This is a genomic window from Agrobacterium vitis, assembly GCF_014926405.1.
GTDB classification, from domain to species: Bacteria; Pseudomonadota; Alphaproteobacteria; order Rhizobiales; family Rhizobiaceae; genus Allorhizobium; species Allorhizobium vitis_H.
Genome location: NZ_JACXXJ020000005.1, coordinates 3,036,981 through 3,094,651 on the forward strand (window position 1 = coordinate 3,036,981; position 57,671 = coordinate 3,094,651).

Genomic DNA, 57,671 nt, shown 5'->3' on the forward strand with positions numbered 1-57,671 from the left:
CTTCGAGAGCGGAATGATCTTCCGGTTCGAATTCGCGCGGCTCCTTGGCAGCCACTTCGGCGAGCTTGATGATCGCGTCGATGACCGGCTGGAAGCCACGGTGACCGAACATGACAGCGCCGAGCATGACGTCTTCGTTCAGTTCCTTGGCTTCGGATTCAACCATCAGCACGGCATCTTGCGTACCGGCAACCACGAGGTCGAGAACGGACTCATCCATCTCGTCGAGATGCGGGTTGAGGACGTATTCGCCATTGATATAGCCGACGCGTGCGCCGCCGACCGGGCCCATGAACGGTACGCCAGACAGTGTCAGGGCAGCCGAAGCGGCAACCATCGACAGAACGTCCGGATCGTTTTCAAGGTCGTGCTGAATAACGGTCACGACGACCTGGGTGTCGTTCTTGTAGCCTTCTGGGAAGAGCGGGCGGATCGGGCGGTCGATCAGACGGGAAACCAGGGTTTCCTTTTCGCTCGGACGGCCTTCGCGCTTGAAATAGCCACCCGGGATCTTACCGGCGGCATAGGTCTTTTCCTGATAGTTGACGGTGAGCGGGAAGAAATCCTGACCCGGCTTCGGCGACTTGGCGGAAACGACGGTGGCCAGAACAACGGTTTCGCCGTAGCTGGCGAGAACGGCGCCGTCAGCCTGACGGGCGATCTTGCCGGTTTCCAGCTTCAGCGGCCGGCCGGCCCACTCGATTTCAACGCTGTGAACATTAAACATATCTTGTCCTTCATATGCGCTGGCGGCTTTTCTGCCAAAAACATCAAAGCCGCAGTCAGACGCATCGTGCTGAACCATCACGGGCAAGACAGCGGGAGGCTTCTATCGATCCATGCGGACCATCCGGCGCCTTTCGGCTGAAGCGTCCAACAATCCTGCCCCATGACAGGCCATCGGTTGTCGTCGGCAGTACCGGCCCATCCGGACTGCCTGGTTTGCAACGCCTTGCGCTTTTCAAAGCCCATGGCAAGTTGCAACATCTCCATGCATCGCATGGATTTTCCCGGATCCATATGACCCAGGTTTCATTCAGTCTGTCAGCGGGCAAAATTGCCGCGCAAACCTTTCAAGCCGGAGCCTTTTCAGCGCCCCGGAAAAAGTACCGGCGGGTCCTTCCTTATCGGAAGCCCGCCGGTCCAGTCTTTAGCGGCGAATGCCGAGGCTCGCAATCAGCTTGCTGTAACGGCCTTCGTCCTTCTTCTTCAGATAATCAAGAAGCGAACGGCGGGTGGATACCAGCGTCAGAAGGCCACGACGGGAGTGGTTGTCCTTCTTGTGGCCCTTGAAGTGCTCGGTCAGGTTGGTGATCCGCTCGGTCAGGATAGCGACCTGGACTTCCGGCGAACCAGTGTCGCCTTCGTTGGTTGCGTATTCCTTGATGAGGGCTGACTTGCGCTCTGCAGTAATCGACATCGTATGTCCTTTCTTAAAAGGGAGGATTCGGACGCCTGCGGCCGGGATGTCGTCCAGCGGAGGCCATGAATGCACGCATAGTTCTGCAATGCTGGGGCCGCCTATATACTATTCCCGCAGCCAAGGGAAGAGGCGCGCTCAGCCACCTGACCGCGCCGCAAGCATGGGGCTTTCCCGTCCAACAACGGACGGAAAAGCTGAATTTCAGGCGAAAACCCGCTTCGGGCGAAACTCGCCCTCGCCGATCTCGCCGATCGCCACCAGCTTGCCACCGGCCAGTGCCACTGCTTCCGGTTCGGCTACCGGCGCATCCCGGCCCCGCAGGATAATCGGATTGCCCATCCGCAACCGATGGGCCTGATCGTCGCTGATCCGGATCTGCGGCAGCGCCATCAACGCCTCGCCGGTATCGAACAGGAAGGCGTCGAGGGCTGCCAGCCGCTCGTCACGATCCTCGATCTTTTCCAGTTCCACCAGATCTTCGAGCGGCACCATCATGTCCTCGGCAAACGGCGCGACGAAAGAGCGTCGCAGCTCCGAAATATGCCCGTAGCAGCCAAGATCGCGACCCATGTCGCGCGCCAGCGAGCGCACATAGGTGCCCTTGCCGCATTCGACCTCGAAATAAGCGCAGTCGCGGTCGGCCCTCAGCAGGGTCAGCCGATGGACTTCCACCTCGCGGGAGGGAATATCGACCACCTCGCCTTCACGGGCCAGATCATAAGCGCGCTCCCCGGCAATCTTGATGGCCGAAAACTGCGGGGGGATCTGGTTGATCACCCCGGTATAATCCGGCAAAAGGGCGCGGATCTGTTCTTCGGTCGGACGCTGGTCGGAGGTTTGGGTTGCCTCACCTTCCAGATCGTCGGTGGAGCGTTCTTCGCCCCAGGTGACGGTAAATTCGTAGATCTTGCGGCCATCCATGACATAGGGAACCGTCTTGGTGGCATCGCCCAGCGCAATCGGCAACATGCCGGAGGCCAGCGGATCAAGCGTTCCGGCGTGACCAGCTTTCTGGGCATTGAACAGCCACTTGATCTTGCCGACGGCCTCGGTCGAGCCGTAATCCACCGGCTTGTCGAGGATCAGCCAGCCGGAAACCGGACGGCCCTTGGGTTTTCTGGGTTTGGACATCGTCTTATTCGTCTTCTTGCTTGTCTTCGTCTGGCCCCAGATCGCGCGCCACTTCCGGCGAGCGCAGCAGCGCATCGATCTTCTGATAATTGTCGAAGCTGGTATCGTCGCGGAACCGCACTTCCGGCATATATTTCATCTGCCGTAGCTGGCCGCCGATCCGGCCGCGAATATACTTCGCGTGGCGGTTCAAGGCCGCGATCACCGTGTCATGGTCGCTGACACCGAGCGGCGAGACATAGGCGGTGGCGACCTTCAAATCGGTCGACATCCGCACTTCGGAAATCGAAATGACGGTCTTCTCAATCAGGTCGTCACGCACTTCACCGCGTTGCAAGACCTGGGTAATGGCGGCGCGGACCTGTTCGCCAACGCGCAACATGCGCTGCGATGGCGCGGAATTTGTTGGTTTGCTCATTATCGTTTCTCATTTGCCTTCAAACAGGCGGGTGGGGATCGAACCCTGGGACTGATCAACCTCATCTTCCTCAAGAAGACACGAGGCTCAAACAGCTGTCGTTTTCACGTATGTGAACAGAAAGGCCGCTCCGAAAAGCGGCCTTTCTGGATGGTAACTGCTGATTACAGCGTACGGGTGATATGCTCGACGCGGAAGCACTCGATGGTGTCGCCAGCGCGGATGTCCTCGTAGTTTTCGAAGGCCATGCCACATTCCTGGCCCATCGGCACATCTGCCACTTCGTCCTTGAAGCGCTTGAGCGTCTTGAGCTTGCCTTCGTGAATGACGACGTTGTCGCGCACCAGACGCACACCTGCGCCACGCTCGACCTTGCCCTCGACAACACGGCAACCGGCAACCTTGCCCGTTTTCGTGATGTTGAACACTTCGAGGATCTCGGCATTTCCGAGGAAGGTTTCGCGGCGTTCCGGCGACAGCAGACCCGACATCGCTGCCTTCACGTCATCCACCAGATCGTAGATGATGTTGTAGTAGCGGATTTCGGTGCCGGTACGCTCAGACGCAGCCCGCGCCTGAACATTGGCACGAACGTTGAAGCCGATGATCGCGGCGTTGGATGCCTCGGCAAGCGAAATATCCGATTCCGTGATGGCACCGGCGCCCGAATGGACGATCCTTGCGCGCACTTCGTCGGTTCCCAGCTTGTCGAGCGCTGCGACGATCGCTTCGACAGAACCCTGAACGTCGGCCTTGATGACCAGCGGGAATTCCTTGAAGCCGGTATCCTGCAGCTTGCTCATCATCTGCTCGAGCGAACCGCGCTGACCGGACTGGCGGGCAGCGGCCTTGTCGCGGGCCAGACGCTGACGATATTCCGAGATTTCACGGGCGCGGGCTTCGCTTTCAACCACGGCGAACTTGTCACCGGCGGCAGGCGTACCCGACAGGCCGAGAACCTCGACCGGCATGGCAGGTCCTGCTTCCTTGACGTGACCGCCCTTGTCGTTAACGAGGGCGCGCACGCGGCCCCACTGATCGCCAGCCACAATGATTTGCCCCGGACGCAGCGTACCCTTCTGCACCAGAACAGTGGCAACGGAGCCACGACCGCGGTCGAGTTGGGCTTCGATGACGAGACCTTCGGCAGTCCGGCTCGGATCGGCCTTCAGGTCGAGAATTTCGGCCTGAAGAAGCACAGCTTCCAGCAGCTTGTCGAGATTGAGCTTGTTCTTCGCCGACACTTCGACGTCGAGCACTTCACCGCCCATGGATTCGACGAACACCTCGTGCTGGAGCAATTGCTGGCGCACTTTTTCCGGGTTGGCCTCATGCTTGTCGATCTTGTTGATCGCCACGATGATCGGCACATTGGCCGCTTTGGCGTGGTGGATCGACTCGATCGTCTGCGGCATGACGCTATCATCGGCGGCAACCACCAGAATGGCAATGTCGGTCGCCTGAGCGCCACGAGCACGCATGGCCGTGAAGGCGGCGTGGCCGGGGGTGTCGATGAAGGTGATCTTGTGGCCGTTCTGCTCCACCTGATAGGCGCCGATATGCTGGGTAATGCCACCGGCTTCACCCGAAACAACGCTGGTCTGGCGGATGGCGTCGAGCAACGAGGTCTTGCCGTGGTCGACGTGACCCATGATGGTCACGACCGGCGGACGCGACACCATTTCGCCTGCGTCGTCCTTGACGTCGAAAATGCCTTCTTCAACGTCAGATTCGGAAACGCGCTTGACGGTATGACCGAACTCGGTGGCGATCAACTCGGCCAGATCGGCGTCGATGACGTCGCCCGGCTTCATCATCTGACCTTCCTTCATCAGGTACTTGATCACATCGACGGCCCGTTCGGACATGCGCTGCGACAATTCCTGAATGGTGATGGTTTCCGGCAGGACCACTTCGCGCATGACCTTTTCGCGCGGTTCCTGCATCTGGCTGCGGCGGAATTTCTCCTGGCGACGGCGCATGGCCGACAGCGAACGGCCACGCGCATTGCCGTCTTCATCGACAGCGGCGGTGGTGACGGTCAGCTTGCCACGGCGGCGCTCATCCTCGGTTTTGGGGCGCGCCGGAACCTTGGCGGGTTCAGGACGCACGACCTTGCCGCGCACCGGACCACCACGGGCGGGGCCGCGATTTTCATCGTCTTCACCTTCAGGCTTGCGACCGCGCACGAAGCTCGGAGCGGGTGCACCGGCAGCCGGCTTTGCACCAGCAGGCGATGGCGCGCGGGGCGCTGGATCGGCGGCGCGTGGCGTTTCTGCCACCGGAGCGACTGGCTCTGCAACAGGCTCAGGGGCGTTTTTGGCTTCAAGCGCGCGGGCCTTGTCCTCTTCGGCCTGGCGAATGGCTTCCAGAGCGGCAAGACGCTGACGCTCCACCTCTTCAGCCTGACGGCGAACCTCTTCCTCGGCGCGACGCTTGGCGTCCTCGACTTCGCGGACCTGGGCCTCGGCCAGAGCGCGGCGGCGCGCATCCATTTCGCTGGCGGACAGATCGTGCAGTACCGCGCCACGCGGCCGGTCGGGCTGGCGGCTCGGCTGGCTCGACGCCTGCGGACGGTTCTGCTGGCCGGGATGGCGCTGCTGCGAATATTGATTTGTCTGCTGAACGCGCTGCGCAGGAGCCGCTGGGCGCGGTGCCTGCGGTGCGGCGGCGACTGGCGCCGGAGCCTGCACGGGGGCTGGCGTCTGCACGGGGGCAGCAGCTGCCGTTGCCGGTGCATCATCGCCAACGCGGCCCTGGGGCTGGCCTGCACGTTCGTCTTCAGGACGGGTCGGGCGGCGCTTGCGCGTCTCGACCACAACGGCCTTCGTGCGACCGCGACCCATATCTTGGCGCACGGTACCCTGGTTCACTCCCGTCGGCTTGAGCGTGAGTGTCTTCTTGCCCGTAACGCTGAGTGTCTTGTCGTCTTTGCTGTCGGTCATTCCGTTCCCGTTCCTTCGAGCGAGGCCGGATGACTACCGCATCAGACCACGCCGTTCACATACTGTCCTACACCACGGAGGCCGGTTTTCACCGGTGACCGCGTCATTGTGGTTTACGGCCAGCGCTACTCGCCATCCGCGGCGAAAGGCCACGATAGGTTTCAAGCAGAGTTGCGCGCTTCACTACACCTTCACCCGCCTGTCCTGCAAGCGCGCAGGCATGGATAAAAGCGTTCTGGCCCATCAGTTCTTGCATTTCCGCCTCGGAAAAGAGCCGATAAGAGGGAATTTCCTCGTCCGTTTCCATTCCGAGATGCCAGGCCTTGCGGGCCTGGTCCAGTTTTCGAACGCCATCTGCGGCGGCATCGGTGGCGTGAAACACGCCAAGCGCGGCACCGCTGCGGATCGCGAGATCGACCTTGGCCGACCCAGTTACAAACTGGCCCGCCTTGCGCGCCAGGTTCATCATTCCCGCCAGCTGCTGGACAAGCAGCCTGTCCACACGCGCTCCCATTTCGGGATCGACGGTGACATCCGTCTTCAAGGCACGGGCGAAAAGCTTTTTCGCCACAGCCTTGTCCACGGCCTCGCGGGAAACAGACACCCAGCAGCCACGGCCGGGCAATTCCCGTTTCAGATCCGGCACCAACGTCCCATCAGGGCCTGCCACGAACCGGATCAGTGTATCTGGCGTCCCCGGCTGGCGGGTGACGATGCACGTCCGGTCGTTCTGACCGTCCTTTACCGCCTTCGCCGGCTTTGCCGGACGCCTGTCCTCCAAAGATGGATCGGAGGCCATCACGAGCCCTGCTCAGCCTCTTGCGCCTCATCCTCGACGACTTCTGCCTCAGTCTCGGCGGCAATATCCGCTTCGGTGATCCAGCCAGCCGCCAGGCGAGCCTGAACGATCATCTGTTCCGCTTCGGTACGAGAAATGTCGATTTTCGAGAACAGGCCCTCGAATTTCTTGGTCTCGCCATCCTTACGCTCACTCCAGCCGATCAGGTCGTCAGCAGCGCAGCCGGCGAAATCCTCGACCGTCTTGATGCCGTCTCCCCCGAGCGCAACCAACATTTGCGTTGTCATGCCATCAATGCTGCGAAGCTCGTCGGACACGCCGAGCGCCTTGCGCTTGGCATCCAGTTCGGCTTCCAGCTTTTCGAGATATTCGCGGGCGCGGGTCTGGATTTCTTCTGCGGTATCGCCGTCAAAACCATCGATGGAAGCGATTTCCTCCAGATCGACATAGGCAAGCTCTTCAACCTGGGCAAAGCCTTCCGACGCCAGAACCTGGCCGACCATTTCATCGACGTCGAGCGCGTCCATGAACAGATTGGTGCGCTCGTTGAATTCCTTCTGGCGGCGCTCGGATTCTTCCGCTTCCGTCATGATGTCGATATCCCAGCCGGTCAGCTGCGACGCCAGACGAACATTCTGGCCGCGACGGCCGATGGCCAGCGACAGCTGCTCATCGGGAACCACGACTTCGATGCGCTCGGCATCTTCGTCCAGCACCACTTTGGCAACTTCTGCCGGTTGAAGCGCGTTGACGATGAAGGATGCCGGGTCTGCCGACCACGGAATGATATCGATCTTTTCACCCTGCAATTCACCAACCACGGCCTGAACACGCGAACCGCGCATACCGACGCAAGCACCGACCGGATCGATCGAGCTGTCGTTGGAAATCACTGCAATCTTGGCGCGAGAACCCGGGTCACGGGCCACCGACTTGATCTGGATGACGCCGTCGTAAATTTCCGGCACTTCCATGGTGAACAGTTTCACCATGAACTGCGGATGGGTGCGCGACAGGAAAATCTGCGGGCCACGCTGTTCGCGGCGCACGTCATAGACATAGGCGCGAACGCGGTCACCATAACGCATGGTTTCGCGCGGGATCATTTCATCGCGGCGGATAATGCCTTCGCCACGACCGAGATCGACAATGACATTGCCATATTCGACACGCTTGACCGTGCCATTGATGATTTCGCCGACGCGATCCTTGAACTCGTCGAACTGCCGGTCGCGCTCGGCTTCGCGCACTTTCTGCACGATGACCTGCTTGGCGGACTGGGCGGCGATACGGCCAAAATCCATCGGCGGCAGCGGATCGGCAATGTAATCACCGAGCTTGGCGTCAACATTGCGGTCGCGCGCCAGTTCGAGTGCGATCTGGGTGCCGTAATCCTCGACGGTTTCGACCACTTCGAGCAGGCGCTGCAGACGAATCTCGCCGGTCTTGGAGTTGATGTCGGCGCGAATATTGGTCTCGGAACCGTAACGCGAACGCGCGGCCTTCTGGATGGCGTCAGCCATCGCAGCAAGCACGATTTCGCGGTCGATGACTTTTTCGCGTGCGACCGCATCCGCGATCTGCAACAGCTCGAGCCGATTAGCACTGACTGCCATTGTTTAAAGTCTCCGTCTTCCTGCCTGGGGCACGTTCGCCTGCCAGGCGCGTTATCGGTTATTGGTCTTCGCCGGTTTCGTCGTTCTGGTTCGCGGCTTCAGCCGCGGCCTTTGCCTGCTTGTCGGCGCGCAGCGCATCGCGCACCAGATCATCCGTCAGGATCAGCTTGGCCTCGGCCAATGCCGTGAATGGGATGGTGAGCCGTGGCTCTTCCCCATAAGCAACCTGATCGCGCTCCAGAATGAAACCGTCAGGGGTGACATCGGCAATCTTGCCACGAAAACGCTTGCGATTGTCGATCAGAATGGACGTTTCGCATTTCAGCAGGTTGCCCTGCCAGCGCGTGAAATCGGATGCGCGCACCATCGGACGGTCGATACCGGGCGACGAGACTTCCAGATGATACTCCTTATCGACCGGATCTTCCACATCCAGAACCGGAGAAATCGCCATGGACAGTTCTTCGCAATCCTCGACGGTCATCGTGCCGTCCTTGCGCTCGGCCATGATTTGCAGCGTCATGCCGTTCTGGTTGAGGATCCGCACGCGAACGAGCTTGAAACCAAGTTCGACAATCACAGGCTCGATAATATCGGCGATGCGCCGGTCGAGGCCGGTTTCGGTAATCAGACGTGGCTCGGGCGCCTCATCGGCTGGCACGTGTTCGGACAAACCTGTCCTCCTCGGTATGGAGCTTCATGGTCCATCGCCAACAAAAAAGAGCGGGTCCTTGCGGGCCCACTCTTCATCTGGCGATCAAGAATTTGAACGCCGTATACGCCCTTAGCGCCAACAATGCAAGCATTTCAGAAAAGTCGATCCAATCGCCCTCAAACGCAGACGTGAGTTCATTTTGCCCAAATAAGGACTGTTTTCTTGGCTTCAAGGGATTAGGTTGTGCAACAAGCGAGTCGCCTCTCGGTCGGCTGCCCTTCATCGCCCATCCCAGCCTGCAACCGATCGAGCGGAAAACCGTGCCGGACAGAAAATCATCATTGGCGCCTTTCAAGAACCAGATCTTTCTGACGATCTGGTTGGCCAGCATCACCTCCAACTTCGGCGGCCTGATCCAGGATGTTGGCGCCGCCTGGATGATGACATCGATCTCCTCTTCGGAAAGCATGGTGGCGCTGGTCCAGGCCTCCAATACCGCGCCGATCATGCTGTTTTCGCTGGTGGCTGGAGCGCTTGCCGATGGGTTCGACCGCCGCCGGGTCATGCTGTTTGCGCAGGTCTTTCTGTTGACCGTCTCGGCGCTTTTGTCGATCTTCACATGGTTTGGCCTGCTGACGCCCTGGTCGCTTCTGGCCTTCACCTTTCTGATCGGCTGCGGCACGGCATTGAACAGCCCGGCCTGGCAAGCCTCGGTCGGCGATATCGTCGGGCGCGAAGACCTGCCCTCCGCCGTCTCGCTCAACAGCATGGGCTTCAACATCACCCGCAGCGTCGGCCCAGCCATTGGCGGCCTGATCGTTGCTGTTGCAGGCGCTGCCACAGCCTTTGCCATCAACGCTGTCAGCTACCTGGCGATGATCTATGCTTTGTTTCGCTGGAAGCCTGTCTATCCGAAAAACACCCTGCCGCGCGAAAATCTTGGCCACGCCATCGCCGCTGGCCTGCGCTACATGGCCATGTCGCCCAACCTGATGAAAGTGCTGTTTCGCGGCTTTTTCTTCGGCTTTTGCGCAACCGCGATCCTGTCGCTATTGCCGCTGGTGGTGAAGGATAATCTGGGCGGCGGTCCCCTGGCCTATGGCGGATTGCTGGGCGCTTTCGGGATTGGTGCCATTGCAGGCGCAATTTCAAATGCCCGTATCCGAGAAAAACTCAGCAGCGAACAGATCGTCAGCTGTTCGTTTGCCGGCTTCGCGCTGGCCTCCGTTCTGACCGGTATCAGCCATCATTTCTGGCTGACGGCCCCTGCCCTGGTTCTGGCTGGAGCCTGCTGGGTGCTGTCCCTGTCGCTGTTCAACACGGTGGTGCAGCTTTCGACCCCGCGTTGGGTGGTGGGCCGGGCGCTGTCGCTCTACCAGACCGCCACCTTCGGCGGCATGGCGGGCGGAGCCTGGATCTGGGGATTGCTGGCCGAATCCGGCAGCGCAGGCCAGGCGCTGGTCATGGCGGCCGGGCTGATGGCTCTCGGTGTCGGCATTGGTCTCGCCTTGCCGATGCCCGCGTTTGCGACGCTCGATCTCAACCCGCTGAACCGTTTCAACGAGCCGCCCCTGCGGCTGGATATCCGCCCGCGCAGCGGCCCGATCGTCATCCAGATCGATTTCGAGATCGATGACAAGGACGTGCCGGAATTTTTAGAGGTCATGGTCGAGCGGCGCCGCATCCGTCTGCGAGATGGTGCCCAGAACTGGGCGCTGATGCGCGACCTGGAAAACCCTGACATTTGGACGGAAACCTATCACACCCCGACCTGGGTCGATTACGTGCGCCACAACCACCGCCGCACCAAGGCCGATGCCGAAATCACCGACCGATTGGGAGACCTGCACAAAGGCTCAAAACCACCGCATGTCCACCGGATGATCGAACGCCAAACCATTCCGCCTGCCGACGACATATTTCACAAACCGCATATCGATCATCATTGAATTATTTTTAGTATGTAATTTTCACACTACACAACCGAATTTAAACATGCAAACTATTCCTGTTTCAATCAGGGGTGGTTAAAATGGTATATATTTTGGGTGGAAGTGGCAACGATACAATCACAGGCACGTCTGACTATGACAACCTCAGCGGAGGCCTGGGCGATGACACCATCAATGGCGGCGCAGGCAACGATGTGCTCTCAGGGAATGGGGGAAATGATGCAATTTCGGGAGAAGACGGCTCCGATTCCATTCGGGGAGGCTCAGGCAACGACAGCCTCTCCGGCGGCGATGGAGTTGATACTCTTTATGGCGAAGCCGGCAATGACAGCCTTTCCGGCGATGCCGGTAACGATGTTCTGAATGGGGGAGCCGGGGCCGATATTCTTAACGGCGGCGATGGCACGGATACTGTCAACTATACGTCAAGCGATGCGATCAATATAAACCTCGCAACGGGAGTGGCGAGTGGAGGCGATGCGCAAGGCGATACCTTTGTCAGCATTGAGGTCATCAGTGCATCGAGCCAAGACGATGTTCTTGTCGGCGACGATAATGACAATATCTTCAAGGGCGGCGATGGCAGTGATACCATTCATGGTGGTGACGGCGATGACACGTTAGCGGGTGGCTTCGATGCGGATGTGATCAATGGCGGGAACGGCTCCGACACAGCAAGTTTTGTCGACAACATGGCTGTGGTGGTCAACCTCGAAACCGGCGAGATGAGCGGCGATGCCCAAGGTGATGTCCTGATCGACATCGAAAACCTCATGGGCTCCTACTATGACGACACCCTTACCGGTGACGACGGCGATAACGTTATCGATGGATATTACGGTTGGGACCTTTTGGATGGCGGCTTGGGCGCCGACACGCTCAAGGGCGGGGCGGATGGTGGAGCGGCAGTCTACACCTATTCGAACGAAGCTGTGCAGATCAACATCGACACCGGTATTAACACCGGCGGTTATGCAGAAGGCGATGTTTTCGAGAAAATACTTCAGGTCTATGGCTCTGCTTTCAATGACACATTCACCGCCTCGAAAGATGCCCGTTTTGCAGGCGGCCTGGGTGATGATCACTACATTGTCAACAACTCCTCCGTTTATCTGATCGAACAGGAGGGCGAGGGCATCGACACCGTGACGACCGGGTTGAACAGCTATTCTCTGACCAGGAATTTTGAAAACCTCACTTACACCGGTACGGCCAATTTCACTGGATCTGGAACGGTGGCCGATAACGTGATGATCAGCGGGGCCGGTGCGGATTACCTGTTTGGAAACAACGGTAATGATACGCTGATCGGTGGTGCCGGCGCAGACAAGTTAAGCGGTGGCGGTGGCAATGATACCTCCAGCTATCGTGACTCGACGTCAGCGGTTACTGTCAATCTGGCTACGGGTCTTGCGCAAGGTGGATTTGCACAAGAAGATACGTTTATCTCTATAGAAAGCCTGGAAGGTTCTGCATATAATGATACGCTGACCGGCAACAGAGAAAGCAATACACTGCGCGGCGGCGATGGCGGCGATGTATTGGACGGCGCGGCTGGCAGCGATACGGCGAGTTACCTGGATTCGACCAGTGCGGTTACAGTTAATCTCCAAACCCGCACGCTATCCGGCGGATATGCGAATGGAGATACCATCATCTCTATCGAAAATCTGGAAGGCTCAACCTATGCTGACAGCCTGACGGGAGACGATCAGGCCAACGTTTTGACCGGTCGAACGGGAGCGGACATCCTGGATGGCGGAGCCGGTTCCGATACGGCAAACTATAGCGACTCCACTGCAGGTGTAATCGTCAATCTCGTAACTGGCCAAACAGCCGGTGGCTCGGCAGAAGGCGACGTCCTCGTCTCGATAGAGAACGTCACGGGTTCCGGCGAAGCGGATTACCTGACGGGCAATGATGGTAGCAATGTGCTTTCAGGTGGAGAAGGCGATGACCATCTGATCGGTGGCGGCGGCGACGATCTGCTGAACGCAGGCAGCGGCGCGAACATTCTGGATGGCGGCGACGGCAGCGATACCGCAAGTTACGCTGACTCTTCCGTTGGTATCAGCGCAAGCCTCTCCGGGGACGCAGGCGTCGGCGGTTCGGCAGAAGGTGATGTGCTGATCTCCATAGAAGCGTTGGAAGGTTCCTTTTACGCCGACACTCTTTCGGGAAGCGGATATGCTGACGTTCTTAAGGGTGGCGAGGACGCTGATACGCTCTTTGGTCTTGAAGGTGACGATTCGCTTCATGGCGATGGCGGTGATGACGTCCTTTATGCGGACGCTGGCGATGACACGCTTGTCGGTGGTGAAGGCGACGATGCCCTCTACGGCGGTGAAGGCAGCGATGTGTTCGTGTACAGCTCAACCTATGGCAATGATGTGATTTTCGACTTCGACTCGTCGGCGGACACGATCGATCTGACCGACATGGGCTTTGCCACCGTCAGCGATGCCGCCGCCTATGCAACCGAGATCGAGGACGGCGTGCTGTTCACCTTCAGTAACCTGGATACGCTGACAGTACATGGCTTGAGCTATGCCAGCCTGACATCCAGCGACACATTGATGTAAAAATCGACGAGTGGCCGGGGTGCTTTCGCCCCGACCACTTGCCTCGGCGTCAATTTTGATTTCATTGGCCAATCATGCAGTCAAGACCTTTTCCAGCAGGGCAAGATCGACGATCTGCCACATGTCGTTTCTGGTCTTGATCTCTTTCAGCGTCCCATCCGCGTCCTGCCCGGGCCTATCAGGATTGATGATTGCCGTATAATCCAGCCCTTTCGCCTGACAAACTCTTGCATAGCAGGCATTGATGCAACTCGCCTGGAACAGTTCAATAACCCTGGTTTTGACGCCCGGCTGGCAATAAACGAGATTCGCCAAGCCTGCGCCATGCGGGGCAACAATGACCTCGGCATCGCGGAAAGCGACAACCTGTTCTTTCACGGAAAGCTCACCAGGTGTGATGATTTCAAACCCACGGCTTTCGAGCAACGCGCAGACAGCCTTTTCATTGACAACTCGGCGCACATCGCCCGCATCCAGGCGCGAGACATAGAGCTTGCGGCTGAACCGGCGCTCAATCGTGACATGCTGCGCAAGCGCCTCGAATTCAGCGATAACGGCTGGATGGGGGAGGTGGGCAAAGCCGCCGCCGGTCAGATTGCTCGTGATGCAGTCGTCTACATGCAGAAAATGGTGACTAGTCCATCTCAAGCAATTGCCCACTAAATCCGGTGAGCGAAAGGGCTTCATTCCTCCACCCATTCAGACGCGGCATTGCCAATAAAATATTACCATCATCGCGATGTTTTTTATAAATCAACAGACAGCCGATAGCCTGTAACGTCCAATGATAATAGTTTTTGTACCAACCATTACCAATGATAAGTGGCGATATCCATCATATACGTGATATATTTGCATTCTTAGGAATCAATTCATCGAATATAGGTGGATATACGCCATACAATGTGTCCTTCGATTTCACCGAAATTTTCCGACTTTATCGCAGCACACCAGCCCAGAATGAAGGATTCGCCAAGTCTGCGAAAGGTGATTTCCGGGCTATTGTAGCCGAGTGGAATTTGCAGACGAAATGCATCAAGAACTTTGCCAACCGTAGCACCGGCGGCAACCTGAATTACAGGTATCCAGGAACGCACTTCAGCGGACGCGACATTCAGCGTCATATTTACTTCCTTTTATTTCAAAAAATCTCGGAAAATTTGAATGCGCACCAACCGAACATATTCCTGCATCGACAGGGAGTGATAGTGCTTTGAGGCCCTGAAATAAAGTGGCGCTTGGCCAGGTTTTCATGATTGCGCAGCTAGGCCGCTCGACATTACTCTCGCATTTTTGCGCCAAACTATTGCATGTACGATACTACAAGCGTTGCCTTCATCTTTTAATTGTATTTTCCTAAATTAGATAATTAAATTCCCTCTATGCGATTATATTTTGATATGCCAACTATATCCTGGGACGCAATCAGGGGTAGATTATATGGCGACTTTAACGGGTGATTCTGGAAATAATACTTTAACGGGAACATCTTCGGACGATACAATTTCAGGTCTGGCCGGCGACGATATATTAAACGGTGGCGACGGGAATGATACGCTGAAAGGTGGGGCAGGCGCCGACGCTCTCAAAGGTGGATCGGGCTCCGACACGGCCAGCTATGCTGGAAGTGTGGCGGTCAACGTCGACCTCAAGACCGGCATCACGTCCGGTGGAGACGCCGTTGGAGATACGTTCACAAGTATCGAGAATCTGACAGGGTCGAGCAACGCCGACACGCTGACTGGTGATGATGGTGACAACGTTATATTCGGAGGCAGCCACAATGACATCCTGGACGGTGGTAAAGGAGCCGACACGCTGGAGGGCGGCACCGGCACTGACACGGTAACCTACGCCAAGTCAGATTCCGCTGTTCATGTGATCTTCGATGAACGTGCCTATGGCAATGGCTATGGATTGGGTGGCGATGCTCAGGGTGATAATTATATCTGGATCGACAAGGTCATTGGATCAGACTTCAATGATACATTTACCGGGATAAAGTCTACCGTTACCTTTTCAGGTGGCAAGGGTAACGACACCTACGAAATTAGCAATACAAGTTTCACTGTGATCGAAGCCAACGGCGAAGGAGACAATGACACAGTCCGTACGTCAATCAATTATACGCTGTCGGACTATGTCGAAACGCTGGAATACACTGGAACCGGTGACTTTACCGGCACTGGAAACGATCAGAACAATACCATCGTTGGCGGCTCCGGCAACGACACGCTGATCGGCAATGGTGGAGCCGATAAGCTAGACGGCGGATCGGGCTCCGACACAGCCAGCTATGAGAAAAGCGCAGCGGTCAATATCAATCTCAAGACCGGCGCGAAATCAGGTGGAGATGCAGTTGGCGATGAATTCACCAGCATCGAAAACCTCACAGGGTCAATCTATAAAGACACGCTGACTGGTGACGACGGTAACAATGTCATCGATGGCGGCGGTTCCGACGATGTTCTTGAAGGTGGCAAAGGTGCTGATACCCTGATAGGTGGTGCCAACACAGATACGGCCAGCTATGCTGGCTCCGACGCAGCAGTACAAATCAATCTCGTCACAGGCATCCACACCGGCGGCGATGCCAAAGGCGACACATTCACCACAATCGAAAAAATCGCCGGCTCTGACTTCGGCGACACATTCACCGCATCAAGCTCCATCACCTTCGAAGGTGGAGAAGGGGATGACACTTATGTCGTTTGCAGCACCAGCGTCATCGTCTCCGAGGCAGCAGATGAGGGCAGCGATACTGTCCGTACATCAATAGATTACACCCTAACGAACAATGTCGAGAATCTCGTATACACCGGCTCCAATAACTTCATCGGCACGGGTAACGCCCTGAACAACACCATCACCGGCGGCACGGGTAACGACACGCTGATCGGTAGTGGTGGAGCCGATAAGCTAGAAGGCGGGTTAGGCTCCGACACGGCCAGCTATTACGGAAGCAACGGCGTTTCGGTCAGCCTGGCCAGCAGCATCGGCGCAACTGGCGATGCAATTGGCGATACGTTTGACAGGATCGAGAACCTGACAGGATCGAGCACGACCGATACCCTTACGGGCGACGACGGTGACAATGTCATATCCGGTGGCAACGGCAACGACACTCTGGACGGAGGCAAAGGGGCCGACACGCTGGACGGCGGCGTCGGCGGCGGTGATACGGTAACCTACGCCAAATCAGATACCGCTGTTCATGTGATCTTCGATGAACGTGATAATGGTAATGGCTATGGATTGGGTGGCGATGCTCAGGGTGATGATTATCTCTTGATCGAAAAGGTCATTGGATCAGACTTCAATGATACATTTACCGGGATAAAGTCTACCGTTACCTTTTCAGGTGGCAAGGGTAACGACACCTACGAAATTAGCGATACAAGTTTCACTGTGATCGAAGCCAACGGCGAAGGAGACAATGACACAGTCCGTACGTCAATCAATTATACGCTGTCGGACTATGTCGAAACGCTGGAATACACTGGAACCGGTGACTTTACCGGCACTGGAAACGATCAGAACAATACCATCGTTGGCGGCTCCGGCAACGACACGCTGATCGGCAATGGTGGAGCCGATAAGCTAGACGGCGGATCGGGCTCCGACACAGCCAAGTATGGGGGAAGCGCGGCGGTCAATATCAACCTCAAGACCAATTTAGCCACTGGCGGCGAAGCGGCTGGCGATAAATTCTTCAGTGTCGAGAACCTGACGGGGTCAAGCAACGCCGACACGTTGACGGGTGATGACAACAACAACGTTTTCAACGGTGACAAAGGCAATGACACGCTGGAGGGCGGCAAAGGCGCCGATACCCTGATAGGTGGTTATGGTGATGACACCTTGGTAGGTGGAGAGGGAGCCGACACGCTGACCGGTGGCGCTGACACTGACACGGCAAGCTACGCCAGTTCGTTAGCCGCTATCCAAATCAATCTCATCACCGGCACGAATACGGGCGGTGATGCAGCAGATGATACGCTGATCAGTATCGACAAGCTTATCGGCTCAGACTTCGACGACACATTCACGGCAAACTCAAGAATAGCCTTCGCAGGCGGGAAAGGAGATGACACCTATGTCGTGGACAGCACCAGCGTCACCATTACTGAAGTAGCAGATGAGGGCAGCGATACTGTCCGTGCATCAATGGATTACACACTCTCGAACAATTTGGAGAATCTCGTATACACCGGCCCCAATAACTTCACCGGTACGGGTAACGCCCTGAACAACACCATCATCGGCGGCTCCGGTAACGATACCCTCATTGGCAAGGCAGGTGCCGACGTTCTGATTGGCGGGTCGGGTTCCGACACAGCAAGCTATGCCGGAAGTGCGGCGGTCAATGTCAATCTCAAGACCAACTTGGCGACCGGCGGCGAAGCGGCTGACGATACATTCTCCAGCGTCGAGAACCTGACAGGCTCCAGCTATGCCGACACGCTCACGGGCAATGACAGCAACAATGTTCTCAACGGCGGTGATGGCAATGATACGCTGGCAGGTGGCAAAGGTGCCGATACGCTGAACGGTGGCAACGGCTCCGACACGGCAAACTACGCCGATTCCTTTGCAGCCATCCAGATCAATCTCGTTACCGGCACGCATACGGGCGGTGATGCCGCAGATGACACACTGAGCAGCATCGAAGGCGTGATCGGTTCTCAATATAATGATCGGTTCACCTCGGCATCGACCGGAACGCTTTCGGGTGGCGGTGGCAATGACACTTATGTCGTTAGCCAGATTGCCACCACGACGGTTCTGGTCGAAGACGCAGGCGCTGGCACGGATACGGTTGAAACAACCTTGACCAGCTACACGCTGAAAGCCAATTTTGAAAACCTCACCCACACCGACTCGACCAATTTTCTCGGTTACGGCAATAGCGCCGACAACGTCATTGTCAGTCAGGGTGGCGTCGATAAGCTTTATGGCTATGCCGGCAACGACACGATCCGTGGCGGCAGCGGTGGCGATACCATTGATGGTGGTGACGGAAGCGACACGGCAAGCTACAGCGATTCCACCGCCGCGGTGACCATTAATCTTTCCACGAAAACGATATCCGGCGGTTACGCAACAGGCGATGTGTTCACCAGCATCGAAAACGTTGAAGGATCGGCCTATGCTGATACGCTGACGGGAGACATCGGCGCCAACGTGCTATCGGGTGGGGCTGGCGATGACATATTGATCGGCGGCGCGGGTGCTGACACCCTCAATGGCGGCGCTGGCCAAGACAAGATCACCTATGAAGCCTCGTCTGCTGCGGTCAAAGTTGATCTCAGCACTGGGACAGCAACAGGTGGCGATGCGCAAGGCGATAAACTCAGCAGCATCGAACGCGTCATCGGCTCCAGCTTCAATGATACGCTGATTGGAAGCAGCGCGGCGGAAATGTTAACCGGCGGCGCTGGCGACGATATTCTGATCGGCGGCGGTGGCAATGACGTCCTGAACGGTGGAGAGGGCGCAGATGTCCTTGATGGCGGCGTGGGGAATTACGACACGCTCAACTACTCTGCCGCAACATCGGCAGTAATGCTGGATCTGACGACAGGAACCGGCTCCGGCTACGCGGCGGGCGATACGTTTACCGGGATCGAGGCCTTCACCGGCAGCGCTTATGGTGACACCTATACCGGCAGCACCTACGCTGCCGAATATAATGTCGGTGCTGGCAATGACACTGTATTGGCTGGCTCCGGCGCCGAGAAAATCAATGGTGGCACGGGGACGGATACCGCAAGCTATGCACTTTCCACAGCGGGTGTTTCCGTCAACCTGGTGACGAATGTCGGCAGCGGAGGTTACGCCGAGGGCGACCAGTATAGCAGCATTGATGTCGTTGTCGGGTCAGACTATAGCGACACGTTCACCTCAAGCACCGACAAGACCCTGCTGGGCGGCCTTGGCGATGACACCTATGACATCGGCAGTTCGGCAAGCACTACTACGGAAAATGCCGATGCCGGGACCGATCTCGTCAAGACCAGCAGTGCCAGCTATACGCTGGGCGACAATCTCGAAAACCTCACCTATACCGGCACAGCCAACTTTACTGGCTCTGGCAACAGCGCCGACAATGTGCTGACCGGCGGTATTGGCGATGATGTGCTGGATGGCAGCACCGGCAATGACGCCCTCTACGGTGGTGAAGGCAGCGATGTGTTCGTGTTCAACAGCAGTTATGGCAATGATGTCGTTTTCGACTTCCAGGCCTCGTCGGACACAATCGACCTGACCGGTATGGGCTTTGCCACGGTCAGCGATGCCGCCGCCTATGCCAGCGAGATCGAGGACGGTGTGCTGTTCAACTTCGGTAACGGGGATACGCTGACCGTGCATGGCTTGAGCTATGCAAGCCTGAATGGCAGCGACACATTGATGTAAAAACGACTTTTGGCCGGGGTGCTTTCGCCCCGGCCACATGCTCCTGCGTCAATTTTAACGTCATTTGGCGATCATGCAGTCAAGACTTTTTCCAGCAAGAAAATGTCGGCGACGAGCCACATGTCGTTTCTGGTCTTGATCTCTTTGGGTGTTCCGTCTGCATTCTGACCGGGCATATCTGGATTGACGATCGCCGTATAATCCAGCCCTTTTTGCTGACAAATTCTGGCATAGCAGGCATTGATGCAACTCGCCTGGAACAGTTCGATAACCCTGGTTTTGACGCCCGGTTGGCAATAGACAAGATTTGCCAAACCCGCGCCATGCGGGACAACAATCTAGGATTTTAATTTACTAAATTAGACGAAAAAATTCCCTCTATGCGATTATATTTTGATATGCAATTTATAAATCAGGGTGCAATCAGGGGTATATCACATGGCGACTTTAACGGGCGATTCTGGAAATAATACTTTAAACGGAACAACAGCGGCAGATACAATTTCGGGCCTAGCTGGCGACGACATATTAAACGGTAGCGATGGTAACGATACGCTAGATGGTGGCGAGGGTGCCGATACACTGAACGGTGGTCTTGGTACTGACACCTTGGTAGGTGGCGAGGGTGCCGACACGCTGACCGGCAGTGATGGCGATGACACCTTCGTAGGTGGCGCGGGTGCCGATAAGCTGAGCGGTGGCGCTGGCACCGACACGGCAAGCTATGCCAGTTCGTCAGCCGCTATCCAAATCAATCTCATCACCGGCACGAATACGGGCGGTGAGGCAGCAGGTGATACGCTGACCGGCATCGACAAGATTATCGGCTCAGACTTCAACGACACATTTACCGCATCAAGCACCATCACCCTGGCAGGCGGCAAAGGGGATGACACCTATGTCGTGGACAGCACCAGCGTCACCATTACTGAAGTAGCAGATGAGGGCAGCGATACTGTCCGTGCATCAATGGATTACACACTCTCGAACAATTTAGAGAATCTCGTATACACCGGCTCCAATAACTTCACCGGCACCGGAAGCGCGCTGAACAACACGATCACCGGTGGTGCTGGCAACGATACGCTGATCGGCAAGGCTGGCGCCGATATCCTGAACGGCGGTGACGGTTCCGACACGGCAAGCTATGCCGGAAGTGCGGCGATCAATGTTAACCTCAAGACCAATGTAGCGACCGGCGGCGAAGCGGCTGGCGATACATTCACCAGCATCGAGAACCTGACAGGCACCAGCAGTGCCGACACGCTGACGGGGGATGACAACAACAACGTTCTCAACGGTGGCGATGGCAATGACACGCTGGCAGGCGGCAAAGGCGCCGATACGCTGAACGGTGGGAATGGTGCTGACACCTTGGAAGGTGGCGAGGGTGCCGATACGCTGATCGGTGGCGATGGCACTGACACCTTGGTAGGCGGCGAAGGTGCCGATAAGCTGGACGGTGGTCTTGGTACTGACACCTTGGTAGGTGGTGAGGGTGCCGACACGCTGACCGGCAGTGATGGCGATGACACCTTCGTAGGTGGCGAGGGTGCCGATACGCTAAGCGGTGGCGCTGGCACTGACACGGCAAGCTACGCCAGTTCGTCAGCCGCTATCAAAATCAATCTCGTCACCGGCACGAATACGGGCGGTGAGGCAGCAGATGATGCGCTGACCGGCATCGACAAGATCATCGGCTCTGACTTCAACGACACATTTACCTCGGATTCCGACATTACCTTTGCAGGCGGCAAAGGGGACGATACCTATGTCGTGGGCAGAAGCAGCGTCATCGTCTCCGAAGGCACAGGTGGGGGCAGTGACACGATCCGGACCTCGATAGATTACACGCTGTCGGACTATGTCGAAACGCTGGAATACATAGGAGCTGGCTACTTTACCGGCACCGGCAACACGCAGGATAACACGATCACCGGTGGTGCTGGCAACGATACGCTGATCGGCAAGGCTGGCGCCGATATCCTGAACGGCGGTGACGGTTCCGACACGGCAAGCTATGCCGGAAGTGCGGCGATCAATGTTAACCTCAAGACCAATGTAGCGACCGGCGGCGAAGCGGCTGGCGATACATTCACCAGCATCGAGAACCTGACAGGCACCAGCAGTGCCGACACGCTGACGGGGGATGACAACAACAACGTTCTCAACGGTGGCGATGGCAATGACACGCTGGCAGGCGGCAAAGGCGCCGATACGCTGAACGGTGGGAATGGTGCTGACACCTTGGAAGGTGGCGAGGGTGCCGACACGCTGACCGGCAGTGATGGCACTGACACCTTGGTAGGCGGCGAAGGTGCCGATAAGCTGGACGGTGGTCTTGGTACTGACACCTTGGTAGGTGGTGAGGGTGCCGACACGCTGACCGGCAGTGATGGCGATGACACCTTCGTAGGTGGCGAGGGTGCCGATACGCTAAGCGGTGGCGCTGGCACTGACACGGCAAGCTACGCCAGTTCGTCAGCCGCTATCAAAATCAATCTCGTCACCGGCACGAATACGGGCGGTGAGGCAGCAGATGATGCGCTGACCGGCATCGACAAGATCATCGGCTCTGACTTCAACGACACATTTACCTCGGATTCCGACATTACCTTTGCAGGCGGCAAAGGGGACGATACCTATGTCGTGGGCAGAAGCAGCGTCATCGTCTCCGAAGGCACAGGTGGGGGCAGTGACACGATCCGGACCTCGATAGATTACACGCTGTCGGACTATGTCGAAACGCTGGAATACATAGGAGCTGGCTACTTTACCGGCACCGGCAACACGCAGGATAACACGATCACCGGTGGTGCTGGCAACGATACGCTGATCGGCAAGGCTGGCGCCGATATCCTGAACGGCGGTGACGGTTCCGACACGGCAAGCTATGCCGGAAGTGCGGCGATCAATGTTAACCTCAAGACCAATGTAGCGACCGGCGGCGAAGCGGCTGGCGATACATTCACCAGCATCGAGAACCTGACAGGCACCAGCAGTGCCGACACGCTGACGGGGGATGACAACAACAACGTTCTCAACGGTGGCGATGGCAATGACACGCTGGCAGGCGGCAAAGGCGCCGATACGCTGAACGGTGGGAATGGTGCTGACACCTTGGAAGGTGGCGAGGGTGCCGACACGCTGACCGGCAGTGATGGCGATGACACCTTGGTAGGCGGCGAAGGTGCCGATAAGCTGGACGGTGGTCTTGGTACTGACACCTTGGTAGGTGGTGAGGGTGCCGACACGCTGACCGGCAGTGATGGTGATGACACCTTCGTAGGTGGCGAGGGTGCCGATACGCTGAGCGGTGGCGCTGGCACTGACACGGCAAGCTACGCCAGTTCGTCAGCCGCTATCAAAATCAATCTCGTCACCGGCACGAATACGGGCGGTGAGGCAGCAGATGATGCGCTGACCGGCATCGACAAGATCATCGGCTCTGACTTCAACGACACATTTACCGCAAACTCAACAATAACCTTTGCAGGTGGGAAAGGTGACGACACCTATGTTGTCAGCCAAGTTGCCACAACAACGGTTCTGGTCGAAGAGGCAAATGCTGGCACGGATACGGTTGAAACAACCTTGACCAGCTACACGCTGAAAACCAACTTTGAAAACCTCACCCACACCGACTCGACCAATTTTCTCGGTTACGGCAATAGTGCCGACAATGTCATCGTCAGTCAGGGCGGCGTCGATAAGCTCTATGGCTATGCCGGCAACGATACGATCCGTGGCGGCAGCGGTGGCGACACCATTGATGGTGGTGACGGAAGCGACACGGCAAGCTACAGCGACTCGACCGCAGCGGTGACCATTAATCTCCTCACGAAAACGATCTCCGGCGGTTACGCCGCAGACGATGTGTTGACCAGCATCGAAAACGTTGAAGGATCGGCCTATGCCGATACGCTGACGGGAGACACCGGCGCTAACGTGCTATCGGGCGGTGCTGGCGATGACGTGCTGGATGGCAGCACCGGCAATGACGGGCTCTACGGCGGTGAAGGCAGCGATGTGTTCGTGTTCAACACCAGCTATGGCAATGATGTCGTTTTCGACTTCCAGGCCTCGTCGGACACAATCGATCTGACCGGCATGGGATTTGCCACCGTCAGCGACGCCGCCGCCTATGCCAGCGAGATCGAGGACGGCGTGCTGTTCAACTTCGGCAACGGCGATACGCTGACAGTGCATGGCCTGAGCTATGCAAGCCTGACATCCAGCGACACATTGATGTAAAGCGCGAAATGCCGTCGAGATCCCTGTCTCGGCGGCATTTTCTTACTTCAATTTCGCCTTCAGGCCCTCATCGGGAAAGCAGGTCGGTTTCAGCCCGTTTTTCGCCTGCCAGTCGCCCAGCGACCGTCGGGTCTTGAAGCCTGCGAGACCATCGGCCTTGCCGACATCATAGCCCTTTTTCACTAGCGTCTGCTGCATGGACTGCACATCGGAACGCAGCATGTGCCCGACATCGCCCCATGGCGCGGAAAAGCTGCCTGAACCATAGGCGATCCGGTCGGCGAGATTGCCAATGAACAGGGCGTACAGGTCGGAATTGTTATATTCCTTCAACACATAGAAATTCGGTGTCACCAGAAATTCCGGGCCATGGGTTCCGGCGGGGACCAGCATCATGGTCGCAGCGGAAAGTTCCTGTTTCGGAAAGGCTTTCCCGCCAATGCGGCTGATGCCGGTTGCCGCCCAGGCCGACATCGGCTTTGCCAGATCCGGCCCTTCCTGGGCGCAGGAGACGCCGGACGGTATCGTGACTTCGAACCCCCAGTCGCGGCCGCGCTGCCAGCCTTTTTGCACCAGGAAATTGGCCATGGACGCCAGGCTGTCCGGCACTGAGGTCCAGATATTGCGATGGCCGTCCCCGTCAAAATCCACCGCATATTGCAGAAAGCTCGAGGGCATGAATTGCGGCTGGCCCAGCGCTCCCGCGCTTGAACTCAGCATGGCGTCGGCAGCAATATCCTTGCCGTCGATAATATGCAGCGCATCAATCAGCTCGCGAGTGAAAAGCTCTTGCCGTGTGGACATGAAGGCGCTGGTGGCCAGAACATCAACCGCTTCATAGGGAAGCTTGGCCCGGCCATAGCCGGTTTCCCGACCCCAAAGCGCCAGAAGAATCGGACCGGGAACGCCATATTTGGCCTCGATTTTCTTCAATGTCGAGGCGTATTGATCAGCCAGCGCCCTGCCGCTCGCGGCCAGCGCCTGCATGCGGGCCTCACGGAAATACGGCCCGGGAGAGGAAAATTCCGCCTGGCTCTGCGGACGCTGCTTCGGTCGCGGGAAGCCTGGGGGCGCCAGATCGGGAAGCGACCAGTCGAGCTTCACCGTCTTCATCACCGAGGTAAAGGTTGCCTGCGAAATGCCAGCCTGTTTGGCTTGCGGCCAGAGGTCCCGGCTGATCCAGGACTGGAACTGGCTTTCCACCTGCGCTTTCGATGGTGCTGCCATCGCAGATTTGATCGCCAGAAAGCATAAGGCTGCTGCAAGCGCAGCCATCAGGGGGCGGCGAAAATGGGGCATGTCGTCTCCCGGTCAGAAATTATCGGTCAGATGTCTATTATCAGCATCGATCTATATCAGCGTGCGGGCACGAAGCGCCGCCGAGAGCGTACCCTCGTCCAGATAGTCCAGTTCGCCGCCGACAGGCACGCCATGGGCAAGCCGGGTGGTTTTCACCCCTAGCCCGGCCAGGTGATCGGTAATGTAATGGGCCGTGGTCTGGCCTTCCACCGTGGCATTAACGGCGATGATGATTTCCCGCACGCCGCCTTTTGCCACCCGGTCGATCAGGCCCTTGATGTTGAGATCGTCAGGCCCGACGCCATCGAGCGGCGACAGCGTGCCGCCCAGCACATGATAGGCGACATTCATCGCGCCTGCCCGTTCCAACGCCCAGAGATCGGAGACATCCTCCACAACGATGATCATCGACTGGTCGCGCCGCTCGTCGGTACAGACAGTGCAGGGATCGATGGTATCGACATTGCCGCAACAGGAGCAGATCTTCACCTTCGCGTGTGCCTCGCCGATAGCCAGCGCCAACGGCCCCATCAATTGCTCGCGCTTCTTGATCAGATGCAGCGCCGCCCTTCGGGCCGAGCGGGGGCCGAGCCCCGGCACTTTCGCCAGGAGCTGGATCAGTTTTTCGATTTCGGGACCAGTGACTCGCTTTGCCATGGCGCGTTCTTAGCCCATATCTATCGGAAACGGAATCGCCGAAGGAGAACAGCCTCATGAAAATCCTCGCGGTCTGCCTTGGTCAACCACAAACCTTGCCCGGTAAAAGTTACAGGACAGGGATTTTCAAATCGGCACGATCAGGTCCGGTGATGGTAGACGAGCAAGGTCTCGTCGGCGATGCGGTGCTGAATCGCAAATATCATGGCGGGCCGGACCAGGCGATTTATCTGGAGGGTGCACTGACCTTACAATGGTGGGAGGCGCACCTGAACCGGCAAATCACACCCGGCCTGTTTGGCGAAAATCTGGTCATTGATGGTCTCGACAACCGCGAGCTTGCCGTCGGCGACCGGCTTTCCATCGGTGACATATTACTGGAAGTGACCGCGCCGCGCATTCCCTGCGCCACATTCTCGGCCAGTATGGAGGATTCCGGCTTTGCGAAACGCTATACGAGAGCCGCGCAACCCGGCGCCTATTGCCGGGTGCTGCAAGGCGGCGTGGTAGAAGCGGGGATGATTGCCGAGTGGACAGCGAGCGAAGGCGACAGGTTGATGCTGGCGCAGATGATCGGCAAATCCTTCAAATCTCTCGATCCATACCAAAAGGCCCACTATCTCACTTTTCCCATCGCGGCGCGGATCAGGGCTGAGATTACCGCGACACTTTAACTCGATGTCATGGTTTTGCTTTCCTTAGTCAAAACGGGCCTCAGTCAAAAATCAGGGATGGCCTTGACGAATGGCAAAGGGGAACAAAAATTTACCGTGAGACTTCTAACGGCAGCACGATCCTGCCTGAATTATACGATTAGGCTCGATCACAGCATTTATCCATGAAGGAGAAACTCATGTCATCGCTCGCTCAATCATCGCTCGCAAAGCTGTCTGCGGTGGCGCTTGTCGCCGCTCTTGCCGTGCCGCTGGCGGCCACGAGCGCCAATGCAGCCGTGCAGGTCGGCATGCTCACCTGCGAAATGAGCCCCGGCATCAGTGCGGTCGTCGGTTCCAGCCGCGACCTGACCTGCGAATTCAAGCCGACGACATCGGCACCGGTCGAATATTACCAAGGCACCCTCAGTAAGATCGGCATCGACCTGGGCTATGTGCAGGGCGGCAAAATGGCGTGGGCAGTCTATGCGCCGGGTCGTCTGGTGGAAGGCGCCTTGCAAGGTAGCTATGGCGGCACCAGCGCCAATGCCGCAGTTGGTTTCGGCGGTGCTGTCAACCTGCTGATGGGCGGCTTCCAAGGCTCAGTCGCCTTGCAGCCCATCGCGCTGGAAAGCACACTCGGCGTCAATCTCGGCGCGACACTCGCCTCGCTGAAGCTCGCTTATATGCCACCAACCACGCCAAAGTCGCTGGATAATGGCCCGCCGCTGCGCCACGGCAAGCATTACAAGGGCTGATCCGCCCGTCTACGGTCTTCATCTCCCCGGCAAAACCCATGCCGGGGAGATTTTTTATAGCTATGTGATTTGATTACTTGTTGGCCATCGCTGCCATCTTTTCGGGATAGCGCCCGCCAGCCACCTTCTGCGGTGACAAGAGATCTCCCAAGGCGCTCACTTCTTCCTCACTCAGGACGATATCGACGGAACCGATATTCTTTTCCAGATTGGCAATTTTCGTTGTCCCCGGGATCGGCACGATGAAATCCCCCTGGGCCAGCACCCAGGCCAGGGCCAGCTGGGCGGCTGTCGTGTCCTTCGCCTTGGCCATGTCTTCCAGCGCATTGATCAGCGCCAGATTGGCATCGAAATTTTCCTGCTGAAAGCGTGGCAGGCCCCGGCGGAAATCGGTGTCGGAAAGGCCATCCAGGTTTTTCAATGCACCAGTCAACGTGCCGCGACCGAGTGGGCTGAAGGGGACGAAGCCGATACCCAGTTCACGGCAGGTGTCGAGCACGCCGTTTTCCTCGGGGTCACGGGTCCAGAGGGAATATTCGCTCTGAATGGCGGCGATGGGATGGACTGCATGGCCGCGACGCAAGGTCTCGTCACTGGCCTCCGACAGGCCAAGAGCGCGCACTTTGCCCTGTTTCACCAGATCGGCCATCGCCCCGACTGTTTCTTCAATCGGCACATCGGGATCGACACGGTGCTGGTAGAAAAGGTCGATGACATCAATGCCGAGCCGTTGCAACGAGGCTTCGGCCACCGCTTTTACATGCTCAGGCCGACTATCGAGTCCGACCATGGCATTTTGTGAGGATTGCGTCGGATCGATCTTGAAGCCGAACTTGGTGGCGATCACCACCTGGTCACGGTAGGGCTTCAATCCCTTGCCGACCAGAATTTCATTTTTGAACGGCCCGTAGACCTCCGCCGTATCGAAGAACGTCACACCAAGCTCTACGGCCCGCGCCAGCGTGGCAAGCGAAGCGCTTTCATCAGCCGATGGACTATAGGCATGGCTCATACCCATGCAGCCAAGGCCAATAGCCGAGACGGACAGGTCGGAGCCGAGTTTTCGGGTTTTCATAGTCTTCACCTTCTCAATCGTGTCGATAGAGCATTTCCAGGAAAAGTGGAAACCGGTTTTCCGCCCGGAAATGCGCAAAACAAAGAGCTAGAGCGTCGCTGCTATTCTATGAATTGCAGCGACGCTCTAGAAACAAAATACCGCCTTTGCCGCGAAAGATAATGGATGCAAATGCGCAGGCACTGTTCTAACAAATAGAACAATGAACAGGATTCAACTATCTCAACTGGCGGTGCTGGCAACGGTGGCCGAAACATCGAGCTTCAGGAAGGCGGCGGAAGAACTGGGCATTGCGCCTTCCGCTGTCAGCCACGCAGTGTCGGCGCTGGAGGCAAGCCTTGGCGTGCGGCTGCTGGCGCGCACCACCCGCAGCGTCGCTCCGACCGAGGAGGGGCGGCAATTGCTGCAAAAACTGGCCCCGGCACTGGCCGATATCGGCACCGCGTTGGAAACCCTGGCGGAAAACAAATCCAATCCCGCCGGACCGCTGCGGATCACCATGCCGGCGCTGGCTGCTGAAGACCTGATCGTACCGCGGCTTGGAGACTTCCTCGGCCTCTATCCGGATATCCAACTCGAACTGATCACCAATGATCAGTTCGAGGATATTGTCGAAAAGGGTTTCGATGCAGGGCTTCGGCTTGGCGAACATCTGGAAGCGGATATGGTGGCAGTCAAGGCGAGTGGCCCGATCAGCGGCACGATTATCGGCGCGCCCAGCTATTTCGAAAGGCATCCCCTGCCCCTCCACCCACATGACCTGATGGAGCATCGCTGCATTCGCCGCCGCTTTTCCAGCGGGCGGATCTATCGCTGGGAATTGGAAAAACACGGCAAGCAAATTGCCGTGGATGTGCCTGATGTTCTGACGCTGGCCGACCAGCGACTAATCCGGCTGGCGGCGCTAAAGGGTGTCGGGCTGGCCTTTGTCTTTGACCAGCGGGTAGACAAAGACATCCGCGAGGGCAGGCTGATCCGGGTGTTGGAAGACTGGTGCCCGCCCTTTGACGGCTTTTACATCTATTACCCCACCCGCCGCCAGATGCGACCGGCCCTGCGCGCCTTCGTCGATTTCTTCCGGCACCGGAGCTGAGCCGAATTCTCGCCCGCGCGAAACCCTATCGGCCCGCCATGCCTCGTTATTCTGCTCCGGCCTCGTTCAGGCTTTGCATCTGCGCCGCAGACAGTTCCAGTGTTCCAGCCCTGACCATCGCTTCAAGCTGCGACAGGCTGGTGGCCGAGGCGATGGGTGCGGTAATGCCGGGGCGAGCTGCGACCCAGGCAATGGCAACCGTCGCGGGCGTCGTGCCGGTTTCCTTTGCAACTGTATCGAGGGCGTCGAGGATACTGTGGCCCTTGTCGTTCAGATAGTTGGTGACACGGTAGGAGCGCGCCTTGCCCTCTGCATCCTCCACTTGGCGATATTTGCCGGTGAGAAAGCCTGCCGCCAGCGCGTAATAGCTGATGACGCCGATGTCTTCACGCATGCAAAGCTCTGCCAGCGCCCCCTCGAATTTCTCGCGGGTATAGAGATTATATTCCGGCTGGATCACATCATAGCGCGGCAGGCCAGCCTTGGCCGCCGCATCGAAGGATGCCTGCAATTGGACGGCATCGAAATTCGAGCAGCCAAAGGCGCGGATCTTGCCCTCATCCTTCAGCCTGGCATAGGCACCCAGCGTTTCCTCATGCGGCGTATCGGCATCAAAGGTATGGGAGAGATAGAGATCGATATAGTCGGTCTGAAGCCGCTTCAGGGAGTTTTCAACCGCCTCGACAATCCATCTGGCCGAAAGCGCGGGTTTGCCCTGGCCCATATCCATGCCGACCTTGGTGACAATCACTGCCTTGTCGCGGGCGACATGTCCCTGTTTCAGCCATTTGCCAATCACGGTTTCGGATTCGCCGCCGGAATGACCGTCTATCCAGCGCGAATACACATCCGCCGTATCGATGGCATTGTAGCCAGCATCGAAAAACGCATCGAGCAGCCTGAACGAGGTTTGCTCGTCCGCCGTCCAGCCGAACACATTGCCGCCGAACACGACCGGGGCGATTGTGAGGCCGGAGCGGCCAAGATTTCGTTTCTGCATGACAGGTCTCCATGAAAGTCCAATAGGGAAATTTCGACAAGAAAGTAACGCTTACTGCACCGATAACAACCAAGCCCTGTTCACAATCCGGGCATAGGCGTTATGTGTCGTCTACAGAAATACGATTTACGGAGGAGATAGGACATGCTGCGGTTTGGAATTTTATCGACGGCGAAAATCGGCCGTGAACTGGTCGTACCCGCCATTCAGGATGCGGAAGGGGCCGTGGTCACAGCCATTGCCAGCCGTGACCTTGCCAAGGCCCGGGCGATGGCTGACCGCTTTTCCGTACCGCATGCCTTCGGATCCTATGAAGAGATGCTGGCGTCTGACCTGATCGATGCCGTCTATATTCCCCTGCCGACCGCCCAGCATGTGGAATGGACGATAAAAGCTGCCGATGCGGGCAAGCATGTTTTGTGCGAAAAGCCGATTGCCCTGAAAGCGGCGGACATCGACAGCCTGATCGCCGCGCGCGACCGCAACAAGGTGCTGATTTCGGAAGCCTTTATGGTGACCTATGCGCCTGTCTGGCACAAGGTGCGCGCCCTTCTGGCCGATGGTGCCATCGGCAAACTGCGGCATGTCCAGGGGTCGTTCACTTACTTTAACCGCGACCCCGGCAATATGCGCAATATCCCGGAACTTGGCGGCGGCGCGCTGCCGGATATTGGCGTCTATCCAACCATCACCACCCGCTTCGTGACGGGCCTTGAGCCAGTACGAGTGCAGGCGGTGACGCAACGCGATGCTGAATTCGGCACCGACATCTATTCCAGCGTCAAGGCCGATTTCGGCAGTTTCGACATGAGCTTTTACATCGCCACCCAGATGGCCGCCCGCCAGACCATGGTGTTTCATGGGGATGAAGGGTTTATCGAGGTGAAATCACCGTTCAATGCCGACCGCTGGGGGGCGGAAGAGCTGGAACTGACCAACCGCAACCACAGCGAATCGCAGATTTTCCGCTTTCCCGACAGCCGCCAATATCGCCTGGAGGCTGAGGCGTTTGCCAAGGCGGCGCGGGGTGAGGAGAGCGATGTTGTGACGCTGGAAAACTCCCGCGCCAACCAGCGCTTCATCGATGCGATCTACCGGGCGAGCGAAAAGGATGGTTGGGAACCGGTTTGATCCAACCGATTTCAGTGCTTCAACGGCGAAACACAAACCGCGAATAGCCGAAAAAGCTGAAAGCCATCGCGGCAAGTGATGCGAAAACCAGCGCCGCGAAAGGATTGAGTGCCGGGATGACGATCAACAACCCGGCATAAAGACCGTAATTGACCAGCGCCGAGACCACCCCGACCGAGCCATAGCGAAATCCCTCGACGGCGAGGCTTCGCCGGGACGCCCCGAAGGTGAAGGCACGGTTAAGCCGCCATGTGACGAACAGGGCCGCCAGAATGGCAAGGGCGCGGGCCGGTAAAGGGCCAAGAGCGCTGTAAGACAGAAGCAGCCATAAAAGCCCGGCATCCACGGCAAAACCCGTACTGCCGACCAGAGCAAAACGGACCAGCTTCTTCATGCAGCGTCCGCAGCCGAGCGAGCCGGATCGATGGCGGGATCAGCCGCTGCCAAGGCGGGGTTTTCAGGTGCGGTAAAGGCGGGCAAGGCGATATAGGAAAGCCGCAAATGCTCGGCCCGCGCCCTCGATAGCGAGTCGAGGATCAATCCCGCGGTAAACAAGAGCTGGCTCATCAACAGCAGCGCCACCGACAGAACCCAGGTCGGCAGCCGCGAAACGAGGCCGGTGGTGAAATATTCGCCCAGAACCGGTGCCATGAAACCGAGGCTTATCGCCAGGACCAGCCCGGCCAGCGCCGAAAACGTCGCAAATGGCCGCGTCTCCTTGGACAACATCGCAAACATCCAGAGGATTTTTGCGCCGTCGCGCAGGGTTGATAGCTTGGAATGGGAGCCTTCTGGCCGGCGTCCGTAGTCCAGTTCCAGTTCCACCACCGGCAATTTCAGCCGCGAGGCATGGACGGACATTTCCGTCTCGATTTCAAAACCTGCCGACACCGCCGGAAAGGTTTTGACATAGCGGCGCGAAAAGGCACGGTAGCCGGAGAAGATATCGGTAAAGCCCGGCCCGAACAGAAAGCGGTAGAGCCCGTTAAACAGGCGATTGCCAAGCGCATGACCCTGGCGTCCGGCATCATTGTGGACATTGCGGCGCGTGGCGACCACCATGTCGGCGCGCTCTTCCATCAGCAGATGGATCAACGCATTCGCATCCTGCGGCGCATAGGTGCCATCGCCATCGGCCATCAGATAGATATCGGCGTCAACATCGGCAAACATCCGGCGCACCACATGCCCCTTGCCCTGCCTGCGTTCCTGCAACACCTCGGCACCGGCCAGCATGGCGGCCAGCGCCGTACCATCGGTGGAATTGTTGTCATAGACATAGACCCGCGCCTGCGGCAGGGCGGTGCGGAAACCGCGCACCACGGAGGCAATGGTGCTGGCCTCATTATAGCAGGGAATAAGGACCGCCACGTCCGGTACTGGTGTCTGGCCCATGAACTTACTCGATACAGATGTTCGGGCAGCCGAAACGCGGCTCCTTGAGATTTTACTATTTCTTGAGAAGGTTAAGGCTAGGTTTCGGACAAGCCGAACAATCGAAGAATCTTGGTCGCATCCCCCCGAAACGGGAGGCCCCGAACAACCGGAAATACCGATGACGTCCAGTTCTTCTCTTCCTGCATCCTCTGCATCATCTCTGGTGACCGCACCTGGGACCGCCCCACGCCTTCTGCCGGTGATGCTGGGCTATTGCCTTCTCGTCATCGTCGTCCTCTGTGCGACGACGCTGCCTTTTGCCAACGATTATGTCGGCGCTGACAATGACGATGCCATGCGGCTGGTCGAAGTCCGGGATTATCTTGCCGGTCAGGGCTGGTTTGACATGATGCAATACCGGCTGGGCCTGGCACCCGGCACGCTGATGCATTGGTCGCGGCTGATCGATTGGCCGATTGCCGCCTTGATCCGGCTGGCGGGTATCTGGTTTGCACCGCGTACAGCCGAGGCCGTTGCCCTTGCCATTTGGCCGCTCCTCTGGACCGTGCCGGTCATGCTCTCGCTCGGTGCTGCCGGATGGGCGCTGGGCGGCCGGGTGACCATGCATCTGGCGCTTTGTCTGAGCGCTCTTTATCTTCTGACATCCAACCGTTTCCTGCCCGGCGCAATCGATCATCACAATGTCCAGATCGCCCTGATCGCTTTCCTAACCGCCGTGCTTTCAACCGCTGCGCCAGCGACTCAGTCTGACGCCCGCTCCGCGACACGCTCATCGACACTGTTTGCGCTGGCCGGTGCGGCGGCAGCGCTGGCACTGGCCATCGGCGCGGAGACCACCCCGCTGATTGCCACGGCCTGCGCTATCGTCGCCCTGCTCTGGGCCTGGCATGGCAAAGCGATGCGGGCCTGCGCCATGGCCTATTCTCTCAGCCTGGCGCTGTCGGTCACACTTCTGTTCGCGGCAACCGTGCCGCCGCAATCCTATCGCACGGTCACTTGTGACAATCTCTCCTTCGGCTTTTACGCCCTGACGGCGATTGGCGGCGGATTGCTGTTTTCCGCTGCCGCCTTTGCCAGCCGGTTTCCTGCCGGTGTTCGGCTGTTCCTGCTGCTGGTAATCGGCGCCAGCGTCGGTTTCTCCGCCCTGATTGTCGCGCCTCAATGCCTTGGCAATCCGCTCGCCAATCTCGATCCGATGCTGGTGACGCTGTGGCTGAACAATGTCGGCGAGGCTCGCTCGATCTTTGCCATGGCGCAGCAGGAGCCGGGAACTCTCGGCGGCTTTTACGCTGTCGGCCTGTTCGGGCTTTTGGTCTGCCTTACCCAGGTCTGGCGGAAAAACCAGATGGAGGCGCATCTGGCACTGGCGCTCTTGCTGGCGGTCAGCGTCGGTGTCGCACTGATCCAGGTGCGCGGCGCCATGTTTTCCAACCTGATCCCGATCCTGCCGCTCGCTCTGCTGGTTGCCGATCTGCGCGGGCGTGCAATGCTGCGACCAGCCCGCATTCTCTCAAGCCTTGCCTATATCGCCAGCATTCTTCTGTCGGTCCCTTCCGTGTGGGCAATCGCAGGCACGCTTGCCGTGGAAGGAACGGCACGGCTAAAACTACAGACTCGCTCCGGCCCGGTATCCCAGGATGCCAGCCGTGATTGCTCATCTGAAAAAGCTCTTGCTCAATTGGCGGGCTTGGCCCAATTGACGAGTTTAGCGCCGACGACGGTTGCCGCCCCATCGGAAAGCGGCACTTCCATCCTGCGCTTTACCTCGCATCGGATATTGACCGCGCCCTATCATCGCAACCAGGCAGGCATGCTGACGGAACTGCATATCGGCCTCTCGACACCGCCGGACGCCCTTGCTTTTCTGGTGGGTGCCCATGTCGGCATTCTCGCCTTCTGCCCGTCCGATTCGCAGACCCGCCAGTTGATCGCCTTGAAGCCCGACGGGCTTTATGCAGATCTGAACCGCAACAGAGTGCCTGATTATCTTCAGCCGCTAGCAACAGACAGCCAGTCCGGCCTGCGGATCTTTTTGGTCAAGCCGCAGCCGTGAACGGATAGAGTTTAAAAACGAATAGTGAGATCAGGCGAATAGTGAAATCAGGCGATCTTGCGCTGTGACAAGGCCAGCGAGACCATCAGGCAATCGATCAGCCCGACATTATAGGCGATCAGAGCCGTCAGCAGATCCATCGCCGTCATCGCAGGCGAAAGAGCCAGCATGACCAGCCCTGCCGTCAAAAGCACCAGCGAAACCGCTACAATCGCCAGGATGCTTCTGGTCGTTGCGGTGGCGATGCCAATTGCCATGGCGATGAGAAAGGTCATGGATGCGATCCCGTATGACAGACAAATCGTGATATCGGGCATATTGCCACCCGAGAGTTAACGATTGGCCCCACGAAAACAGCCCCAACAAAGCCTGTTTACTTCTTTCCAAAAAAAGATGCGTTTTTATGTAAGCTTGGATAAAACGGTCTCATGGCCTCTTTCTTTGACGACGACCAGCCCAGCAATCTGACCGAATTTTCCGTCTCGGAGCTTTCCGGATCGATCAAGCGCACCATCGAAACCGCCTTCGACCAGGTGCGGGTGCGCGGCGAAATTTCCGGCTTTCGAGGCCAGCATTCCTCCGGGCATGCCTATTTCTCGCTTAAAGACGACAAGGCGCGGATCGACGCGGTGATCTGGAAAGGGTCGTTTTCCAAGCTGAAATACCGGCCCGAAGAAGGTATGGAAGTGATCGCCACCGGCCGCATCACCACCTTTCCCGGCTCGTCCAAATACCAGATTGTCATCGAGCAGATGGAGCCGGCCGGCGCTGGCGCCCTGATGGCGTTGATCGAGGAGCGCAAGCGCCGGTTTACGGCCGAAGGCCTGTTCGATCCGGCTGCCAAGCAATTGCTGCCTTTCATGCCGAAGGTCATCGGCGTCGTCACCTCGCCCACCGGCGCTGTCATCCGCGATATTCTTCACCGGATTTCAGACCGCTTTCCGGTGCATGTGCTGGTCTGGCCCGTCAAGGTGCAGGGCGAAGGCTCCGGCGACGAAATTGCCAATGCTATCAACGGCTTCAATGCCTTTCAGCCTGATGGTGCCATCCCGAGGCCGGATGTGCTGATCGTCGCGCGCGGTGGCGGCAGCCTGGAAGATCTGTGGAGCTTCAACGACGAAGCGGTGGTGCGGGCGGCGGCGGCCAGCGCCATTCCGCTGATTTCGGCGGTCGGCCATGAAACGGACTGGACACTGATCGATTATGCAGCCGATGTCAGGGCGCCGACGCCGACAGGCGCGGCTGAAATGGCCGTGCCGGTCAAGGCGGATCTGGAAGCGCAACTGGCCGGGCTGGCCGCGCGATTGGCAGGCGCCGTCAACCGCCAGATGGATCATCGCCGCCAGAACCTGCGGGCACTGGCCCGCGCCCTGCCCTCTCTCGATCAATTGCTGGCGTTGCCGCGCCGCCGTTTTGATGAGGCCGCCAGCGGTCTTGGCCGCAGCCTGGAACTGAATACCATGACCAAGCGGCAAAGCTTCGAGCGGGCCGCCGCCAAATTGTCGCCTGATATGCTTGTGCGCCGCCTGGTGGAACGTCGCCAGCGTGTCAGCGAACGCGCCGCCCTTGCCGACCGGATCATCGAGCGGCTGATCGAGCGGCAAAAAGCCCATCTCGGACGGATCGATGCAACATTGACGGCGGTCCCGGCCCGGCTGAAGGCGCAAACGGGACGCTCGAGAGACCGGCTGGACAGCTTTTCGCGCCGGGCCGACAGCGCTGTTATCAACGATCTTCGCCGCGCCCGCTCCACGGTGTCGGCCCATGACCGGATGCTGCAATCGCTGTCCTACAAAAATGTCCTGATGCGCGGCTATGCCGTGATCCGTGGGGAGGATGACAGGCCCCTGTCGCGTGCGGCAGGTCTTGAGGATGGGCGGGCCATCGCCATCGAATTTGCCGATGGCCGGGTTTCCGCCGTGACCGGTGATGGTGATAAGGCGTCACCTTCACCGCAAGCCGCTCCTGCCACGACAGCCCCAGCAAAACCGAATCCCCCGCCCAAATTGCCGAAAAAATCGGAGTCACCCGCCGGACAAGGTAGCCTTTTCTAACAAAAACGGCGCAAACGGCACCGTGATGAGCGACAAAATGGACGTTTGAACGCGGTGCCGCACGGACAGAGATTACGGTGCGGATACAAGGCTTTGGACCCCTTCGCCATAGTCCGGAATAAAGGCGGATCATAATAAATTCAAAGCTTTGGTTGACATGCATGCCTTTAGGGGGTATCTATTGGTCATCGATATTTGCTTGCTGAGCTTTGGTTACCGCGCAATTAGCACCGCGCCCTGAACGAACCTTCCTTTCAAAAATCGCTATCCTCATCCACGGCGTTTTGCGCTGTGGTCACTCAATATGCTATGAAAGGGTTCATCATGACCACTGGCACAGTTAAATGGTTTAATTCCACTAAGGGCTTCGGCTTCATTCAGCCTGACAACGGCGGCCCGGATGCATTCGTGCATATCTCTGCTGTTGAACGCGCTGGTATGCGTGAAATCGTCGAAGGCCAGAAGATCGCCTACGACATGGAACGCGACAACAAGTCCGGCAAGATGTCGGCCTGCAATCTCCAGGCTGCTTAATATAGGGTTCGGCTTTCCTTTGACCACGGATGTACTGGCATTGTTGAGAGCATGATCCAACCAAGGTCAGGCAGTTTGCCTGGCCTTTTTTATTGCCTGCCGCGCCGTCGCAGACCGCGCTCACACGAATTCCTGTTGCATAATTTCTTGTGGTCCGTGGGATCGCAAATCACATATGCAGCGGATGTAATGCGAAGAGACATTGAAGATGGCAATTCCTATGCCTTTTGCAAATATCTCAAGTCCTTGCAGTGTTTGAAATATTTGCAATACCTTCAGGGCGGGGATGTGCTCCACATCTTCGAACCTTCGTAATAAAGTGTCACAGCGGCCTTAAGTACAGCCTAGATGTACAAGGCGCTGAATGTCGCAGCGTTTTTTGCGCGCCATGCCCGGCACGCGGCGCTGGCCACCCAGAAAGGCGCGACCCCATGGCAGAAAACTATAGTAAATCACGTCAGCAGGCGGAAATCGCTTTCGACAAGGAGCAGTCGCAGTTCTTCGCGCGCGGTCGCGCCGTGGAAGAGCAGGATTCGCTCGTGCTTGCCCGTGAAGAAAAAACCCTCAGGCTGCGCGAAGCACGGCTTGCCAAGGAATTGCAGGACCAGCAGATGGCTGACGCCGCGACTGCTGCCAAAACGACCCGAAAAGCCTGATTTGCAGGCCCTATCTACAACTGGAACATCTCTTTGAAAAATAGCCGGAAAAATGAAGTCGTCGACCGCCGTACCACCGCTGCCGACGCAAAGGCCGCTCTCCTTCAGGCCTATAAGGCCGCGCAGGAAGCGTCGGAACCAACCCGTCTCGCCCGCCAGGCAGAGCGCCAGGCGATAGCCGAGGCCAGAGAAGCACGGCGCGCCGAGCGCGAACAGACAAAATTGCAGGAACAGCAACAGCTTGCAGCCGAGACAGCTGCACGTGAAGCCGCACTTGCCGCTGAAGCAACAGCTGAAGCCGATGCCCGCGACGCCGCTGAAAAAGCCAGAATTTCACGTCTGCTTGAAGACGAAGCCACCCGCAAGGCGCAACGCGATCAGCGTTATGCCAACCGTAAGGCAAGACAGGGCTGATCGGCCTTACTGCATAATTCTTTAGACCGGAACCGGTTTGAAGAGAAAATTATGCAACAAATTCAAAAATTTATGACGACTTTCGCGCACCACATTTGGTGCGCGGGTCTCTATTTCGATGAAACCGGCCTGCGTTTATCAAACGCGGGCCGTGTGCATGTTCAGGCCCATTCGCCCTTGCGCATCACGGGCACCGTTGTGCCATCCGCTTTCACGCCGTCAATATCGACCTTGTCGGAACCGATCATCCAGTCGATATGAATCAACGACGAATTGCCGCCCTGGGCTTTGATCTGCTCCGGCGTCAGCGACGCTCCGTCCAGGAAGCATTTGGAATAGCACTGGCCAAGCGCGATATGGCACGAGGCGTTTTCGTCAAACAGCGTGTTGTAGAACAGGATGCCCGACGCCGAAATCGGCGATGAATGCGGCACCAGCGCCACTTCTCCCAAACGCCGCGCCCCCTCGTCAGTGTCCAAGACCTTATTGAGCACTTCCTCGCCGCGCGAAGCCTTGGCCTCGACGATCCGGCCTGCTTCGAACCGCACCTGGATATTGTCGATCAACGTGCCCTGATGCGACAACGGCTTGGTGGAAGAAACCACACCCTCCACTTTCAGCGCGTGCGGCGTGGTGAACACCTCTTCCGTCGGAATATTCGGATTGCAGGTAATGCCATTCTTGGCCGTGGAGGCGCCCCCGTGCCATTCGTGGCCATCGGCCAGACCGACCCGCAGATCCGTTCCGGGGCCGGTGAAATGCAGACTGGAGAACCGCTCGCCATTCAACCAGGCCGACCGTTTGGCCAACTCACCATTATGAGCCATCCAGGCCGCGACCGGATCGGGTTGATCAACGCGGGACGCGGCAAAAATCGCATCCGCCAGCTTTTTCACCGCCTCATCCAAGGGCAGATCCGGAAACACCTGCGCCGCCCAGGACGGGTTGGGATAGGACGAGATATTCCAGTTGATGTCGAAATTGGAAATCGGCTCCAAGGCAGGCTTAAAGGCAATTGAATTGGCCTTATTGGCCCGTGCCACCTTGGCGGGGTCCTGGCTGGCGAGCAACATGGGATTATCGCCGGAAATCGCCAATCGCGCCGCACCGCCCGCATAGGCTTTGGCCATGCCCTCGTAGAGCCAACCGGAAGCCCGGTCGAAACTGGCATCCGCGCCATGGGCATAACGGGCCAGCGTCGTCTCTTCATCCGAATAGAATGTCGTCACAAGACCGGCACCGGCCATATAGGCATGGCGGGTGATGTTGCGCACCAGCGGCAGCGCATTCAGCGGCGCGGTGATCACCAGATCCTGGCCCGGCACCAGCCGTAGACCAACCTTGACGGCCACTTCGGCCAGTTTGTCGAGCTTTACCGGATCGATGGAATTTGAGACATCAGGCAGGGTCATAGATTTTTTCCTGGTTTTCGAAACGAAAGCACCTACGCTTTTCAATCGCGCAGAGGCCGCAGTGGCTTCCGGTTGCGTCAATCCGGTCCCCACCGGTACCGGATCAGCGGTGAGTTGAAGACCCACATGGTCACGAGACAGAGATAGGTCATTTCATACAGAATTGAAGGCAAAAAACACCGCCAGACAATCGACCTTCAGGCAATAACCGATGCTGCAATGGCATTGAGCGCGACTTGCGCCGCCTTCGGCTCCAACCGGACCTGCAAGCCACGCTGGCCACCGTTTAGATAGACATGCGGCTCATTGAGCGCCGAGAGCTCGATCACGGTTGGCACCGATTTTTTCTGGCCGAAAGGGCTGATGCCGCCGACAACGAAGCCGGTGAGCTTTTCGGCAGCGGCGGGCTTCATCATCGCGGCATGTTTACCGCCGATGGCGGCGGCCAGTTTCTTCATGCTGACCTCCTGATCGGAGGGCAGGACGACGCAGACAGGGTTGCCATCCACCTCCGCCATCAGGGTTTTCAACACCCGGCGCGGCTCCTCGCCAATCGCTTCCGCCGCCTGCAGGCCGATACGCTCGGCGTTCGGATCGTAATCGTAGTGATGCACGGTAAAGGCAAGGCCAGCCTTTTCCATTGCCAGCGTGGCGCGGGTCGATTTCGACATTATTTGCCTCGTTACAGCGATATGGACCCAGGAACATAGGGCCGAAATTTAAGACCCGGTACCTGCGAAAACAGCCTGATATTGCTCCGGCTTGAACCCCACCGTCAGCGTCCCGTCCTTGTCCAGAACCGGGCGCTTGATCATAGACGGTTGGGCCAACATCAGATCCAGAGCCTTTTCTTCATTCATATCGACCTTGGCTTCATCGGGAAGTTTCTTGAACGTCGTACCCGCCCGGTTCAGCAACACCTCCCAGCCAAGCTTGGCACTCCAGGCCTGAAGGCTGGCGCGGTCTATACCCTTGGCCTTGTAGTCGTGAAAAGCATAATCGATACCCGCCGTCTCCAGCCAGGTCCGCGCCTTTTTCATCGTGTCGCAATTCTTGATGCCATAAAGCGTGATCGTCATGGGTGCCACCTCATCCTTGTTGCCCCATGCCTATCAAAAACGGGCGCTGTTGCAAGCTCCGCAGCATCTGGATTTCATCACTCAAAGGGTGCGATCTCAACGAGGGCTGACGTCCATCAAGGTAAAATATATCTTTCCGGCAATGTCGGTTTCATCAGTATTTCCTTAAAGATTTCGGCCTAGCTTTTGCCCTGGCAGCAGAACGGACAAACGTTCGAGACGGCTGCCAAAGATCGATGGGACAGGCCGGGCGCAACGATGTGTGCGCATCCAAGCCATTGCCCGTTCAAGCTGAAGCCATAGCGACCATGGATGAAGCCATGTGCGCCTGACCTGTGTGACCATGATGGATACTGCATCAATTGCGAGAGACGGTGTTTTGCTTTCCTCCGCGCCTTCCGCCCAGACCTATCCTGTGGAACGGACTGTGCGGCTCGGAGCGGCACATGACGACAGCCAGCAGATCGGGTTCCTGTTCTCCACCCCTCAACGCCAATTGCCGAGGGAGGAAATTCCACCTCTTTCTGCCGAAATGATCGAGGAAATTGCCGAGATCAAGGCAGACGACGTCAAGGAAGAAGAGCGACTACCGGCCAATTGGCTCGATGCCATGTCCTCAAGCGAGGAGGATGGATCACCGGTCATCGAGCGTCCTTCGGGCTTCCTTGCCGACGACAATGGTCTCTATCGCATGTTCCTGCCCGACACCGTTTGAAGCAGAAACCGCAAAGAGCACTTCAGAATTGACCACCAATTCACGCCATCGCATCACATATCCATGCGATGCGGCGTCCTGGCCTTTGCTTTGATTTCGTCGAAACTCCATTCTTTCAGCAGGCGGCCATTTTCCCAAACCGGCTGCAAATGATTGGTGCGACGGCCTAGATCCTCCAAAGCAATGGAGGCAAACTCGTCTCCCTCAACGATCACGGCGCGACGCCCAGGTTCCGGCATGCGTTCCTGCATCGTGACCGGACGGCGGGAAATGGGACGCCAACGCTCCTGCCCGTCCATGATGGCACTGCATTTCATCGTGAACGAATAGGTCGAGCGGCTGACCTTCTGCAATTGCGATGCACCGATGCCGAAGGAAATATTTTCCGCCGAAAAGCCCATGGCTTCCAGCCGACCAAGGATCATGGTGATATCGCGTAGCGACACGCCGTCCGCCTGCAAGACCCGCACCTTGTCATCCAGAACCTTATAGCCCTTGGCATTCAACCGCGTGCCGAACTGGTAGGCGAGCTGGGCCACCGTCTGGACCGGAACATCGATCGGATCACCACTATCGGGCCGCACAATCAGCCTGCCGGGCTTGGAGCGCACTTTCTGTTGCAGCGTCTTGCCCCAGATTTCGGACACTGCATTGTGAATGTCATAGCTGTCCGATACCACCGAATAGGCCGGATAATCGCCGAATCGGTCGATCATATTGGCGAAGGACTGCACTTCCTGGTCCTGGCCCCAGGCAATCATGGTAGTATGCTCCGAGGCCGGAATCGAAAGTCCAGCCATGGCAGCACCATAATAGCGGCGGGCGTAGAGCACGGCTTCCAGCGTATCGGTGTGGTCGAAATGCAGCAGGTTGGCCACGCCGCCCAGCCCGGCCTGTTCCAGGCTGGCTGCACCGCGCGCGCCGTATTCGAACAGCCGCGAGCCAATAACGCCCGCCGGGTCGTCACAGCTTTTATCGAGGAAGGGCTTCAAAGTCTGTTTCACATGGCGAAGCGAGCTGGCGACCGTGGACGGATACCACACCGCCCGCAACAGCGCCGTCTCAATATAGGAGGGCAACCAGAAGCAGGCCGGATCGGTATTAACCACCTGCACCATCGGCACGCCGCGATGCAGGAAGCTGCCCTCTGGCAGCGCCTCTATGCGCAAAGGCAGAAATCCACCATGGGCGGAGAGAATATAGTGCCAGCCGGCCTGGTCGAAAGGCTGGCCGTGCAGGGCGGCCAGTTCCTGCGCTTCATCAATATCGGCCTGGGTGATGGGCTGTGACAAATATTCCTTCAAGAACATCTGCAAGCCGAAAAACACCACTTCCGGCCGCAGGGAAGCACCACGCGTGGTGACATAGCCGCTCACCGCCCGGGTTCCGGGAGGATATTGCAGGAAATGCCCCAGCTTGTAGCTATCGGTGTTCAAGATCGGATTGATACGGCTCATCAGGCTCACCGGCATGTTGCAATCGGGCAGGGTTATGGTGCGGTGTATGCTACTTCATAATTCCCGAAACCGGAATCGATTTAAGGAGAAAATTAACCAGCAGATAGAGAGGATTACGGCGAAACACTCTCTCCGAGACGAGCAGATGAGAGCTTTAACATATTGTTAACCATGTGCAGCCATTCTATCCTGATAAGGTGATTCGCAACTGCCTTGCACGGCGTCCGATGCAATCCCGCGTAGCTGGAGTGCGACGGGTTTCAGGTCCGGTGCATAAGGTTCTGGGCCGAGGCAGCCGATATCAAAGCCGCATGAGCGGCTTTCCAGCACACTATGCCCTTAAACTCCGGATTGCATGGCCGGGCCTTGGTTGGCCAGGTCCTTTTGCAAAAAGGGATATGCTATGTTGCCTCCCGTTCAAGCTTTATCGCGCACTGCGCCAAATTTTCACGACAGCGCCACCGAGGCCGCCCTGTCCGACACGGCCATGAGCGGCTTGACGAGCGATAGCATGATCCGGGTGGACCGCGAGGGCGGTTCGGCGATTGCCGGACGCATCAATAACCTCTTGCTCAACAGCCGGGAAAGCGTGCAGACGGATCTGGCGGAAATCGCCGATCTGGTCGGCCAATCGATCGGACTGAAGCGTGATCCCGGCGAAACCGACGCGGCCTTTGCCCAGCGCTTCGCGACAGCCCTTGCCAATCTGGACGACGGCCAAAGAGCACGGCTGCAAACGCAGTTGACCCAAGCCCTGAAAGGATTGCAGATCGAGGTCCTGTTGCGGGTTCTACAAAATACCGATGGTCCGGAAGCCGCTTTGCTATCCGCCTATATGGAAATCAAGCGCAACAATAGCGGTGATCTGAAGGCGCTGAACGTGGTTTCCTCCTATAGCCAAAATGGCGCGAGCCCATCCAACCCCCTGCCACCTCAATCCGCCGGGGCCCCGCCAGCATCGAGCCAGACAGCGGCACCGCAAACGTTAAATCCTGCAACAGGGCAACAGGTGCCAGCTGCCAGGTTAAGCGAACAGTCTCCTGGCCCGGTTGCGGGACAACCCGTAACCGCGGCACTCGCAGCGCAAGGCTCGGCGGTCTCTACCGCGCAACCACAAGCCGAACAGGCGGCAGTCGTTGCTCAAACCGCGCCGATTGTGTCGGAACCGGAAGACGTCACCACGAACCGCACGCCATCCACACCAGTTCTTGATGGTACGCAGGCGGAGGATACTCCGGCCCCTCGCAGCCTTTCGGCGCAAGCGCCCGTAAACCCTGAAGTGGCAGGGCGCCAGACGCCTTTGCAAGCTGTCCGCCCTGAAGCGCTTGCTTCCGCACTAGCGCTGGTGACAAACGAAACGGCAACGACAGGCACTGCACCAGCCACGGACAACAGGTCAATTGCTGGCAATATGGCTCCTGAAACGGTTATGACCGGCATGGATGACCTGCCGGAGGAAACAAGCACGGGATTTGCGGCCAAAGCTGCCACGGAGGCAGGCTTGAAAGCGCCAGCTTTCGACCGCAATGGCCAGACCGGACCCTCTGGAATGACTGGAACGCCCGTCGCCGGGGCGATGGGGAATAGTGCAGCATCGCCTCTTGCTACAGACCTTGCACAGACAGGGCGGGAAGCCGCGATGGATGGCCTGGCGACACAAGCGACGAACCGAGCCTATGGAGCTTTCACCACATCCGCTCCATTGCAGGATAATCGCCAGGATGCGATCCCGCGCCGCAGCGATGATGGCACTGGCATCGATACAATGGTCGCCACCGTGCTGTCTTTGAAGGGCTGGATGGATGTAACAGGAGCATCACTCCAAGCCCCGGCGATGCCGGAAGAGGATTCCGACACGGATTTGCTGCGCCAAATGTTTTTCCAGACGGAGGATATGCAGGAGAATGAACAGAACGGTCTGCACCCTGCGATCAATGCTGATGCCCGCGCCAACCAGGCTACACTGCTGGAGATAAACCAAAGGCGTTTAAGCCAGATGCAAGCTGGCCAGATGCAGGCACATTCCTCGGCAAACCAGACGCCAGCCGGCGACGCGCAGGCGGAGTTGGTTTCCGTACGGCAAGAAGAGATTATCCGTGAGCAGGCCATTCTATCGCTTGCCGGAGCACAGGCCATAGTGCATGCGTCGGTTTTGCATGTGCCGCCCTTCGTGCCGTTTCCGGTGGTGAGCTATCTCGCGGTTCAGGATGAACCCGGTCGCGGCAAGACTGAGACTGTGGATGCCATTGAGGCTCTGGGCGACGACGACGCGCATCAGGACAACAACGGCCAGCACCAGCGCGACGGCTCTGCCGAGGATGAGGAGACGGCGGAAGAAGACGGCGCCAGCGCGGCAGAAACCCTATCCGAAAGCCAGTCTTATGTCCTGAGCGACGATGTGACGCTTGAAACAGCCGACCACACCGACGTGCTGGAGCTTGAGACAGAACATTATACTGCCCCGACCTTGGCGCTAGCGGCGCCGCAGGAAGACGCCCTACCCGCCGAAGCGCTCTATTGGCGGATCGCCGATCTGGCCTGAGTTTTTATAGCGCTCCCATTCTGGCTTTGTACGCAAAACCTTCGCATCACGCGCCCAGCAGCCACGCCCAGAACGTGACGGAAAACACACCAAGTGCTGTTGTAATGGTGATGGTCGAGGCGGCCAGCGCATGACCGACCCCAAACCGATTGGCGATCAGCCAAGCGTTGACGCCCGTCGGCACGGAAGACGTCAGCACAAGCGCCATGGTCCATTCATGCGGCAAATGCAGAAGGTGGCAGGCCATCCACACGGATGCGGGCATCAGGACCAATTTCAAAGCCGAGGTAACGCTGGCAATACCGACATTGCCGGTGACACGATATTTGGTCAGCGCCATGCCCAGCGAAATCAGCGCCGCCGGCCCAGCCATGGCGGAGATCTGACTGAGCACGGTCTCAATCGTCGCCGGAATTGGCAAGCCGATCACATGCACCATAAGTCCGATGGCAAGACCAATCACCAGAGGATTGGTGACAAGATTGCGCCCGACCTGGCGCAAGACGGCGAGCATTCCCCGCAATTGCACCCCGCTTTCCCGGCGCTCGGCATGTTCCATCAAGACTGTACCGATCACCATCATCAAAGGCAGATGGACGGCCAGCAGAATGGAGAGGGCAACGATACCGTCATTGCCAAGCATGCGGCTGACCAGGGGCAGGCCGATGAAGACATTATTGGCAAAGGCTGAAGACACCCCCGCCAGCACACCGATCCGCTGGTCGCGGCCAAAAACCCGCGTCGCCACGAGATGGCCGATGGTCCAGGTGACACCTACTCCGGCAAAATAGGCAATCCACAAACGAAAAGGCGATGCGCCCTGAAAATCAGCCTGGGTAATCGTATGCAGCAGCAGAACCGGCACCGCGACCTTGAAAACAAATTCGCTTAAGGCATCACCGATATCCACGTTCAGGAACCGGCTGCGCACCAGCGCCCAGCCGGAAAAAATCAGCAGGAAAATCGGCAGGACATTCAGGGTTATTTCGGTCATGTAATCGATCTGTTCCGGTGGAAGAGCATCGGTGGGGCAGCAGAGAGCCGCAGGTCATGACGCAAAAAGGCGCCGTTGAGGGTTAAACGATCAAATCCCAAACTGTGATGTTTTAGTCCTGACCGGACAACTTGACCTGCTTGAAGCGATCCTCGAATTCCTGACGCAGGGCGCGGCGCTCACGAGCCGCCTTTTCCCGCCGGATTTTCGCTGGCGTCTCGGGACAGAAGGACGGAACGGCGGTCGGCTTGCCCTCGGCATCCACGGCAACCATGGTGAAATAACAGGAATTGGTATGGCGGCGTTCACCGGTGCGGATTTCCTCCGCCTCGACCCGAATGCCGATTTCCATTGATGTGCGCCCGGCATAATTGACGGATGCGCGGAACGTCACCAGTTCACCGACATGGATCGGTTGGCGAAACACCACCTGGTCCACCGACAGCGTCACCGCATATTGCTGGGAAAAGCGCGAGGCGCAGGAATAGGCGACCCGGTCAAGAATGTTCAGCAGCGCGCCACCATGCACCTTGCCGGAAAAATTCGCCATATCCGGCGTCATCAATACCACCATTTCAAGTTCGCTGGGGTCGTGGCCACGGTCCATCGGTCATCCTTTTGCAATAAAATCGGTCCTGCACATGATGTAACCGCAGCAGGCACGCGGCGGAAGCAAAAAGCGCATGACCATCCCTCGCGCTCGACGGACAGCATCCCGCCGGGAACCGCATCACCTTGTTTATCGGCTTGATTTGCATGCCTTTGGGTTTGTCAATCTGGCCATTTCGCCAGCAAGCCAAGACCTTGGTCCAGCAGACTGGCCGCCGATGCATGGTCGCTTGCCTCAACATAACAGCGCATTTCCGGGGCGTTGCCGGAAGGGCGGAAATGGATGACCCTGTTATCATCGAGCGTCACCCGCAAACCATCGATATCGCTGGTTTCGCGCACACCCCCTATAGGCGCCAGGAAACTATGCAGGTTTTCGTCCGAGCCGCGCAGAAACGCCATCAACGCACTGCTTTTGTCCAAGGCATAGTGCTCAAGACGGTCAGAAAGGGCAATCGGCAGGCGATAGTCTGACACCACGGCAGAGAGTGTCTGTCCGGTGCTCGCCGCTACATAAAGCGCTGCCAGGATAGGCATAACACAATCGCGGGTCGGCAGAGCGGCAAGCCTGCCGTCATGGATGGTGAAATCGGAGGCCAGCATCACGCCGCCATTCGCCTCAAAGCCGATCACGCCGCTTTCACCCACTGAGAGCGCCGCATTCATAGCGGAAATCACATAAGGAGAGCCGACGCGGGTGCGCAGGACCTTAAACCCGCTTGCGGCTTCAATGCCGGAATTGGAGGTAACGGGTGTTGCAATCACCTTGGCGCCCAGCAGGTTTGCCGTGATCAGCCCCAGCAGATCCCCCCGCAAGGGCGCGCCCTTTTCATCGGCCACCAGCGGACGGTCGGCATCGCCATCGGTGGAGACGATGGCATCCAGGCCATGCTCGCTTGCCCAGGCGGAAAGCTTGCCGATTGTGTCCGGGGATACCGCTTCGGTATCAACAGGAACGAAGACCTCTGAGCGTCCCAGCGGCAGGACGGATGCGCCATAGCCCTCAAGCAGGGTCACCAGCATGTCACGCGCCACGCTGCTATGCTGATAGACGCCGATTTTCATGCCGGCAAAGGCGGCAGGGGGCAGTACAGCCATGTTGCGTTTCAGAAACAGGTCGACGGCAATGGCGTATCGGTCTTCGCCTGCGCCATGCTCAACGTGGTTAGCGCGCTCATCAGCCGCCAACTCGGCGGCAAGGGCAGTGATCGCCTCTTCATCAGCCTTGTCGATTTCTCCATCCGGCCGATAAAATTTGATGCCGTTGCGGTCGGCCGGAATGTGGGAGCCTGTCACCATCAGCGAGGCTGCACCGATCCGGCTGCCATAAAAGGCCAGCGCCGGCGTGGGAATGGCCCCACAATCAACCGGAACCAGCCCTTCCCGTTGCAGCGCACCCATGCAGGTGGCAGCGATTTCCGGGCTGGAGGGGCGAAAATCCTGGCCGATCAGCACGGTCGCGCCCGGCTTGGCATAGCCCTTGGCAAGCAGCATTCTGGCAAATGCCGTCGCATGCAGAGCCGAAACGCTGCCAACCAGGTCCAAAGACAGACCGCGCAGTCCGCTGGTGCCGAATTTTACCGCCATAGGGTCAAGCCTCGCTGTCATCAAGTCATCGCACCAATCCTCCGCGCGGTCATCGCGCTAAGGTTTGCCCAGACTGTTTAAACCAATTCAAAGCAGACGAAAGCATCGTTTATGCATCGAACCGGATAAGATGGACAGAAGAGAGAAGACACCGAAGCCAGAACGCAAAAGAGCCCGACGCGGGAGGAGGATGCGTCGGGCTCTTGAACTTGATCGGCAATTGGGAGGAGGAGTATCGCCGATCCCTTCAAAGCGACACTGGGAGGAGGAGTGCGTCGCTTCGATGATTTCAATATAGAGGATTTCCCAGGGATGAATATCGTTAATACCGCATTGCAGCAATGTATTCAGCGCATAGCGAAAGCATGAAAATACCGGCGTTTGACGAAATCTATCCATAAACGGAGCCCTTTTACCCTCCATCGCCGATCATCAGCTAGGGAATGAGTAGAATTTGCGCACTTCCAATCGAGACGATTGCATAGCCACCGGATCAAGCGCGAGCAGAGTTGGAAGATTGCCCACGAGACCTATCGGCGCAATGGCCTGACAGACAAAGCCCCCCGCTGGAAGCCAAGCTCGAAAACCAAGCCTGCATGGACCTTAGAAAGACCCAAAAACCGTCCTAGGAAAACCAGATCCTCGCCGATATAAATTTTGCACATCGCGTCCGTGGCAAAACAAGCAAAGACCTCATCCATGCAGAAAAAGCCGAATATCCTGCTGATCACCGCGGACCAATGGCGGGGCGATTGCCTGTCAGCGGTCGGCCATCCCGTGGTGCAGACCCCCAATGTTGACCGGTTGGCGGCAGAAGGCCTGTTGTTTCATCGACATTTCGCCGCAGCCGCCCCTTGCTCGCCGGCGCGGGCGGCGATCTATACCGGGCTTTACCAGATGAACAACCGGGTCTGTCGCAACGGCTCGCCACTCGATGCCCGTTTCGACACGGTGGCGCTGGCGGCACGCCGGGCCGGTTACGATCCGACGCTGTTTGGCTATACCGATGTATCTCTCGATCCGCGCCACCTGCCCCCCGCCGACCCGCATCTGACCAGTTACGAGGGCGTGTTGCCGGGCTTTACGGTTGGGCAATTGCTGCTGGAAGATGATCGGCAATGGCTGAGCTGGTTGAAAACCCGGCGCGGCGGCGTGCGGCCCGGGCGCGAACTCCATCAGACCGGGCAGGAGCGGCCAGTCCAGCCCAATCAGGAACCACCGGCCTATAGTGCGGAAGAAACCCCGACCGCGTTTCTGGCCGAGGCTTTCCTGAACTGGCGCGAGGAGCAGACGCGCCCGTGGTTTGCGCATATTTCCTTCCTGCGCCCACATCCGCCCTTCTGTGTTCCCGAACCCTATAACCGGATGTTTACGCCGGGCAGTGGACCCAAACCTGTGCGTCATCCGACGCTGGAAGCGGAAATGGCCGTGCATCCACTGGCAGAGCTGATGCTGCCGCAGCTGCCTCAATCCTCTTTCATTGCCGGCGCCGAAGGCCGCGTCTGCGACTGGAGTTCAGAACAGATCGACGTAATCCGCGCCACCTATTACGGCATGATCGCCGAGGTCGATGCCCAATTTGGCCGGATCATTGATGCCCTGAAAGACAGCGGCACCTGGGACGACACAATCATCGTCTTCACCTCCGACCATGCCGAAATGCTGGGTGACCACTGGATGCTGGGCAAGGGCGGTGTCTATGATGGCAGCTATCACATTCCACTGGTGATCCGCGATCCGGCGAACACTAGCACCCACGGGCAAGTGGTGGAAACCTTCACCAGCGCCGCCGACCTGATGCCGACGCTGCTGGACCGGATGGGCGTCAGCCCGCTCAATCATCAGGACGGCGGTTCCCTGCTACCATTTCTTGCTGGCACACGGCCTGATGACTGGCGAGACCACGCGTTCTGGGAGTTCGATTTTCGGGAAGTGGTGACAAATTCCACGGAGAATGCCCTCGGTCTGAAATCCAGCCAGTGCAATCTCGCCGTGATCCGTGACGAAAAATTCAAATATGTGCATTTTGCCGGAATGCCACCGCTGCTGTTCGATCTTCAGGCTGACCCGGGCGAGTTGACCAACCTAGCAGAGGACCCGGCATATGGTGCGATAAGGCTGCATTATGCCGAAAAGCTGTTATCGCTTCGCGCCGAGCATCTGGACCAGACCTTGGCCTATACCGAGCTTTGCGACGAAGGACCGGTGAGCAATCCGAAACTGTGACGTGATGATTTCAGGCGTGGTTCTTGATATTCGGTATCGCTGCACGACTGTTTCCGCTATACAGCGCCGTGCGCCATATATGGCGCACAAAGGTTCGCTGTAGCGCTTTATATCTGCTGCATAATTTTCTCCTTAAATCGATTCCGATTTAAGGAATTATGCAGTAGGCCGCACAAAGACCAAAGAGACAGCAGGAGACAGGCATGGCTTCCACCATTCGCTACCATGAAGGTGATATCAGCAGCGAAGACGCGGCGCGCTATACCCGCGCCATCGCCATCGACACCGAAACGCTGGGGCTTATCCCTCGCCGCGACCGGCTCTGCGTGGTGCAGCTTTCGCCAGGTGACGGTACTGCCGACGTGATCCGCATTGCGCCGGGCCAGCGCCAGGCCCCCAACCTGACCGCCCTGCTGGAAGACCCGACCCGGGAAAAAATCTTCCATTATGGCCGGTTCGACATCGCCGTGCTGTTCCACACGTTTGGTGTCACCACCACGCCGGTGTTCTGCACGAAGATCGCCTCGCGCCTGTCGCGCACCTATACCGACCGGCATGGACTAAAGGACAATCTCAAGGAAATGCTGGATGTGGATGTGTCCAAGGCCCAGCAATCCTCCGACTGGGCGGCGGAAACGCTGTCTCCGGCGCAGCTCGAATATGCCGCCTCCGACGTGCTCTATCTGCATGCGCTGCGCGACAAGCTGACCGCCCGGCTGGTGCGCGATGGCCGCATGGACCACGCCACCGCCTGCTTCGAGTTCCTGCCGACCCGGGCCAAGCTGGACCTGCTCGGCTGGGAAGAGACCGATATTTTCGCCCATAGCTGAACTGGTATTATATTGATCGAAAAAGGCGGAAAACCTCCCGGTTTTCCGCCTTTTTTGTTGAATGCTATCCACGTTAACCCGTTATTCGTCGCTCATTTTCAGCGCCGCGATAAAGGCTTCCTGCGGGATTTCGACCTTGCCGAACTGGCGCATCCGCTTCTTACCGGCCTTCTGCTTGTCCAGCAGCTTGCGCTTGCGGCTGGCATCGCCACCGTAGCACTTGGCAGTCACGTCCTTGCGCATTGCTGAAATGGTCTCACGCGCGATCACATTGCCGCCGATGGCAGCCTGGATCGGAATCTTGAACATATGCCGCGGAATAAGATCCTTCAGCTTCTCACACATGTCGCGACCGCGCTTTTCCGCTGCCGATCGATGCACCAGCATCGACAGAGCATCGACGGGCTCGCCGTTGACCATGATCGACATCTTGACCAAATTGCCTTCGCGATAAGCGTCAAGGTGATAGTCGAAAGAAGCATAGCCCTTGGAGATCGACTTCAATCGGTCGTAGAAATCAAACACCACTTCATTGAGCGGTAGTTCATAGGTCAGCATGGCGCGCTTGCCGACATAGGTCAGCTCGGTCTGCACACCACGACGGTCCTGGCAGAGCTTGAGAATGCCGCCGAGATAGTCATCCGGCGTCAAGATCGTTGCCTTGATCCACGGTTCGTGTATTTCCGAGATTCGCACCACATCCGGCATGTCCGCCGGGTTGTGCAATTCACGCTCGCTGCCATCGGTCATGAACAGCTTGTAGACAACCGAAGGCGCCGTGGCGATCAGGTCAAGGTCGAACTCACGCTCCAGCCGCTCCTGAATTATTTCCAGATGCAGCAAGCCAAGGAAGCCGCAGCGGAAGCCGAAGCCGAGAGCCGCCGAGCTTTCCATTTCAAACGAAAAGCTCGCGTCATTGAGGCGAAGTTTGCCCATCGCTGAACGCAGATCTTCAAAATCAGCTGCATCGACTGGAAAGAGCCCACAGAACACCACAGGCTGGGCAGGCTTGAAACCGGGCAGCATGGTGGCTGTCGGGCGCTTGTCTTCCGTGATGGTATCGCCGACGCGGGTATCGGCCACTTCCTTGATCGAGCCGGTAAAAAAGCCGATTTCGCCGGGACCAAGACTGTCGACGGCCAGCATTTTCGGCGTCAAAACGCCGACACGCTCCACCTGATATTTCGCGTCCGTCCCCATCATCCTGATAGTCTGACCCTTGGTCAAAACACCGTCGATGACGCGCACCAGAACCATAACGCCCAGATATGTATCATACCAGCTATCGACCAGCAGTGCTTTCAACGGGCCTTTGTCGCCCAGCTCACTTTTCGGCGCCGGCAAATGTTTGACAATGGCTTCCAGCACATCAGGAATGCCAAGCCCGGTCTTGGCGGAAATCAGCACGGCTTCAGAAGCATCGATGCCGATGACTTCTTCGATCTGTTCCTTGATTCGGTCCGGTTCGGCGGCAGGCAGGTCGATCTTGTTGAGAACGGTGACGATCTCATGGTTGTTGTCGATAGCCTGATAGACATTGGCCAGCGTTTGGGCCTCGACCCCCTGGGACGCATCCACCACCAGCAGCGAACCTTCACAGGCCGACAGCGACCGCGAGACTTCATAGGCGAAGTCGACATGGCCGGGCGTGTCGATCAGGTTCAGCACATAGGTTTCACCATCATTGGCCTTATAGTGCAGGCGCACGGTTTGCGCCTTGATGGTGATGCCGCGCTCACGCTCGATATCCATGCTATCGAGCACCTGCTCCGACATATCACGCTCTGCCAGGCCACCGGTGGTCTGGATCAGGCGGTCGGCCAGCGTCGATTTTCCATGGTCGATATGGGCGACGATGGAAAAGTTGCGGATATGGTCGAGAGGCGTGCGGTTCTGTGTGCTCATGGCCTGCGCATATAGCAGCGCGCCCGCATGCCGCAAAGCGGAAATGCGGGGCATTTGAAGGATAATTTTGACAAAGGTCGGGCGAAATCAGCGTGCCTGCTGATGGTCGCCCTCTTCGCCAAGCCCGGTGGCGACCACCGACACTCGGAACGTGCCGTCCAGTTCCTTGTCGAAGATCGCGCCGACGACGATATCGGCCTCGTCATAGACCTCGTCGCGGATGCGGGTGGCGGCTTCGTCGACCTCGAACAGCGTCATGTCCATGCCGCCGGAAATCGAGATCAGCACGCCCCGCGCGCCGCGCATCGACACTTCGTCCAGCAGCGGATTGGCAATCGCCGCTTCCGCCGCCTTCATGGCGCGGCTGTCGCCGGTCGCCTCGCCGGTGCCCATCATCGCCCGGCCCATGCCCTTCATGACGGATTTCACGTCGGCGAAGTCCAGATTGATCAGGCCTTCCTTGACGATCAGGTCGGTAATGCAGGAGACGCCCGAGAACAGCACCTTGTCGGCAATCACGAAGGCGTCGGCAAAGGTGGTCTTGGCATCGGCAATGCGAAACAGGTTCTGGTTGGGGATGACGATCACCGTATCGGCGGCTTCACGCAGCCGCTCGATGCCTTCTTCGGCAGCCTGCATACGGCGGCGGCCTTCAAAGCTGAAAGGCTTGGTCACGACACCGACCGTCAGAATACCGGCCTCGCGGGCCGCACGCGCAATCACCGGCGCTGCACCTGTCCCCGTGCCACCGCCCATGCCAGCGGTGACGAAGCACATATGGGTGCCGGCCAGGTGATCCATCACTTCATGCAGGGATTCTTCGGCGGCCATCCGTCCGGTTTCCGGCACCGAACCGGCACCGAGACCCTCGGTCATTTCGGCACCAAGCTGAATGAGGCGCGGGGCTCTCGACATGGTCAGCGCCTGGGCATCGGTATTGGCGGCAATGAAATCGACGCCTTGCAGGCCTTCGTTGATCATGTTGTTGACGGCATTGCCGCCCCCACCACCAACCCCGATGACGGTAATCTTCGGCCGCATTTCCTCGATTTGCGGTTTTCTGATCTCAATCACGTCTGTCTCCTTGGGGTTGTGCTCGACTCGTCCTGTCGTGCGAATCATACGCTCTCTTGGCACGCGAAAAAGGCCGGGAGTTGGGCGACATGCAAGAGGCTTGTTGATAAAACGTGATTTTGCTGCTGTGAGCCGCACGAGAAAGGTTATTGACTCCACTATAAGATACTATATTTCTTATATCATGGAAAATACGCCTGATACCCTTACTCTCGCCATTGCCGCAAGGCTGAAAGCGATCCGTACCACACGCGGCCTGACACTCGACCAGTTGGCGGATCTCTCCGGCGTCAGCCGGGCCATGATTTCCCGTATCGAGCGAGCCGAAGCCAGCCCGACCGCCACCCTGCTGGCACGGCTATGCTCGGCGCTGGGTCAATCGCTTTCGATATTTTTTGCCGAACCCAATCATGGCTCACCCTTGATGCGCCACGCCAACCAGCCAGTGTGGCAAGACCCCGAAACCGGCTATATGCGCCGCGCCGTTTCCGCACCCGGCACCGGTGCGCGGGTCGATGTGGTGGAGGTGGAGCTGCCGCCGGGGGGGCTTGTCCAATTTTCCGCACAGCCTGCCAGCCCCCATCCCAGCAGCAGGCAATGGCAACATGTCTGGCTGTTTGAAGGCATTATCGAGTTGACCGTCGGCGATACCGTTCACCGGCTGGAGCCGGGCGACTGTCTTTATATGGATATCAGCGAGGTCCACGCCTTTCATAACCCCACGGACCGCCCTGCCCGCTACGGCGTGATCATCGATCTTGGCCGCTGATTCGAAGGAAATGACCATGACTGCAATTCGGCTGCTAAACGCCTCTGACGCCCGTGAAGCAATCCCCGACCTCTGTGAAATCCTCTGCGATTGCGTCAATGGCGGCGCATCGGTGGGTTTCATGCTGCCCTTCGACCTCGAAACGGCCCGGCCTTTTTGGGAGGGCGTCGCCAATGCTGTCGAGGCGGGTGATAGCCTGCTGCTGGTGGCAGAACATCAGGGAGCCGTGGTGGGTACGGTACAGATCGGCATGAAACAGCCGCCCAACCAGCCGCACCGCGCCGACATCAAGAAATTGCTGGTGCATCGCTCGGCCCGTGGACTTGGCTTGTCGCGCTTGTTGATGGCCGAGGCCGAATGGCAGGCAGCGCGCGCAAGCAAGACCTTGCTCGTGCTGGATACGGCAACCGGAGAACAAGCCGAAGCAATTTATGAAAAGCTGGGCTGGACGCGGACCGGTGTCGTGCCGGATTATGCGCTGTTTCCCGACGGGCGCTTCTGCGATACGACGATTTTCTACAAGCGTGTGGGCTCTCTATAAGAGCTTGGACACATCGGCGAGGCAATTTGGCCACGCCGATCACGCCCTATCAGACAGTTGCCGTGGTCTGGTCTTCGATCTTTGCCTCAGGCGCATTTTTCTGAATGGAGGCAATCGCGCTCATCACTGAGGCTTTTGCCTTGTAGCCTTCAGAGCTGAACATTGTTTCGCCATTCGACGCCTTGAACCGAAACCGGAATTCGCCTGCCTTGTCTTTATAGACTTCAAATTTGTACATTATTCCCTCCCTCGCTGGTGTTGAACAAGTCTCGGACGATCACGCCCAAGCCTACACCGGGAAAAGTCCAAATTCAATTTCACTTATGCTGTATTTATGCGCCAACACGACCTATACCAAACACTGAGAGCCTTGTCCCAATGACCTATGAATCTGCAACCGCTAAACCCAAAATCACCATTCTCTACTGCACCCAATGCAATTGGTTGCTGCGCGCCGCCTGGATGGCACAGGAACTCTTGCAAACCTTTGGCGATAGCCTAGGCGAAGTGGGCCTGATCCCCGGCACAGGCGGTAATTTCGAGATCCGCGTCAATGGTGCGCTGATCTGGGAACGCAAGCGCGACGGCGGATTTCCGGGGCCAAAGGAATTGAAACAGCGGGTGCGTGATGTGATCGAACCCGGCAAGGATCTCGGTCATGTCGACCGCACTCATGGCAAGACGGAAAAAGGCGAGGAATGACCTCGCCTTTACGAATTCGGAACTGTCGCGATCAACTTAAAACGGCAGCTTGAAACCGGGCGGGATCGGCAGACCGGCGGTCATGTCCTTGGTCTTTTCGGCAGCGATAGCCTCGGCCTTGTCCTTGGCGTCCTTGTGAGCCGCGACGATCAGGTCTTCGAGGATTTCCACGTCGTCTTCCTTGAAAAGCGACGGATCGATCTTCAGGCCCTTCAACTCACCCTTGCCGGTCATCGCCACAGTCACCAACCCGCCGCCGGAT

50 protein-coding genes (2 of these 50 cut by a window edge) are annotated in these 57,671 nt (G+C 57.9%); 20 read left to right on the forward strand and 30 right to left on the reverse strand.

The window, feature by feature from the left end; translation table 11 throughout:
- The 9 genes from pnp to IEI95_RS29520 all read right to left on the reverse strand — a co-directional run.
- Positions 1-727 carry the beginning of a polyribonucleotide nucleotidyltransferase gene (pnp, locus tag IEI95_RS25495; RefSeq protein ID WP_012654636.1) on the reverse strand. 1,418 nt of this gene lie to the left of the window's left edge, so the window shows 727 of its 2,145 coding nt (coding positions 1-727); the start codon lies at positions 725-727; the stop codon falls past the left edge of the window.
- A gap of 423 nt (positions 728-1,150) precedes the next feature.
- Positions 1,151-1,420: a 30S ribosomal protein S15 gene (gene rpsO, locus IEI95_RS25500; protein ID WP_012654635.1), complete on the reverse strand. Its 270-nt coding sequence runs from the start codon at positions 1,418-1,420 to the stop codon at positions 1,151-1,153.
- A 204-nt stretch (positions 1,421-1,624) separates the two neighbouring features.
- Positions 1,625-2,554: a tRNA pseudouridine(55) synthase TruB gene (truB, locus tag IEI95_RS25505; protein WP_156532496.1), complete on the reverse strand. Its 930-nt coding sequence runs from the start codon at positions 2,552-2,554 to the stop codon at positions 1,625-1,627.
- Positions 2,555-2,558: 4 nt separating this feature from the next.
- The gene (gene rbfA, locus IEI95_RS25510; protein ID WP_012654633.1) at positions 2,559-2,972 is read right to left on the reverse strand and encodes a 30S ribosome-binding factor RbfA; all 414 of its coding nucleotides are present in this window, start codon (positions 2,970-2,972) and stop codon (positions 2,559-2,561) included.
- A 164-nt stretch (positions 2,973-3,136) separates the two neighbouring features.
- Complete coding sequence (gene infB, locus IEI95_RS25515; RefSeq protein WP_012654632.1) at positions 3,137-5,917, reverse strand: translation initiation factor IF-2; 2,781 nt, start codon at positions 5,915-5,917, stop codon at positions 3,137-3,139.
- Between the two features lie 103 nt (positions 5,918-6,020).
- Complete coding sequence (locus tag IEI95_RS25520; RefSeq protein WP_234890972.1) at positions 6,021-6,716, reverse strand: RNA-binding protein; 696 nt, start codon at positions 6,714-6,716, stop codon at positions 6,021-6,023.
- A complete protein-coding gene (gene nusA, locus IEI95_RS25525; RefSeq protein WP_156532497.1) occupies positions 6,716-8,332 on the reverse strand; it encodes a transcription termination factor NusA in 1,617 nt (538 codons plus the stop codon). Before nusA ends, IEI95_RS25520 begins: the two co-directional genes overlap by 1 nt.
- Positions 8,333-8,390: 58 nt before the next feature.
- Positions 8,391-9,005, reverse strand: a complete 615-nt coding sequence (rimP, locus tag IEI95_RS25530; protein WP_071202361.1) for a ribosome maturation factor RimP — start codon at positions 9,003-9,005, stop codon at positions 8,391-8,393.
- Positions 9,006-9,078: 73 nt separating this feature from the next.
- Entirely contained in the window at positions 9,079-9,456 is a 378-nt protein-coding gene (locus tag IEI95_RS29520) for a hypothetical protein (protein ID WP_234934297.1), read from the reverse strand.
- On the opposite strand from IEI95_RS29520, the gene IEI95_RS25535 reads away from it, so the two are divergent.
- Positions 9,350-10,936: an MFS transporter gene (locus IEI95_RS25535; RefSeq protein ID WP_234934291.1), complete on the forward strand. Its 1,587-nt coding sequence runs from the start codon at positions 9,350-9,352 to the stop codon at positions 10,934-10,936. The two genes, IEI95_RS29520 and IEI95_RS25535, sit on opposite strands and share 107 nt — an antisense overlap.
- Before the next feature lie 83 nt (positions 10,937-11,019).
- Positions 11,020-13,521, forward strand: coding sequence for a calcium-binding protein (locus IEI95_RS25540; RefSeq protein ID WP_156537866.1), 2,502 nt, complete (start codon positions 11,020-11,022; stop codon positions 13,519-13,521).
- Between the two features lie 72 nt (positions 13,522-13,593).
- Here IEI95_RS25540 and IEI95_RS25545 read toward each other — a convergent pair whose 3' ends face one another.
- Together IEI95_RS25545 and IEI95_RS25550 are read right to left on the reverse strand one after the other, a co-directional pair.
- A complete protein-coding gene (locus IEI95_RS25545) occupies positions 13,594-14,169 on the reverse strand; it encodes a glycosyltransferase family 61 protein (protein WP_194417172.1) in 576 nt (191 codons plus the stop codon).
- 224 nt (positions 14,170-14,393) lie between these two features.
- Positions 14,394-14,645, reverse strand: a complete 252-nt coding sequence (locus IEI95_RS25550) for a hypothetical protein (RefSeq protein WP_194417173.1) — start codon at positions 14,643-14,645, stop codon at positions 14,394-14,396.
- 316 nt (positions 14,646-14,961) lie between these two features.
- Between IEI95_RS25550 and IEI95_RS25555 the strand changes: the two genes are divergently transcribed.
- Positions 14,962-19,938, forward strand: coding sequence for a beta strand repeat-containing protein (locus IEI95_RS25555; protein WP_194417174.1), 4,977 nt, complete (start codon positions 14,962-14,964; stop codon positions 19,936-19,938).
- Between the two features lie 71 nt (positions 19,939-20,009).
- On the opposite strand, the gene IEI95_RS25560 is transcribed toward IEI95_RS25555, so the two are convergent.
- Positions 20,010-20,252: a glycosyltransferase 61 family protein gene (locus tag IEI95_RS25560; protein ID WP_156532501.1), complete on the reverse strand. Its 243-nt coding sequence runs from the start codon at positions 20,250-20,252 to the stop codon at positions 20,010-20,012.
- 124 nt (positions 20,253-20,376) lie between these two features.
- Between IEI95_RS25560 and IEI95_RS25565 the strand changes: the two genes are divergently transcribed.
- Positions 20,377-24,192, forward strand: coding sequence for a beta strand repeat-containing protein (locus IEI95_RS25565; protein ID WP_194417175.1), 3,816 nt, complete (start codon positions 20,377-20,379; stop codon positions 24,190-24,192).
- Between the two features lie 42 nt (positions 24,193-24,234).
- On the opposite strand, the gene IEI95_RS25570 is transcribed toward IEI95_RS25565, so the two are convergent.
- Both IEI95_RS25570 and recR read right to left on the reverse strand, forming a co-directional pair.
- On the reverse strand, positions 24,235-25,491 hold the full coding sequence (locus IEI95_RS25570) for a lytic murein transglycosylase (protein WP_156532503.1): 1,257 nt from the start codon (positions 25,489-25,491) through the stop codon (positions 24,235-24,237).
- Between the two features lie 51 nt (positions 25,492-25,542).
- Positions 25,543-26,148: a recombination mediator RecR gene (recR, locus tag IEI95_RS25575; protein ID WP_156532504.1), complete on the reverse strand. Its 606-nt coding sequence runs from the start codon at positions 26,146-26,148 to the stop codon at positions 25,543-25,545.
- A 56-nt stretch (positions 26,149-26,204) separates the two neighbouring features.
- Between recR and IEI95_RS25580 the strand changes: the two genes are divergently transcribed.
- Positions 26,205-26,822, forward strand: coding sequence for an MOSC domain-containing protein (locus IEI95_RS25580; RefSeq protein ID WP_156532505.1), 618 nt, complete (start codon positions 26,205-26,207; stop codon positions 26,820-26,822).
- A 179-nt stretch (positions 26,823-27,001) separates the two neighbouring features.
- Complete coding sequence (locus IEI95_RS25585; protein ID WP_234890973.1) at positions 27,002-27,559, forward strand: DUF992 domain-containing protein; 558 nt, start codon at positions 27,002-27,004, stop codon at positions 27,557-27,559.
- Positions 27,560-27,632: 73 nt separating this feature from the next.
- Here the strand turns inward: IEI95_RS25585 and IEI95_RS25590 are convergent, their stop codons facing one another.
- Positions 27,633-28,634 (reverse strand): aldo/keto reductase, encoded by a 1,002-nt coding sequence (locus tag IEI95_RS25590; protein ID WP_156532507.1) that lies wholly within the window; start codon positions 28,632-28,634, stop codon positions 27,633-27,635.
- Between the two features lie 202 nt (positions 28,635-28,836).
- On the opposite strand from IEI95_RS25590, the gene IEI95_RS25595 reads away from it, so the two are divergent.
- A complete protein-coding gene (locus IEI95_RS25595) occupies positions 28,837-29,727 on the forward strand; it encodes a LysR family transcriptional regulator (protein ID WP_156532508.1) in 891 nt (296 codons plus the stop codon).
- Positions 29,728-29,773: 46 nt separating this feature from the next.
- On the opposite strand, the gene IEI95_RS25600 is transcribed toward IEI95_RS25595, so the two are convergent.
- Positions 29,774-30,727 (reverse strand): aldo/keto reductase, encoded by a 954-nt coding sequence (locus IEI95_RS25600; protein WP_194417176.1) that lies wholly within the window; start codon positions 30,725-30,727, stop codon positions 29,774-29,776.
- A 144-nt stretch (positions 30,728-30,871) separates the two neighbouring features.
- Between IEI95_RS25600 and IEI95_RS25605 the strand changes: the two genes are divergently transcribed.
- A complete protein-coding gene (locus IEI95_RS25605) occupies positions 30,872-31,858 on the forward strand; it encodes a Gfo/Idh/MocA family protein (protein ID WP_194417177.1) in 987 nt (328 codons plus the stop codon).
- 19 nt (positions 31,859-31,877) lie between these two features.
- On the opposite strand, the gene IEI95_RS25610 is transcribed toward IEI95_RS25605, so the two are convergent.
- Positions 31,878-32,252, reverse strand: a complete 375-nt coding sequence (locus tag IEI95_RS25610) for a GtrA family protein (RefSeq protein ID WP_194417178.1) — start codon at positions 32,250-32,252, stop codon at positions 31,878-31,880.
- Positions 32,249-33,253, reverse strand: coding sequence for a glycosyltransferase (locus IEI95_RS25615; RefSeq protein ID WP_156532511.1), 1,005 nt, complete (start codon positions 33,251-33,253; stop codon positions 32,249-32,251). Before IEI95_RS25615 ends, IEI95_RS25610 begins: the two co-directional genes overlap by 4 nt.
- Positions 33,254-33,413: 160 nt before the next feature.
- On the opposite strand from IEI95_RS25615, the gene IEI95_RS25620 reads away from it, so the two are divergent.
- On the forward strand, positions 33,414-35,309 hold the full coding sequence (locus tag IEI95_RS25620; RefSeq protein ID WP_156532512.1) for a hypothetical protein: 1,896 nt from the start codon (positions 33,414-33,416) through the stop codon (positions 35,307-35,309).
- A 47-nt stretch (positions 35,310-35,356) separates the two neighbouring features.
- Here IEI95_RS25620 and IEI95_RS25625 read toward each other — a convergent pair whose 3' ends face one another.
- Entirely contained in the window at positions 35,357-35,584 is a 228-nt protein-coding gene (locus IEI95_RS25625) for a hypothetical protein (RefSeq protein WP_156532513.1), read from the reverse strand.
- Between the two features lie 153 nt (positions 35,585-35,737).
- Here IEI95_RS25625 and xseA point away from each other — a divergent pair, with 153 nt between their 5' ends.
- From xseA to IEI95_RS25645, 4 genes are all read left to right on the forward strand, one after another.
- Positions 35,738-37,363 (forward strand): exodeoxyribonuclease VII large subunit, encoded by a 1,626-nt coding sequence (gene xseA / locus IEI95_RS25630; protein WP_156532514.1) that lies wholly within the window; start codon positions 35,738-35,740, stop codon positions 37,361-37,363.
- 324 nt (positions 37,364-37,687) lie between these two features.
- A complete protein-coding gene (locus tag IEI95_RS25635) occupies positions 37,688-37,897 on the forward strand; it encodes a cold-shock protein (protein ID WP_025427963.1) in 210 nt (69 codons plus the stop codon).
- Positions 37,898-38,328: 431 nt separating this feature from the next.
- Entirely contained in the window at positions 38,329-38,553 is a 225-nt protein-coding gene (locus tag IEI95_RS25640; RefSeq protein WP_041697321.1) for a hypothetical protein, read from the forward strand.
- 33 nt (positions 38,554-38,586) lie between these two features.
- A complete protein-coding gene (locus tag IEI95_RS25645; RefSeq protein ID WP_041696065.1) occupies positions 38,587-38,967 on the forward strand; it encodes a DUF6481 family protein in 381 nt (126 codons plus the stop codon).
- Between the two features lie 161 nt (positions 38,968-39,128).
- Here the strand turns inward: IEI95_RS25645 and IEI95_RS25650 are convergent, their stop codons facing one another.
- The 3 genes from IEI95_RS25650 to IEI95_RS25660 all read right to left on the reverse strand — a co-directional run bounded on the left by IEI95_RS25650 (position 39,129) and on the right by IEI95_RS25660 (position 41,458).
- Entirely contained in the window at positions 39,129-40,379 is a 1,251-nt protein-coding gene (locus IEI95_RS25650; RefSeq protein ID WP_156532515.1) for an aminopeptidase, read from the reverse strand.
- Between the two features lie 197 nt (positions 40,380-40,576).
- The gene (gene ybaK / locus IEI95_RS25655) at positions 40,577-41,050 is read right to left on the reverse strand and encodes a Cys-tRNA(Pro) deacylase (RefSeq protein ID WP_156532516.1); all 474 of its coding nucleotides are present in this window, start codon (positions 41,048-41,050) and stop codon (positions 40,577-40,579) included.
- 48 nt (positions 41,051-41,098) lie between these two features.
- The gene (locus tag IEI95_RS25660; protein WP_156532517.1) at positions 41,099-41,458 is read right to left on the reverse strand and encodes an ArsC family reductase; all 360 of its coding nucleotides are present in this window, start codon (positions 41,456-41,458) and stop codon (positions 41,099-41,101) included.
- 346 nt (positions 41,459-41,804) lie between these two features.
- Between IEI95_RS25660 and IEI95_RS25665 the strand changes: the two genes are divergently transcribed.
- Positions 41,805-42,173, forward strand: a complete 369-nt coding sequence (locus IEI95_RS25665) for a hypothetical protein (protein WP_139191538.1) — start codon at positions 41,805-41,807, stop codon at positions 42,171-42,173.
- Between the two features lie 53 nt (positions 42,174-42,226).
- On the opposite strand, the gene IEI95_RS25670 is transcribed toward IEI95_RS25665, so the two are convergent.
- Positions 42,227-43,630: a nicotinate phosphoribosyltransferase gene (locus IEI95_RS25670; protein WP_234889180.1), complete on the reverse strand. Its 1,404-nt coding sequence runs from the start codon at positions 43,628-43,630 to the stop codon at positions 42,227-42,229.
- Positions 43,631-44,033: 403 nt separating this feature from the next.
- Between IEI95_RS25670 and IEI95_RS25675 the strand changes: the two genes are divergently transcribed.
- A complete protein-coding gene (locus IEI95_RS25675; protein WP_156532519.1) occupies positions 44,034-46,172 on the forward strand; it encodes a hypothetical protein in 2,139 nt (712 codons plus the stop codon).
- A gap of 46 nt (positions 46,173-46,218) precedes the next feature.
- On the opposite strand, the gene IEI95_RS25680 is transcribed toward IEI95_RS25675, so the two are convergent.
- The 3 genes from IEI95_RS25680 to IEI95_RS25690 all read right to left on the reverse strand — a co-directional run bounded on the left by IEI95_RS25680 (position 46,219) and on the right by IEI95_RS25690 (position 49,362).
- Complete coding sequence (locus IEI95_RS25680) at positions 46,219-47,166, reverse strand: AEC family transporter (RefSeq protein WP_156532520.1); 948 nt, start codon at positions 47,164-47,166, stop codon at positions 46,219-46,221.
- 112 nt (positions 47,167-47,278) lie between these two features.
- On the reverse strand, positions 47,279-47,773 hold the full coding sequence (locus tag IEI95_RS25685; RefSeq protein ID WP_087726984.1) for an acyl-CoA thioesterase: 495 nt from the start codon (positions 47,771-47,773) through the stop codon (positions 47,279-47,281).
- 164 nt (positions 47,774-47,937) lie between these two features.
- Entirely contained in the window at positions 47,938-49,362 is a 1,425-nt protein-coding gene (locus IEI95_RS25690; protein ID WP_194417366.1) for a phosphomannomutase, read from the reverse strand.
- 699 nt (positions 49,363-50,061) lie between these two features.
- Between IEI95_RS25690 and IEI95_RS25695 the strand changes: the two genes are divergently transcribed.
- Both IEI95_RS25695 and IEI95_RS25700 read left to right on the forward strand, forming a co-directional pair.
- Positions 50,062-51,588, forward strand: a complete 1,527-nt coding sequence (locus IEI95_RS25695; protein WP_156532523.1) for an alkaline phosphatase family protein — start codon at positions 50,062-50,064, stop codon at positions 51,586-51,588.
- Positions 51,589-51,791: 203 nt separating this feature from the next.
- Complete coding sequence (locus tag IEI95_RS25700) at positions 51,792-52,418, forward strand: ribonuclease D (RefSeq protein ID WP_012654597.1); 627 nt, start codon at positions 51,792-51,794, stop codon at positions 52,416-52,418.
- Positions 52,419-52,499: 81 nt separating this feature from the next.
- Here IEI95_RS25700 and lepA read toward each other — a convergent pair whose 3' ends face one another.
- Together lepA and ftsZ are read right to left on the reverse strand one after the other, a co-directional pair.
- On the reverse strand, positions 52,500-54,323 hold the full coding sequence (gene lepA / locus IEI95_RS25705; RefSeq protein ID WP_060719491.1) for a translation elongation factor 4: 1,824 nt from the start codon (positions 54,321-54,323) through the stop codon (positions 52,500-52,502).
- Between the two features lie 87 nt (positions 54,324-54,410).
- Complete coding sequence (gene ftsZ / locus IEI95_RS25710; protein ID WP_049777113.1) at positions 54,411-55,397, reverse strand: cell division protein FtsZ; 987 nt, start codon at positions 55,395-55,397, stop codon at positions 54,411-54,413.
- A gap of 184 nt (positions 55,398-55,581) precedes the next feature.
- On the opposite strand from ftsZ, the gene relB reads away from it, so the two are divergent.
- Both relB and IEI95_RS25720 read left to right on the forward strand, forming a co-directional pair.
- Positions 55,582-56,166 (forward strand): type II toxin-antitoxin system RelB family anti-toxin, encoded by a 585-nt coding sequence (gene relB / locus IEI95_RS25715; protein WP_156532526.1) that lies wholly within the window; start codon positions 55,582-55,584, stop codon positions 56,164-56,166.
- A gap of 16 nt (positions 56,167-56,182) precedes the next feature.
- Positions 56,183-56,707, forward strand: coding sequence for a GNAT family N-acetyltransferase (locus IEI95_RS25720; protein WP_156532527.1), 525 nt, complete (start codon positions 56,183-56,185; stop codon positions 56,705-56,707).
- Between the two features lie 49 nt (positions 56,708-56,756).
- Here IEI95_RS25720 and IEI95_RS25725 read toward each other — a convergent pair whose 3' ends face one another.
- Positions 56,757-56,945, reverse strand: a complete 189-nt coding sequence (locus tag IEI95_RS25725; protein ID WP_012654592.1) for a YegP family protein — start codon at positions 56,943-56,945, stop codon at positions 56,757-56,759.
- A gap of 140 nt (positions 56,946-57,085) precedes the next feature.
- Between IEI95_RS25725 and IEI95_RS25730 the strand changes: the two genes are divergently transcribed.
- Positions 57,086-57,409, forward strand: coding sequence for an Rdx family protein (locus tag IEI95_RS25730; protein ID WP_156532528.1), 324 nt, complete (start codon positions 57,086-57,088; stop codon positions 57,407-57,409).
- A gap of 36 nt (positions 57,410-57,445) precedes the next feature.
- Here the strand turns inward: IEI95_RS25730 and IEI95_RS25735 are convergent, their stop codons facing one another.
- Positions 57,446-57,671, reverse strand: partial view of a YbaB/EbfC family nucleoid-associated protein gene (locus IEI95_RS25735; RefSeq protein ID WP_156537873.1) — the 3' portion only. The gene runs 98 nt beyond the window's last position; the window shows 226 of its 324 coding nt (coding positions 99-324); its start codon lies beyond the right edge, outside the window — the gene reads right to left on this strand; it ends in the stop codon at positions 57,446-57,448.

Coding starts and splice junctions, on each gene's coding strand:
- rpsO (WP_012654635.1), bottom strand. CDS start 1,420: ATGTCGATTACTGCAGAGCGCAAGTCAGCCCTCATCAAGGAATACGCA.
- truB (WP_156532496.1), bottom strand. CDS start 2,554: ATGTCCAAACCCAGAAAACCCAAGGGCCGTCCGGTTTCCGGCTGGCTG.
- rbfA (WP_012654633.1), bottom strand. CDS start 2,972: ATGAGCAAACCAACAAATTCCGCGCCATCGCAGCGCATGTTGCGCGTT.
- infB (WP_012654632.1), bottom strand. CDS start 5,917: ATGACCGACAGCAAAGACGACAAGACACTCAGCGTTACGGGCAAGAAG.
- IEI95_RS25520 (WP_234890972.1), bottom strand. CDS start 6,716: ATGGCCTCCGATCCATCTTTGGAGGACAGGCGTCCGGCAAAGCCGGCG.
- nusA (WP_156532497.1), bottom strand. CDS start 8,332: ATGGCAGTCAGTGCTAATCGGCTCGAGCTGTTGCAGATCGCGGATGCG.
- IEI95_RS29520 (WP_234934297.1), bottom strand. CDS start 9,456: ATGCTTTCCGAAGAGGAGATCGATGTCATCATCCAGGCGGCGCCAACA.
- IEI95_RS25540 (WP_156537866.1), top strand. CDS start 11,020: ATGGTATATATTTTGGGTGGAAGTGGCAACGATACAATCACAGGCACG.
- IEI95_RS25550 (WP_194417173.1), bottom strand. CDS start 14,645: ATGACGCTGAATGTCGCGTCCGCTGAAGTGCGTTCCTGGATACCTGTA.
- IEI95_RS25555 (WP_194417174.1), top strand. CDS start 14,962: ATGGCGACTTTAACGGGTGATTCTGGAAATAATACTTTAACGGGAACA.
- IEI95_RS25565 (WP_194417175.1), top strand. CDS start 20,377: ATGGCGACTTTAACGGGCGATTCTGGAAATAATACTTTAAACGGAACA.
- IEI95_RS25570 (WP_156532503.1), bottom strand. CDS start 25,491: ATGCCCCATTTTCGCCGCCCCCTGATGGCTGCGCTTGCAGCAGCCTTA.
- recR (WP_156532504.1), bottom strand. CDS start 26,148: ATGGCAAAGCGAGTCACTGGTCCCGAAATCGAAAAACTGATCCAGCTC.
- IEI95_RS25580 (WP_156532505.1), top strand. CDS start 26,205: ATGAAAATCCTCGCGGTCTGCCTTGGTCAACCACAAACCTTGCCCGGT.
- IEI95_RS25585 (WP_234890973.1), top strand. CDS start 27,002: ATGTCATCGCTCGCTCAATCATCGCTCGCAAAGCTGTCTGCGGTGGCG.
- IEI95_RS25590 (WP_156532507.1), bottom strand. CDS start 28,634: ATGAAAACCCGAAAACTCGGCTCCGACCTGTCCGTCTCGGCTATTGGC.
- IEI95_RS25595 (WP_156532508.1), top strand. CDS start 28,837: ATGAACAGGATTCAACTATCTCAACTGGCGGTGCTGGCAACGGTGGCC.
- IEI95_RS25600 (WP_194417176.1), bottom strand. CDS start 30,727: ATGCAGAAACGAAATCTTGGCCGCTCCGGCCTCACAATCGCCCCGGTC.
- IEI95_RS25605 (WP_194417177.1), top strand. CDS start 30,872: ATGCTGCGGTTTGGAATTTTATCGACGGCGAAAATCGGCCGTGAACTG.
- IEI95_RS25610 (WP_194417178.1), bottom strand. CDS start 32,252: ATGAAGAAGCTGGTCCGTTTTGCTCTGGTCGGCAGTACGGGTTTTGCC.
- IEI95_RS25615 (WP_156532511.1), bottom strand. CDS start 33,253: ATGGGCCAGACACCAGTACCGGACGTGGCGGTCCTTATTCCCTGCTAT.
- IEI95_RS25620 (WP_156532512.1), top strand. CDS start 33,414: ATGACGTCCAGTTCTTCTCTTCCTGCATCCTCTGCATCATCTCTGGTG.
- IEI95_RS25625 (WP_156532513.1), bottom strand. CDS start 35,584: ATGACCTTTCTCATCGCCATGGCAATTGGCATCGCCACCGCAACGACC.
- xseA (WP_156532514.1), top strand. CDS start 35,738: ATGGCCTCTTTCTTTGACGACGACCAGCCCAGCAATCTGACCGAATTT.
- IEI95_RS25635 (WP_025427963.1), top strand. CDS start 37,688: ATGACCACTGGCACAGTTAAATGGTTTAATTCCACTAAGGGCTTCGGC.
- IEI95_RS25640 (WP_041697321.1), top strand. CDS start 38,329: ATGGCAGAAAACTATAGTAAATCACGTCAGCAGGCGGAAATCGCTTTC.
- IEI95_RS25650 (WP_156532515.1), bottom strand. CDS start 40,379: ATGACCCTGCCTGATGTCTCAAATTCCATCGATCCGGTAAAGCTCGAC.
- ybaK (WP_156532516.1), bottom strand. CDS start 41,050: ATGTCGAAATCGACCCGCGCCACGCTGGCAATGGAAAAGGCTGGCCTT.
- IEI95_RS25660 (WP_156532517.1), bottom strand. CDS start 41,458: ATGACGATCACGCTTTATGGCATCAAGAATTGCGACACGATGAAAAAG.
- IEI95_RS25665 (WP_139191538.1), top strand. CDS start 41,805: ATGGATACTGCATCAATTGCGAGAGACGGTGTTTTGCTTTCCTCCGCG.
- IEI95_RS25670 (WP_234889180.1), bottom strand. CDS start 43,630: ATGAGCCGTATCAATCCGATCTTGAACACCGATAGCTACAAGCTGGGG.
- IEI95_RS25675 (WP_156532519.1), top strand. CDS start 44,034: ATGTTGCCTCCCGTTCAAGCTTTATCGCGCACTGCGCCAAATTTTCAC.
- IEI95_RS25680 (WP_156532520.1), bottom strand. CDS start 47,166: ATGACCGAAATAACCCTGAATGTCCTGCCGATTTTCCTGCTGATTTTT.
- IEI95_RS25685 (WP_087726984.1), bottom strand. CDS start 47,773: ATGGACCGTGGCCACGACCCCAGCGAACTTGAAATGGTGGTATTGATG.
- IEI95_RS25690 (WP_194417366.1), bottom strand. CDS start 49,362: ATGGCGGTAAAATTCGGCACCAGCGGACTGCGCGGTCTGTCTTTGGAC.
- IEI95_RS25695 (WP_156532523.1), top strand. CDS start 50,062: ATGCAGAAAAAGCCGAATATCCTGCTGATCACCGCGGACCAATGGCGG.
- IEI95_RS25700 (WP_012654597.1), top strand. CDS start 51,792: ATGGCTTCCACCATTCGCTACCATGAAGGTGATATCAGCAGCGAAGAC.
- lepA (WP_060719491.1), bottom strand. CDS start 54,323: ATGAGCACACAGAACCGCACGCCTCTCGACCATATCCGCAACTTTTCC.
- relB (WP_156532526.1), top strand. CDS start 55,582: ATGGAAAATACGCCTGATACCCTTACTCTCGCCATTGCCGCAAGGCTG.
- IEI95_RS25720 (WP_156532527.1), top strand. CDS start 56,183: ATGACTGCAATTCGGCTGCTAAACGCCTCTGACGCCCGTGAAGCAATC.
- IEI95_RS25725 (WP_012654592.1), bottom strand. CDS start 56,945: ATGTACAAATTTGAAGTCTATAAAGACAAGGCAGGCGAATTCCGGTTT.
- IEI95_RS25730 (WP_156532528.1), top strand. CDS start 57,086: ATGACCTATGAATCTGCAACCGCTAAACCCAAAATCACCATTCTCTAC.